The sequence below is a fragment of the Trabulsiella guamensis ATCC 49490 genome (assembly GCF_000734965.1).
GTDB classification, from domain to species: Bacteria; Pseudomonadota; Gammaproteobacteria; order Enterobacterales; family Enterobacteriaceae; genus Trabulsiella; species Trabulsiella guamensis.
Genome location: NZ_JMTB01000085.1, coordinates 57,672 through 115,342 on the forward strand (window position 1 = coordinate 57,672; position 57,671 = coordinate 115,342).

The 57,671-nt window shown below is 52.6% G+C and carries 52 protein-coding genes (1 of these 52 only partly in view); 20 read left to right on the forward strand and 32 right to left on the reverse strand.

From position 1 onward, the window contains the following. Positions 1 to 102: 102 nt before the first annotated feature. The 5 genes from wzz(fepE) to GTGU_RS13355 form a co-directional block, all read right to left on the reverse strand. The gene (gene wzz(fepE), locus GTGU_RS13335; protein WP_038157828.1) at positions 103 to 1,221 is read right to left on the reverse strand and encodes an LPS O-antigen length regulator Wzz(fepE); all 1,119 of its coding nucleotides are present in this window, start codon (positions 1,219 to 1,221) and stop codon (positions 103 to 105) included. A gap of 444 nt (positions 1,222 to 1,665) precedes the next feature. Beyond that, positions 1,666 to 2,427 (reverse strand): 2-dehydro-3-deoxy-D-gluconate 5-dehydrogenase KduD, encoded by a 762-nt coding sequence (gene kduD / locus GTGU_RS13340; protein WP_038157830.1) that lies wholly within the window; start codon positions 2,425 to 2,427, stop codon positions 1,666 to 1,668. A 64-nt stretch (positions 2,428 to 2,491) separates the two neighbouring features. Next, positions 2,492 to 3,328 (reverse strand): 5-dehydro-4-deoxy-D-glucuronate isomerase, encoded by an 837-nt coding sequence (gene kduI / locus GTGU_RS13345; protein ID WP_038157832.1) that lies wholly within the window; start codon positions 3,326 to 3,328, stop codon positions 2,492 to 2,494. 455 nt (positions 3,329 to 3,783) lie between these two features. Beyond that, on the reverse strand, positions 3,784 to 4,965 hold the full coding sequence (locus tag GTGU_RS13350; protein WP_038157834.1) for an acetyl-CoA C-acetyltransferase: 1,182 nt from the start codon (positions 4,963 to 4,965) through the stop codon (positions 3,784 to 3,786). Between the two features lie 98 nt (positions 4,966 to 5,063). Continuing rightward, positions 5,064 to 5,948 (reverse strand): LysR family transcriptional regulator, encoded by an 885-nt coding sequence (locus GTGU_RS13355; RefSeq protein ID WP_038157836.1) that lies wholly within the window; start codon positions 5,946 to 5,948, stop codon positions 5,064 to 5,066. A 107-nt stretch (positions 5,949 to 6,055) separates the two neighbouring features. Between GTGU_RS13355 and GTGU_RS13360 the strand changes: the two genes are divergently transcribed. The 3 genes from GTGU_RS13360 to GTGU_RS13370 all read left to right on the forward strand — a co-directional run bounded on the left by GTGU_RS13360 (position 6,056) and on the right by GTGU_RS13370 (position 8,875). Beyond that, complete coding sequence (locus tag GTGU_RS13360) at positions 6,056 to 6,517, forward strand: multidrug/biocide efflux PACE transporter (RefSeq protein WP_038157838.1); 462 nt, start codon at positions 6,056 to 6,058, stop codon at positions 6,515 to 6,517. Positions 6,518 to 6,651: 134 nt separating this feature from the next. Continuing rightward, complete coding sequence (locus tag GTGU_RS13365; RefSeq protein ID WP_038157840.1) at positions 6,652 to 7,881, forward strand: amino acid permease; 1,230 nt, start codon at positions 6,652 to 6,654, stop codon at positions 7,879 to 7,881. A gap of 127 nt (positions 7,882 to 8,008) precedes the next feature. After that, entirely contained in the window at positions 8,009 to 8,875 is an 867-nt protein-coding gene (locus tag GTGU_RS13370) for an aldo/keto reductase family oxidoreductase (RefSeq protein WP_038157841.1), read from the forward strand. A gap of 14 nt (positions 8,876 to 8,889) precedes the next feature. Here GTGU_RS13370 and GTGU_RS13375 read toward each other — a convergent pair whose 3' ends face one another. Beyond that, on the reverse strand, positions 8,890 to 9,492 hold the full coding sequence (locus GTGU_RS13375; RefSeq protein WP_038157844.1) for a helix-turn-helix transcriptional regulator: 603 nt from the start codon (positions 9,490 to 9,492) through the stop codon (positions 8,890 to 8,892). 42 nt (positions 9,493 to 9,534) lie between these two features. Further along, positions 9,535 to 10,236, reverse strand: coding sequence for a flagellar brake protein (locus GTGU_RS13380; protein ID WP_038157846.1), 702 nt, complete (start codon positions 10,234 to 10,236; stop codon positions 9,535 to 9,537). A gap of 497 nt (positions 10,237 to 10,733) precedes the next feature. On the opposite strand from GTGU_RS13380, the gene GTGU_RS13385 reads away from it, so the two are divergent. Genes GTGU_RS13385 through GTGU_RS13405 form a run of 5 tightly spaced genes read left to right on the forward strand, consistent with a single transcriptional unit; the run spans position 10,734 to position 16,465 of the window. Continuing rightward, a complete protein-coding gene (locus GTGU_RS13385) occupies positions 10,734 to 11,267 on the forward strand; it encodes a fimbrial protein (RefSeq protein ID WP_038157848.1) in 534 nt (177 codons plus the stop codon). A gap of 58 nt (positions 11,268 to 11,325) precedes the next feature. Continuing rightward, positions 11,326 to 12,012, forward strand: coding sequence for a fimbrial biogenesis chaperone (locus tag GTGU_RS13390; RefSeq protein WP_038157850.1), 687 nt, complete (start codon positions 11,326 to 11,328; stop codon positions 12,010 to 12,012). A gap of 21 nt (positions 12,013 to 12,033) precedes the next feature. Then, complete coding sequence (locus tag GTGU_RS13395) at positions 12,034 to 14,637, forward strand: fimbria/pilus outer membrane usher protein (RefSeq protein WP_038157852.1); 2,604 nt, start codon at positions 12,034 to 12,036, stop codon at positions 14,635 to 14,637. 13 nt (positions 14,638 to 14,650) lie between these two features. Beyond that, positions 14,651 to 15,691, forward strand: a complete 1,041-nt coding sequence (locus tag GTGU_RS13400; RefSeq protein ID WP_038158004.1) for a fimbrial protein — start codon at positions 14,651 to 14,653, stop codon at positions 15,689 to 15,691. 24 nt (positions 15,692 to 15,715) lie between these two features. Next, positions 15,716 to 16,465 (forward strand): EAL domain-containing protein, encoded by a 750-nt coding sequence (locus GTGU_RS13405; RefSeq protein ID WP_051857349.1) that lies wholly within the window; start codon positions 15,716 to 15,718, stop codon positions 16,463 to 16,465. Here the strand turns inward: GTGU_RS13405 and GTGU_RS13410 are convergent. From GTGU_RS13410 to cadC, 9 genes are all read right to left on the reverse strand, one after another. Next, positions 16,435 to 18,372 carry a heparinase II/III domain-containing protein gene (locus tag GTGU_RS13410; protein ID WP_038157854.1) on the reverse strand — a complete coding sequence of 646 codons (1,938 nt, stop codon included), beginning with the start codon at positions 18,370 to 18,372 and terminating at the stop codon, positions 16,435 to 16,437. The two genes, GTGU_RS13405 and GTGU_RS13410, sit on opposite strands and share 31 nt — an antisense overlap. An 11-nt stretch (positions 18,373 to 18,383) precedes the next feature. Further along, complete coding sequence (locus tag GTGU_RS13415; RefSeq protein WP_038157856.1) at positions 18,384 to 19,592, reverse strand: alginate lyase family protein; 1,209 nt, start codon at positions 19,590 to 19,592, stop codon at positions 18,384 to 18,386. 14 nt (positions 19,593 to 19,606) lie between these two features. Beyond that, a complete protein-coding gene (locus GTGU_RS13420; RefSeq protein WP_038157858.1) occupies positions 19,607 to 20,305 on the reverse strand; it encodes an oligogalacturonate-specific porin KdgM family protein in 699 nt (232 codons plus the stop codon). A 29-nt stretch (positions 20,306 to 20,334) separates the two neighbouring features. After that, positions 20,335 to 21,591, reverse strand: a complete 1,257-nt coding sequence (locus tag GTGU_RS13425) for an MFS transporter (protein WP_038157861.1) — start codon at positions 21,589 to 21,591, stop codon at positions 20,335 to 20,337. Positions 21,592 to 21,795: 204 nt separating this feature from the next. Continuing rightward, the gene (locus GTGU_RS13430; protein ID WP_038157862.1) at positions 21,796 to 22,116 is read right to left on the reverse strand and encodes a cupin domain-containing protein; all 321 of its coding nucleotides are present in this window, start codon (positions 22,114 to 22,116) and stop codon (positions 21,796 to 21,798) included. A gap of 143 nt (positions 22,117 to 22,259) precedes the next feature. Continuing rightward, positions 22,260 to 23,729, reverse strand: coding sequence for a dipeptide permease DtpD (dtpD, locus tag GTGU_RS13435; RefSeq protein WP_038157864.1), 1,470 nt, complete (start codon positions 23,727 to 23,729; stop codon positions 22,260 to 22,262). 60 nt (positions 23,730 to 23,789) lie between these two features. Further along, a complete protein-coding gene (gene cadA, locus GTGU_RS13440; protein WP_038157866.1) occupies positions 23,790 to 25,934 on the reverse strand; it encodes a lysine decarboxylase CadA in 2,145 nt (714 codons plus the stop codon). A 79-nt stretch (positions 25,935 to 26,013) separates the two neighbouring features. Next, the gene (gene cadB / locus GTGU_RS13445) at positions 26,014 to 27,351 is read right to left on the reverse strand and encodes a cadaverine/lysine antiporter (RefSeq protein WP_038157868.1); all 1,338 of its coding nucleotides are present in this window, start codon (positions 27,349 to 27,351) and stop codon (positions 26,014 to 26,016) included. A gap of 365 nt (positions 27,352 to 27,716) precedes the next feature. Beyond that, entirely contained in the window at positions 27,717 to 29,249 is a 1,533-nt protein-coding gene (gene cadC, locus GTGU_RS13450; protein ID WP_038158010.1) for a lysine decarboxylation/transport transcriptional activator CadC, read from the reverse strand. Positions 29,250 to 29,488: 239 nt separating this feature from the next. Here cadC and GTGU_RS13455 point away from each other — a divergent pair, with 239 nt between their 5' ends. The 8 genes from GTGU_RS13455 to GTGU_RS25775 all read left to right on the forward strand — a co-directional run bounded on the left by GTGU_RS13455 (position 29,489) and on the right by GTGU_RS25775 (position 36,592). Further along, on the forward strand, positions 29,489 to 29,701 hold the full coding sequence (locus GTGU_RS13455) for a YdgH/BhsA/McbA-like domain containing protein (protein ID WP_038157869.1): 213 nt from the start codon (positions 29,489 to 29,491) through the stop codon (positions 29,699 to 29,701). Positions 29,702 to 29,759: 58 nt separating this feature from the next. Further along, the gene (locus tag GTGU_RS13460; RefSeq protein ID WP_038157871.1) at positions 29,760 to 30,866 is read left to right on the forward strand and encodes an alkene reductase; all 1,107 of its coding nucleotides are present in this window, start codon (positions 29,760 to 29,762) and stop codon (positions 30,864 to 30,866) included. 343 nt (positions 30,867 to 31,209) lie between these two features. After that, complete coding sequence (locus GTGU_RS13465) at positions 31,210 to 33,639, forward strand: DMSO/selenate family reductase complex A subunit (RefSeq protein ID WP_038157873.1); 2,430 nt, start codon at positions 31,210 to 31,212, stop codon at positions 33,637 to 33,639. 13 nt (positions 33,640 to 33,652) lie between these two features. Further along, positions 33,653 to 34,279 (forward strand): DMSO/selenate family reductase complex B subunit, encoded by a 627-nt coding sequence (locus tag GTGU_RS13470; protein WP_038157875.1) that lies wholly within the window; start codon positions 33,653 to 33,655, stop codon positions 34,277 to 34,279. Beyond that, on the forward strand, positions 34,272 to 35,048 hold the full coding sequence (locus GTGU_RS13475; protein WP_038157877.1) for a dimethyl sulfoxide reductase anchor subunit family protein: 777 nt from the start codon (positions 34,272 to 34,274) through the stop codon (positions 35,046 to 35,048). The genes GTGU_RS13470 and GTGU_RS13475 overlap by 8 nt, the downstream gene beginning before the upstream one ends. 68 nt (positions 35,049 to 35,116) lie before the next feature. Further along, complete coding sequence (locus GTGU_RS13480) at positions 35,117 to 35,710, forward strand: molecular chaperone TorD family protein (protein ID WP_038157878.1); 594 nt, start codon at positions 35,117 to 35,119, stop codon at positions 35,708 to 35,710. Continuing rightward, complete coding sequence (locus GTGU_RS24720; protein ID WP_072011984.1) at positions 35,710 to 36,255, forward strand: 4Fe-4S dicluster domain-containing protein; 546 nt, start codon at positions 35,710 to 35,712, stop codon at positions 36,253 to 36,255. Before GTGU_RS13480 ends, GTGU_RS24720 begins: the two co-directional genes overlap by 1 nt. 181 nt (positions 36,256 to 36,436) lie before the next feature. Next, on the forward strand, positions 36,437 to 36,592 hold the full coding sequence (locus GTGU_RS25775; RefSeq protein WP_155483930.1) for a hypothetical protein: 156 nt from the start codon (positions 36,437 to 36,439) through the stop codon (positions 36,590 to 36,592). A gap of 219 nt (positions 36,593 to 36,811) precedes the next feature. Here the strand turns inward: GTGU_RS25775 and GTGU_RS13490 are convergent, their stop codons facing one another. The 4 genes from GTGU_RS13490 to GTGU_RS13505 all read right to left on the reverse strand — a co-directional run bounded on the left by GTGU_RS13490 (position 36,812) and on the right by GTGU_RS13505 (position 40,772). Next, positions 36,812 to 37,096 carry a DUF5339 domain-containing protein gene (locus tag GTGU_RS13490; RefSeq protein ID WP_038157880.1) on the reverse strand — a complete coding sequence of 95 codons (285 nt, stop codon included), beginning with the start codon at positions 37,094 to 37,096 and terminating at the stop codon, positions 36,812 to 36,814. A gap of 279 nt (positions 37,097 to 37,375) precedes the next feature. Next, entirely contained in the window at positions 37,376 to 38,599 is a 1,224-nt protein-coding gene (locus GTGU_RS13495; RefSeq protein WP_038157881.1) for an MFS transporter, read from the reverse strand. A 12-nt stretch (positions 38,600 to 38,611) separates the two neighbouring features. After that, positions 38,612 to 39,736: a mandelate racemase/muconate lactonizing enzyme family protein gene (locus GTGU_RS13500; RefSeq protein ID WP_038157883.1), complete on the reverse strand. Its 1,125-nt coding sequence runs from the start codon at positions 39,734 to 39,736 to the stop codon at positions 38,612 to 38,614. A 16-nt stretch (positions 39,737 to 39,752) separates the two neighbouring features. Then, positions 39,753 to 40,772 carry a LacI family DNA-binding transcriptional regulator gene (locus GTGU_RS13505; protein WP_084222791.1) on the reverse strand — a complete coding sequence of 340 codons (1,020 nt, stop codon included), beginning with the start codon at positions 40,770 to 40,772 and terminating at the stop codon, positions 39,753 to 39,755. Between the two features lie 443 nt (positions 40,773 to 41,215). On the opposite strand from GTGU_RS13505, the gene GTGU_RS13510 reads away from it, so the two are divergent. The 3 genes from GTGU_RS13510 to GTGU_RS13520 are packed head-to-tail and all read left to right on the forward strand — an operon-like array spanning position 41,216 to position 42,927. Continuing rightward, complete coding sequence (locus GTGU_RS13510) at positions 41,216 to 41,893, forward strand: CsgG/HfaB family protein (RefSeq protein WP_038158012.1); 678 nt, start codon at positions 41,216 to 41,218, stop codon at positions 41,891 to 41,893. A 12-nt stretch (positions 41,894 to 41,905) separates the two neighbouring features. Continuing rightward, positions 41,906 to 42,250 (forward strand): DUF4810 domain-containing protein, encoded by a 345-nt coding sequence (locus tag GTGU_RS13515; RefSeq protein WP_038157886.1) that lies wholly within the window; start codon positions 41,906 to 41,908, stop codon positions 42,248 to 42,250. Positions 42,251 to 42,261: 11 nt separating this feature from the next. Beyond that, positions 42,262 to 42,927, forward strand: coding sequence for a DUF799 domain-containing protein (locus GTGU_RS13520; protein WP_038157888.1), 666 nt, complete (start codon positions 42,262 to 42,264; stop codon positions 42,925 to 42,927). 38 nt (positions 42,928 to 42,965) lie between these two features. Here the strand turns inward: GTGU_RS13520 and GTGU_RS13525 are convergent, their stop codons facing one another. Then, positions 42,966 to 43,463 carry a 2-thiouracil desulfurase family protein gene (locus GTGU_RS13525; RefSeq protein WP_038157890.1) on the reverse strand — a complete coding sequence of 166 codons (498 nt, stop codon included), beginning with the start codon at positions 43,461 to 43,463 and terminating at the stop codon, positions 42,966 to 42,968. 13 nt (positions 43,464 to 43,476) lie between these two features. Then, positions 43,477 to 44,064: a hypothetical protein gene (locus GTGU_RS24005; RefSeq protein ID WP_051857350.1), complete on the reverse strand. Its 588-nt coding sequence runs from the start codon at positions 44,062 to 44,064 to the stop codon at positions 43,477 to 43,479. Positions 44,065 to 44,298: 234 nt separating this feature from the next. Here GTGU_RS24005 and GTGU_RS13535 point away from each other — a divergent pair, with 234 nt between their 5' ends. Beyond that, positions 44,299 to 44,550, forward strand: a complete 252-nt coding sequence (locus GTGU_RS13535; RefSeq protein ID WP_038157891.1) for a DUF4282 domain-containing protein — start codon at positions 44,299 to 44,301, stop codon at positions 44,548 to 44,550. A 68-nt stretch (positions 44,551 to 44,618) separates the two neighbouring features. On the opposite strand, the gene fbpC is transcribed toward GTGU_RS13535, so the two are convergent. The 10 genes from fbpC to GTGU_RS13585 form a co-directional block, all read right to left on the reverse strand. Beyond that, the gene (fbpC, locus tag GTGU_RS13540; protein ID WP_038157893.1) at positions 44,619 to 45,665 is read right to left on the reverse strand and encodes a ferric ABC transporter ATP-binding protein; all 1,047 of its coding nucleotides are present in this window, start codon (positions 45,663 to 45,665) and stop codon (positions 44,619 to 44,621) included. Positions 45,666 to 45,676: 11 nt separating this feature from the next. Next, positions 45,677 to 47,755: an ABC transporter permease gene (locus tag GTGU_RS13545; RefSeq protein ID WP_038157894.1), complete on the reverse strand. Its 2,079-nt coding sequence runs from the start codon at positions 47,753 to 47,755 to the stop codon at positions 45,677 to 45,679. Between the two features lie 70 nt (positions 47,756 to 47,825). Next, on the reverse strand, positions 47,826 to 48,857 hold the full coding sequence (locus GTGU_RS13550) for an ABC transporter substrate-binding protein (RefSeq protein WP_038157896.1): 1,032 nt from the start codon (positions 48,855 to 48,857) through the stop codon (positions 47,826 to 47,828). Further along, positions 48,854 to 50,182: an MFS transporter family glucose-6-phosphate receptor UhpC gene (uhpC, locus tag GTGU_RS13555; RefSeq protein ID WP_281172988.1), complete on the reverse strand. Its 1,329-nt coding sequence runs from the start codon at positions 50,180 to 50,182 to the stop codon at positions 48,854 to 48,856. Before uhpC ends, GTGU_RS13550 begins: the two co-directional genes overlap by 4 nt. 60 nt (positions 50,183 to 50,242) lie before the next feature. Next, the gene (locus GTGU_RS13560) at positions 50,243 to 51,784 is read right to left on the reverse strand and encodes an MASE1 domain-containing sensor histidine kinase (RefSeq protein ID WP_038157906.1); all 1,542 of its coding nucleotides are present in this window, start codon (positions 51,782 to 51,784) and stop codon (positions 50,243 to 50,245) included. Continuing rightward, the gene (locus GTGU_RS13565; protein WP_038158017.1) at positions 51,784 to 52,413 is read right to left on the reverse strand and encodes a response regulator transcription factor; all 630 of its coding nucleotides are present in this window, start codon (positions 52,411 to 52,413) and stop codon (positions 51,784 to 51,786) included. Before GTGU_RS13565 ends, GTGU_RS13560 begins: the two co-directional genes overlap by 1 nt. 168 nt (positions 52,414 to 52,581) lie before the next feature. After that, positions 52,582 to 54,069, reverse strand: a complete 1,488-nt coding sequence (locus GTGU_RS13570; protein WP_038157907.1) for a tryptophan halogenase family protein — start codon at positions 54,067 to 54,069, stop codon at positions 52,582 to 52,584. A gap of 368 nt (positions 54,070 to 54,437) precedes the next feature. Next, entirely contained in the window at positions 54,438 to 55,556 is a 1,119-nt protein-coding gene (gene ompC / locus GTGU_RS13575) for a porin OmpC (protein WP_038157908.1), read from the reverse strand. Between the two features lie 170 nt (positions 55,557 to 55,726). Continuing rightward, positions 55,727 to 57,175, reverse strand: a complete 1,449-nt coding sequence (gene ascF / locus GTGU_RS13580; RefSeq protein ID WP_038157909.1) for a PTS cellobiose/arbutin/salicin transporter subunit IIBC — start codon at positions 57,173 to 57,175, stop codon at positions 55,727 to 55,729. A 378-nt stretch (positions 57,176 to 57,553) separates the two neighbouring features. Then, on the reverse strand, positions 57,554 to 57,671 hold the 3' end of the coding sequence (locus GTGU_RS13585) for an SGNH/GDSL hydrolase family protein (protein WP_038157911.1). It continues 653 nt past the right edge of the window; only the last 118 of its 771 coding nucleotides appear in the window; its start codon lies beyond the right edge, outside the window; the stop codon is at positions 57,554 to 57,556.

The following is a 57,671-nucleotide window of genomic DNA, read 5'->3' on the forward strand; positions in this document are numbered from 1 at the left end:
ACGGAACCCTTCTCCATACCTTCATGTACCCTCATGTACCCTCATGTACCCTCATGTACCCTCATGTACCCTCATGCACTCAGCATGTACGCATAACAAAAATCAAACCACCTTCAGCGATGGTTCGCGCGTTTTTATCGCCTGACGCAGCAGAATACCGCCACAGGCTACCATCCCGCCGAGCAGTGCTGCGAGTAATACAACGAGCGATTTGCCCGGGCCGTCTTTTTTCACTGGCATTGACGCGGAGAGCTGGTACTTGAAGACCGGGAAGGTCACATCCTCAACGTTCAGTTTTTCCAGCTGCCCCAGCACATATTCCCGGTTACGCAGATTGCCGTTCAGCTCAGACACGTCAGCAATCGATTTTTCGATTTCCAGCTTGCGGGCAATACCATCCGCACCGAGCGACACGGAAAAATCAGGGTCATCTTTTACCGCCTGGCCATTGCTGTACACCGGCTTCGAAATGCCCGCGGCTTTTGCCACTTCCAGCGAGTAGTTCAGACGCTGAATTTTCGCTTCATGAAGATTGTTGAGTTTTGCCCGCTCAAGCTCGAGCGCTTGTTTCTCGGTTTTGGTTTTCAGCGCCAGCGCGTTGCGTACGTCATCCATCATCTGCGCGACGACCTGTTTTGCGACAAACTGGATATAACCATCGAGGATACTTTGCGCTTCCTGCGGGTCAGGAGCGGTAAAGCTCAGTGTCCAGGAACTGTAAGGCTGCGGATCATTCTTTTTATTGCTGCTGTCATCAACCGCTTTCATCTTCTCTGAAACCGCCACAATCGCCCGGTGCAGTTCCATTGGATCAACCTGTGTGTTCTCAAATTGCTCCATAATCATCGGTGTGGACTTGATGTACTCTTCCAGCAGTAACTGGGAACGGAATTTTTTGATAAACAGGCTGAACGCCTCGCCCCGGTCAAGGCTGGCGTTTACATCAAGCACCCGCAAATTAACCAGTTGCTGGCGCAGGGTATTCCATTGCGTGGATTCCGCTGGGGTAATCACCGCATTACTTGTCCACTTTTGCGGCAGCAGGAAAGAGACCAGAAGCCCGACGAAGGCGAACCCCAGGACGCACGCCACGATATGCCGCTTCGCGCTCCATAACGTCTCTATGAGACCGAGGAGATCAATCTCCCCTGTACGCGGTACTGATTGCGGATAATGTGCAAATTCTGAAACGCTGCTTGATTTGATTTCCAGTGAAGACATGACAGGCAAAAGCTCTGATTAATTCCCTTAAGATGGAAATAATATCTCATTGTAGGAATAATCTGAAACGCTTTTTAATTCAAATTTCAATGCTACAAAAATTGGTAGTTATTAAAAAGATGTGATCCTGCGTCTTAGAAAAAAGGAATGATTTTTGTTATGGAGAATCACACTTAAATATTAATTTAAATAAAATCAATCAATTATAAATTACAGGTTAATCATTTTCCATTCCGTTATCCGGTAGCGATGTGTGATTCCATGCATTCCAAAATACGATTGTCAGATAATCCCATACCCCATGTGAATATATTTTCCGTATTTGATTTAACCAAAACCAATGACATTTAGCACTACTGAGCCGTATTAATTATGCGCATTTTGGGTAAGAAAAAAGCAAAAAAACCCCCGCCATTGGCGAGGGTTGATGCGTCAGGCGAGAGGTTATCGCGCCAGCCAGCCACCATCTACTGCGATGGTATAGCCGTTGATATAGTCAGAGGCAGACGAGGCTAAGAAGACAACCGGCCCTTTCAGATCGCTCGGCAGACCCCAACGTCCGGCCGGAATACGATCAAGGATTTCCGCACTGCGCTGCTCATCGGCACGCAATTGTTGCGTGTTGTTTGTCGCCATATAACCCGGCGCAATCGCGTTAACATTGATGCCGTGCTTCGCCCACTCGTTCGCCAGCAGACGGGTCACGCCCATCACCGCGCTCTTCGAGGCTGTGTAAGACGGCACGCGGATACCGCCCTGGAAGGAGAGCATGGAGGCAATGTTAATGATTTTGCCACCTTTGCCCTGGGCGATGAACTGCTTCGCTACCGCCTGAGACATGAAGAACACCGTTTTGATGTTCAGGTTCATGACGTCGTCCCAGTCTTTTTCGCTGAAATCAATGGCGTCCGTACGACGGATCAGACCAGCGTTATTTACCAGAATGTCGACATGGCCGAATTCAGCCACCGCACGCTCCAGCAGTTCAGGTACGCGATCAATAGTGCGTAGATCGGCGGTCAGGCTCAGGAAGCGACGCCCCAGCGCGGTAACACGCTCGATGGTTTCGGTCGGCTCAACCACGTTAATCCCGACGATGTCGCAGCCCGCTTCCGCCAGACCCAGCGCCATCCCCTGGCCAAGACCGGTATCACAACCGGTCACGATGGCCACTTTTCCCTGCAGGGAGAAGTCATTCAAAATCATGTTATTCCTCACTCTTACTGCGCCTGCATTGCTCAGGCATGATTAAAGCGTATCCTGCCTGCGACTAGCGCAGATCTTTTACCGCGACGTGGTCCATATCATCAAAGACCTGATTTTCGCCTACCATCCCCCAGATGAAGGTGTAAGCGCGGGTGCCCACACCGGAATGGATTGACCAGCTCGGGGAAATCACCGCCTGCTCGTTGTGCATCACGATGTGACGCGTCTCCTGCGGCTGCCCCATCATGTGGAATACGCAGGCGTCATCGTCCATGTTGAAGTACAGATACACTTCCATGCGGCGTTCGTGGGTATGGCAGGGCATGGTGTTCCACAGGTTGCCCGGCTCAAGTACCGTCAGGCCCATGCTGAGCTGGCAGGTTTCCAGCACGTCCGGCACGAAATATTTGTTGATGGTGCGACGGTTGCTGGTGAGATTGTCGCCAAGCGTGACGGGCGCGACATCTGCCGGCGTCACTTTTTTGGTGGGATAGGTCATGTGCGCCGGCGCGCAGTTGTAGTAAAACTTCGCGGGTTTTGCGCGATCAACGCTGGCGAATACCACTTCTTTGGCGCCTTTGCCGACGTACAGCGCATCGCGATGGCTGATCTCGTAGCACTTGCCGTCAACGGTAATGGTGCCCGGGCCGCCGATATTGATCACGCCCAGCTCGCGGCGCTCAAGGAAATAACTGACGCCTAATTGCTTACCGACTTCGCCGCCGACAGAGACGGTTTTGCTGACCGGCATAATCCCACCGACGATGATACGGTCGATGTGGCTGTAAACCATAGTGTATTCATCTGCGACAAATACTTTCTCAACTAAAAACTCATCGCGCAGCCCCTGAGTATCAAGCGTTTTTGCATGCGCACTATGGATGCTTTGTCTGACGTCCACGTTCACCTCCAGAAAAGTGTTTTGTGATCGGGTAAGCGGAGTAAAACAGGGTTCCGCTTTGGATATGTCGCCATCCTACCTCTCCTGAAATGGGTTTTCAATTATAAATAAAACATCGTTTCAATTTTAACGAGAGAGATTGTCAGAAATGCTGTACTGATCACGCCACCGCATTGCGCCACGAAATTAAAATCATAAAATACAATCTGTTAGAATATCTTTGAAAAAAAGCAGCAGGAGAGAGAAAGGGGGTTAGAAAACAAAGACGGGACGCAGAACGCGATGAATTACTGGCAGTTTGTCAGTAATTTGCGCAGGGCATCACACAAAATGAAACGGCGTTTTGATAACTTTTCGGCTGATTGCCTCCGTTGGGTACATTGCGGAGAAATCGTTGAGTATGTGTTTCTGTAACTGGCCTTGCCCTCCCTGTGGAGGGCTTTTTTTTCAGGAAGTTATTCGCGTTCAACCGCCAGCGCCACACCCTGACCGCCGCCGATACATAATGTGGCGAGACCTTTATGTGCATCCCGTTTCACCATTTCATGCACCAGCGACACCAGAATACGACAGCCGGAAGCGCCAATCGGGTGGCCCAGCGCAATGGCGCCGCCGTTCACATTCACCCGCCGTTCGTCCCATTCCAGTATTCTGCCGACGGAGATCGCCTGTGCCGCGAAGGCTTCGTTAGCTTCGATCAGATCGACATCATTGAGGTGCCAGCCTGCGCGTTCGAGGCAGCGGCGGGTGGCATGGACGGGGGCAATACCCATCAGGGCGGGATCAACACCGACGCTGGCAAACGCGCGAATACGCGCCAGCACCGGCAGGTTCAGTTCCTGTGCTTTGCTTTCGCTCATCATCAGCACCGCAGCGGCGCCGTCATTAATCGAAGAGGCATTGCCCGCCGTTACCGAACCACATTGTTCGAAGGCCGGTAACAGCCGCGCCAGCCCTTCAGCGCTGGCATCGGTTTGCGGCTGTTCGTCGGTATCCACCACCCGTGGCGCGCCACGTTCTGGTGTGATGACCACAGGCACGATCTCATCACGAAAACGGCCGGAGTCGATCGCCTGTCTGGCTTTTTGTTGCGAACTGAGGGCCCAGGCATCCTGGAGCTCGCGGCTGATACCATATTCGCGGGCGAGGTTTTCCGCCGTGACACCCATGTGATAATCATTGAACGCATCCCACAGGCCGTCATGCACCAGGCTGTCGATAAGCTGGCTGTTGCCCAGTCGTGCGCCGGTCCGGCTGTCGGTGAGAACATGTGGCGCGCGGCTCATATTCTCCTGCCCGCCAGCGATAACCACATCTGCCTCACCACACTGAATCGCCTGTGTCGCCAGATGTAACGCTTTCAGCCCGGAACCGCAGACGTCGTTGATGGTGATAGCAGAAACCGTATTGGGCAGGCCGCCTTTAATTGCAGACTGGCGCGCAGGGTTCTGCCCGGTACCGGCCGTCAGGACCTGTCCCAGGATCACTTCATCGATGGTCGAGGGGGCGATTCCGGTACGCTCAACCAGCGCTTTTACTACCACGCTGCCCAGTTCTACCGCAGAATGGCGCGATAGCGCGCCCTGAAAACAGCCGATGGGCGTTCGCAGCGCACCGACGATAACGACATCTTTCATCTCTACCTCAGCGCAAAAAACCTCCATCATAGTAGATGATTGTTATCAACTATTTTCGCAATTGTTTAAAAAAAGTGAGATTTATCACATGTCATCGCTCAGTCTGCCACAGGGGCTGGTGGTAACTGCTGAAAATAGTCCCGCAACCAACTGCCTGCCGCGCCCGGCGGCGACTTCTTGTTCCATAGCAGATCGACCGAAACCGCCCGCGGCCAGCCGGTGACATTCAACATGGTCAGGTTTTTGGTGGTATTAAACTCTTCCACCAGCGCACAAGGTAACGCGCACCAGCCAAAACCCTGCTCCGCCATACTCAGCAGCATCAGGTAGTTAGGCGCAGACCATACCGGACCGCGCGCAGGCTGTGGATTATCTTCGAGGTAGGTATTCAGGCGCAGTTCACGCCAGGTATGCAGCTCGTCCCACTCGACGCGGGGTTTTCCCGCCAGCGGGTGCGACGGCGCGACATAAATAGCCATCCGGGACTGCACCGGCACCCGCGATACAGCGATATCAGTGGGATAGTGCCCGCGCGCTTCAATAAGCCCGATATGCGCCCGTCCCTTTTCCAGCAGATCGATAACATCCGCATCTTCGCCCACCAGACATTCAAACTCAATGTGCGGAAAACGCTGGTCAAACTGCGACAACAGATCCGCCAGGACGGCAGGGTGCAGCGTATCCGAGAGCACAAAGGTGAGCCGCACTTCAGTTTCCCCGGACAGCGACACCGCCAGTTCATCCAGCCGGTTGCTGGCGGTGAGGATCGCCTGCACGTAACTCAGCACCTGTCGCCCCTGCCCGGTCAGCACGGGCTGGCGGGAAGAACGGTCAAACAACAAAACGCCGAGATCCGCCTCAAGATGGGCGATGGCCGTGCTGATGGTCGACTGACTTTTTCGTAGCCGACGGGCTGCCGCAGAGAACGATCCGCACGATACGGTTTCGACAAACGCAGTGAGAGCTTCCGGTGAGTAGCGCATAATCTATCTATTTTCTCGATGGAATCTATCTTTTAATTATCATATTTATCAATGAAAATCATCTCCGCCAGCGTACCATTCATTTTGAAATAATGAGGTTTAACACTATGCAACATGATGCTCTGCACAGCAGAACGTTACTGGAGCGAATCTTCCATGCCGTTTGCTTTGAAGGCATTGCGACGGCAATTCTGGCCCCCACCGCCGCCTGGCTGATGCAGCGTTCAGTGGTGGAAATGGGTGGACTGAGTATTCTCCTCGCCACCCTTGCGATGGTCTGGAACATTATTTATAACGCCGCTTTTGACAAACTGTGGCCTGTGATCCGCGTCGTGCGTACCACACGGGTTCGTGCGTTGCACGCGCTGGGCTTCGAATGCGGATTTATTATTATCGGCGTGAGCGTGGTGGCGCTGGTGCTCGGCGTGTCTCTGGTACAGGCGTTTATGCTGGAGATGGGTTTCTTCCTGTTCTTCCTGCCCTATACCATGCTGTACAACTGGATCTACGACGCGCTGCGTCTGCGAGTGATTAAACATCGCCAGAGGCGTATCCCCGTTCAGAATTAAGCGGTTAGAGGATCGGCAACGCCCGTTGCCGATCCTCTGCATGCGCTTTATACAAAACTATCCGCCCATTCACACCGTCAATTATGGTAAATTGCACTCCGTTTTTTTGGTTTGATGGTTGATACGTTCGAATAATGTCTAAATTTTGGTCTAAAGAAGAGACGCTCTGGAGTTTTGCCTTATATGGCACTGCTGTGGGCGCAGGCACGCTTTTCCTGCCCATTCAACTTGGTTCCGCCGGAAGCCTTGTCCTGCTGATTACCGCACTCGTCGCCTGGCCGCTGACGTACTGGCCGCACCGTGCGCTGTGTCAGTTTATTCTCGCCTCAAACACGCCCGTCAATGCCGGGATCACCGGTGCGGTGAGCCACTACTACGGTAAAAAGATCGGCAGTCTGATCACTGCGCTCTATTTCATCGCCTTTTTCGTGGTGGTGCTGATCTACGCTGTCGCTATCACTAACTCGCTCACCGAACAACTGGCCAAACATCAGCCGGTCACGACCACTGTGCGGGTGATGGTGAGCGCAGGCGTCGTGCTGGTGCTGAATCTGATCTTCCTGATGGGACGTCACATTACACTGAAAGTGATGGGCTTTCTGGTGTTTCCCCTGATTTCATATTTTCTCTTCCTGTCGATCTGGCTGACCGGCAGCTGGCAACCGACACTGCTGGCGGGCCAGATGGCGTTTAACACACACACGCTGCACCAGGTCTGGATTTCGATTCCCGTGATGGTTTTTGCTTTTAGCCATACGCCCATTATTTCCACTTTCGCTATCGACCGGCGGGAAAAATATGGCGATCAGGCCATGGGTAAATGCAAAAAGATCATGAAGGTGGCGTACCTGATCATCTGTCTGAGCGTGCTTTTCTTTGTGGTGAGCTGTCTGCTGTCGATTCCGGTGAACTACATCGAGTCGGCGAAACAGGAAGGCGTCACGATCCTTTCCGCACTGTCGATGATGCCAGACGCCCCCGGCTGGCTGGCGCTGTCGGGGATTATCGTGGCGGTGGTCGCCATGTCGAAATCGTTTCTCGGCACCTACTTTGGCGTGATTGAAGGTGCCAGCGAAATCGTCAAAACGTCGCTTAATCAGCTTGGCGTGCATAAAAGCCGCGCCTTTAACCGCGCGGTTTCTGTCCTGCTGGTTTCAGGGATCACTTTCGTGGTGTGCTGCATCAATCCGAACGCTATTTCGATGATTTACGCTATCAGCGGGCCGCTTATCGCCATGATTCTGTTTATTATGCCGACGCTTTCTACCTATCTGATCCCATCGCTGAAGCCTTACCGCTCCATAGGCAGCCTGATTACGCTTATCGTCGGCATTCTCTGCGTGTCGGTGATGTTCTTCGGCTAATGTCCGTCGTGGCGGTCTCCTGCCGCCACACACATCTTCGGTTACACTCCCTGATACCCACTCCTGCCGTCGGCGCGTTACACTGTCTGCCAGCCGTCTGTCGGTTCACATCCTGAGAGGAGTTACCATGTCGAGCGTGAAAAAATCCGGTACGTATATTTTGGGCGATCGTGAAGTGTATCGCCTGGGCTATGGCGCAATGCAGCTGGCAGGGCCTGGCGTATTTGGTCCGCCGAAAGATCCGGAAGTGGCGGTGAAAGTGTTACAGGCGGCAGTGGACGCCGGTGTTAACCATATCGATACCTCTGACTTTTATGGTCCACATGTCACCAACCAGTTGATTCGCAAGGCACTGCATCCTTATCCGGCGTCGCTGTGCATCGTCACCAAGGTCAGCGCGCGTCGTAATGAGAAAGGCGACTGGATCCCCGCCATGTCACCGGCCGAATTGACCCAGGCCGTGGAAGATAACCTGCGCAATCTGGGTTTAGAAGCACTGGAAGTGGTGAATCTGCGCAGTATGCTTGATGTGCATGGCCCGGCGGAAGGGCCGCTGGAAGAGCCGCTTGATACGCTGATCACGCTGAAGAAACGCGGGCTGATTCGCCATATCGGGCTCAGCAACGTGACGGCAAAACAGGTGGCGGATGCGCAGAAAATGACGCCTGTCGCCTGCGTGCAGAACTTCTACAACGTCGCGAATCGTCAGGACGACGCGTTGATTGATGCGCTGGCTGCGCAGAATATCCCGTACGTGCCGTTCTTCCCGCTCGGCGGCTTTACGCCGTTGCAGTCCGGGGAGCTGAATGAGGTGGCAGAAAAGCTTGGCGCAACCCCGATGCAGGTAGCGCTGGCGTGGCTGTTGCAGCGTTCGCCGAACATCCTGCTGATTCCGGGGACGTCATCGCTGGGGCATTTGCAGGAAAACCTGGCGGCGGCGGATCTTCAGTTGCCGGCGTGGGCATTAACCGCGCTGGAAAACATCAAACCGTAAACTCAAATGGGCGCTCAACTGGCGAGCGCCAGAAACCCGTTCAGGTTTTTATAGAGCTGCGCGCTGTTGCGAAAGCCGAGCTTGCGGATAGCGCTCATCTTGTGGCCCTGAGCGGTTTTATAGTTAATCTCCAGCTGTTGCGAGGCCCGGTGAATGTCCGCGTCCTGCAGCAGTAACCGCAGAATGCTTTTTTCCATTTGCGTGAGGCGCCCACGCTCTGTCGCGGGGGCGCTACCGTGCGGTCGGTGCTGATTCACCACCAGTTGCAGCAGTGTGTCATGCAGTTGAACCATGCGAACGTTATCCGCAACGATCAGAAAATGATCCAATGACAACAGTTCCGGCACCAGTGTTTCATGCTGGCGCTTAAGCAGCAGTGCGACCTGCTTTTCAGCAAAACCATCAACATGCTTATTCAGCCAGAGGATCTTTTCGGTAGGCGTATAATCGCTACCCAGAAGATTAATAAACAACGGTGCTGTTGGGTAAACCCATAACGCAAATGGCAACTCGGTCATGGAACGGACAAATACCGGTTCGAGGCCAGAATCGGCAATCGCAGACTGGAGACCGGCACCGGTAAAATCCATGGCACTCCAGACAATAATCTGTTTCATCAATACCATTTCTAACAACAGCGGAAACCACCGCGTCGGAGACTACAATCGTCGCAGACGCTTCTCTTCAAGGAGTAATTTAACGATGATATTGTCCAGCTTGCGCAGCGTATTCTCGTTCATACGCTTAAACTGACATGAGAGATGAATATAAAATCGCTCATTCTCATCGTCGGCTATTTCTTTTATGCGTTTCACGTTAATGACGTGGAGATCGGAAATCAGCGTTCCGACATCACCGAAATCAAAGGCGGCATTACGTAATGTGCTACCGCACAATGAGGCGACGCGCTCGTCGTTTTCTACAATAAGCGCGCAACCGCCGTGGGAAATATCCTTAACGATATAGTGGTATTTAAGGCCATCATTAAACCTGCCACTACAGTAAAACTGATGTTTATTGGCCAGAAACAGACGTAAATGTTTTCGCCGCTGAGTGACATTGACTTCCCCGGGAAACGCAACATATAAGCAATTGACGCCCTTGCTGGTTATCGCTTTCGCTTTACCGGTTTTAAAATCGTATTTGGCGTTATAATCCTGAATCGTAAAACTTAGCGTGCGTCCCTCTTTGATTAGCTCTTCACTCCACGGGATAAAAAAACCGGCAGAGTCTAACCGCAGAATGCGCGTGGCAATGATGCGCGCCTTCGCGCGGACATCAACACGGCTGCCTTTTTTGACAGATTCACGCAATATCGCAATGATTTCAAACAGACCCTGTTTAACCCAGGCATCATCCATTTTGTCATTATCCTTTCGATACAAGTATCAGGCACTACTCGTCTGTTCGTGTCATGGAACAAAAAATGAGACAATTAAAGATGTCAAAAAATAAAGAAAATAACTTCCGCAGGGGAAATAAAATAATCGGCGAGCGGCAAACAGGCGTCACTTATTAGTTAATGGCGGCATAGTAGCAGAAAAAGTCTGCCACCATGATTGCTTGTGCCTATCGATCAAGTAACTACGATTGATTTCAATATATTAATAATAATGCGACTGATTATTCTTTCCCGCCATGTCGCAAAATAATCTGCAAATAAATGCCGTGAATATGCATAAAGTAAAAAATCAGCTTTCATGCCAGGCACAAATCAATAACAGAATCCATTGTATCGGACTATTAATTCTCAATAATCAAGTCACCAAAACAATCAATCTAAGAAAATTCTTAATGTAAATTCCTCCCGCCCAATCAGTCCTTCCGGACATTTTCTAAACCAGTACATGGAGTCAAAATGAATAAGATTTTGCTGCCCGCTGCTGCGCTGATCCTGTCAGCAACAGCCATCAACGCCTATGCAGCCAATGGTAAGGTTGAATTCACCGGTGAAATCGTGAAATCCACCTGTAACGTGGTTTCTGGCGATCAGGATAAACAAGTTTTCATCGGTAAATACCCGACCACCGCCTTTACTAACGTGGGCGACGTGACAGCATCCAAAGCCTTCACTATCAGTCTGGAAAAATGCGAACAGGGCGATTACTCCCTGCGTTTTGACGGCCAGACCGTAGCAGGCAACCCGAATCTACTGTCTGTCGATCAGGCGAAAGGCGTGGGTATCGAGATCCTCGACAACAACGAGAAAATCATTCCAATCAACCAGAGTGCTGGCAGCGACACCGCCTGGGTCACTATCACTCCGTCTGCACAGGACGCCAGCGACGGCACCGCGACCTTTAACCTCAAAGCGCGCTACAAATCTTTCGACAAAGTCGTCGAAGCGGGCACCGCAAACGCCAACGCCAACTTTACCATCGAATACAGATAAGCCACGGACCTGTGAATTCGGACCAGGGATGGTCTGCGCCTTAAACGGGATTGAGTCAATGAAAAAGCAACTGGCATCATTATTATTTCTTGTGTCTTTACAGGCCCCGGCAGGTATTCAGGTCGATGAAACCCGGGTGATTTATAACGGTAATGAAAAATCGGCAGCCTTGTCTATCCACAATGACACGGACGAAACCTGGATGGTGCAAACCTGGCTTGATACCGGCGATGCCAGCAAAACGCCGAATAATTTACCGATGCAAGTGGTTCCCCCCATTCTGAAACTGGCGGGTAATAAAGACGCTATTTTGCGCTTTATCTATTCCGGCAGTGGATTACCCACCGACCGCGAAAGCGTTTACTGGATTAATGTTCAGGAAATTCCGCCGTCGGCAAAACAAGAAAACGTGCTGCAAATTGCCGTCAGAACCCGCGTTAAGCTGTTTTATCGCCCGGCGTCCATTAATACCACGCTGCTGAAAGAGGCACAGTCGCTGCGCTGGCAGAAGCAGGGAAATACACTACGCGTGACCAACAATGGTCCGCTGCATGTGACATTCGGCGTGGTGACGCTGAAAGGTAATGGCAACAAAACCTGGAAAGTGGATGCGGATATGGTCAAGCCAAACGACACGCTGAGTATTCCGCTGCCTGCGGGCGCCATCGCGGCAACCAGCCTGTCGTTCACCTTTATCAACGACTACGGCGGTCATACCGACGTTAAAGACGCACGCATTCAATAATTCAGCTTAGGGATGAACTCAATGGCACGCGCTCAAAAAATGGCGACGTCACCACGACGTCTGGCTTTCCGCATTCGTTGTACGCTGTATGTTTCAGCGATGCCATTGCTGGTGACGCCCTTTTCTTACGCGGAAGAACAGTTCAATACCTCGTTTATTCACGGTGAAGATAACGTCGCGCTGGTGAAAGATCTGGCCAATGGCGATGATATTTTGCCGGGGCGCTATCCGTTCGATATCTATATCAACAGAAAACGCGTCGATCACCGTGAGATTGAATTCAAAAAGCGTCAGCCAGATATGCCGGGGACGTTTTGCCTGAGCACGGAAGATTATCGCGAATATGGCATTTTGCTGCCGGCTACCGCAGGCAGCAATGCCTGCTATGACCTCGTTAAAGAGATCCCAGGTAGTTCGCTCAGCTGGAATGCCGGTCTGCAGGAGCTGGATATTTCCGTTCCGCAAACCCATATGGAGCCGCGCCCGCAAGGGGCAATCTCGCCGCGCATGTATGACGACGGCATTAACGCCGCGTATGTGAATTACACTTTCAGCGGCGATCACAGCCGGTATACCGACGGCGGTAGCACCCGCCAGGGCGACTACGCGTTTCTCTCTCTGAACAATGGCGCAAACCTTGGCGCATGGCGTTTTCGCAATAACTCGACGCTCTCTAAACAACCGGGGCAAAACGAAGAGTGGCGCTCCGTCTCCAGTTGGGCGGAAACGGACATTGTGCCGTGGCGCAGCCGTCTGCAGATTGGCCAGAGCAATACCGGCAATGACGTCTTCGACAGTTTTCAGTTCCGTGGCGTACAGATCGCCAGTATTCCCGAAATGCTGCCGGACAGCCTGCGTGGCTATGCCCCGGTGGTGCGCGGCGTGGCGAACACCAACGCGCGGGTCGAAGTGCGCCAGAACGGTTACACGGTGTACAGCACCATGGTGCCGCCCGGCCCGTTTGCCCTCACAGATATCTATCCGAGCACGCTGAGCGGCGACCTGGCGGTGACCGTGATCGAAGCGGACGGCGCGCGCCACAGCTTTTCTGTACCCTATTCGTCGGTACCGAACATGCTGCGCGAAGGGATTTGGGAGTATCAGCTCACGGCCGGGAAATACCACGACGGTACCAGCCGTTATCAGCCGCAATTTGTACAGGGTACCTTCTCTCATGGTATGCGTTACGATCTGACGCCGTATGGCGGCCTGCTCTTCGCCGAACATTATCGCTCCGGCGTGCTCGGTGTCGGCACCAACCTCGGCGTACTGGGCGCGGCCTCGGTGGATGCTGCCTGGTCAGATACCGATCTGGCCTCTGGCGACAGCAAGCGTGGCGCGAGTTTCCGGTTCCTTTACGCCAAAGCGCTGAACGAGCTGGGAACCGAATTCCAGCTTGCCGGATACCGTTATTCCACCTCCGGCTATTATGACTTTTCGGACGCCATTGCCGAACGCGCGAGCTGGGCCAACGGTTTCTACCGCACCCAGTATTACGATCAGGATAACAACCCGAACGGCCTGCCCGACTGGGCAAACCAACAGCGCAAGTATTACGACACACAGCGTTATAACAACAAGCGCCAGCGCATTCAGCTCTCAGTGAACCAGCATATCGCCGGCGCGTCTCTGTACACCATTCTGAGCCGTCAGAACTACTGGGGTACTTCGGCCTATGACCGTACCGTACAGACCGGCTTCAGCAGCACCTGGAACCGCGTCAGCTACAGTGTGTTTTACCAGAACAGCCGCAGCAACTACGGCTACAGCGACAACAGCGTGAACGTGAATCTGTCGATTCCGTTCAGCGTCTTTGACCATAACCGCGACATGACGCTGAGCGCCAACGCCACCCACAGCAAACAGAGCGGTGACGGTTACAGTACTGGCCTGAGCGGCACACTGCTGGATGACAACCGCATGAATTACTTCCTCCAGACCGGGCATACGCAGCACAGCGGCGACACCAGCCTCGTAAACCTCGGTTATCAGGGCAGCGCGGGCAATATCGACGTCGGGCACAGCTACAACTCACGTTATCAGCAAACTTCGTTGAACATGGCGGGCGGTGTGGTGATGCACGCCGGTGGCGTCACTCTGTCGCAACCGCTGCAGAACACCTTTGTGCTGGTGGAAGCCAAAAACGCACAGGGCGTGCGACTGGAGAATCAGCCGGGCGCCGCCATCGACCACTTCGGTTACGCCGTGCAAACCTCCGCGATGCCGTACCGCCACAACCGCGTCGCGTTGCGCACCTCGGACATCGGCAACGGCCTCGACATTCCGCTGGCGACGAAGGATATCGTCCCTACCCAGCGTGCGATCGGCAAAGTGGTGTTTGAAACTCATACCGGCCAGAGCCTGCTTATTCACAGCACGCTGGATAACGGCGAATCGCCAATGATTGGCGCGACCATTTTCAACGCTCAGGGCAGCAACATCGGCATCGTCGGTACGCAGGGGAAAGCGTACGTCTCCGGCGTCGACAGCGGCGAGAAACTGCGGATGAAATGGGGCGATAACGTCGGGCAGTCCTGCCTGATGACCGTGCCACCGCTACCGCCAGTGGATACAAATAAACCGGGTGGTTATCAGGAAGTCACCCTCACCTGCGGCACAAAATAAAGGAACCTCGATGATGCGATTCACGCAAAAAATCTCCCGGGCAGGGCTTATCCTGTTAACCCTGCTCGCCGCCTCTCTGCCGCTGAAAAGCTTTGCGCTCTCCTGCAAAGAAGCGGGGACTAACAGCATCAGGCAGGTCATTACGCTGGACAAGCCGATTGTCGTGTCCACTTCCAGTCTGGCGGCGGGGTCATTGCTGTGGCGCTCGCAGACGTTCTCGTCCACGTTTAGGTGCGAGGACACCGACGGCTATCCAAAAGGCGAAGATGCTTACCTGTACTGGGATCCCACCACGCAGATGCAGTCGATCCATAAATCGCTGGAAGTGGGTGTGACCTACCATAGCGTTGATTATAAACCGTCACCGTCCTCGAAAACGCTGGTCGGCCCGGGCACCACCTGCCGCCCTGACGGCCGTGGCGGCTGTCGCTCACCGGCACAGTCTCAGACGGTGACGGTGGAGTATTCGGTCTACATTAAAGCCACCGGTCAGCAGCCACCGCAGAACGGACAGATCACCGATAACTCGCAGTATGCGCTGTTTCAGGTCGATGGCATCGGTGGGCTTAATAACCGTCCCAACAGCAACTTCCGCGCTTACATCGCCGGACTGGGCAATATCCGTTTTATCTCCTGCAACCCGCAGGTGACTGTGGTTGCCAACAACGGCACAGTGGTGAATTTCGGTAAGATCCCGGCGCGCAACGCAGTGACGGGGAAAATCGAAAAACAGGTGCCGTTCTCGGTGCAGGCAAACCTGACCGGCGCGGGTCAGGATTGTCAGGGACAGACGCTGATGGCAAGTTTCAGCACCACCTACCCGACGCAGGACACCACCACCATTCTGCCGACCACCAACAGCGGTTTCGGGATTTTGATTTCACCGGCGGATAACCCCACCCGTTGGATCCCGCTGAAAACGCCGGTACCGCTGGGTTACGTCAATGGCAGCGTGATGAGCACCAACTTTCTGGCCAGTCTGAAATGGCTGAGCGCAACACCGAAAGAAGGGGTGTTTAACGCCTCTGCCAACATCGATGTGACGTTCAAATAACCGGGAGCGCGTCAGGAAATCAGCATGATGATCAGTAAACCCACCGGAATGCGTTATGTTTTTCAGCCGATGTTTAATCGTGAGGGGAAACTGATCGCTGTGGAGTGTCTTTCGCGACTCGATCCTCTGAAACATCGCGGTTTCTCGCAGGTCGAGCAGTTTTTTAGCACCGCGTCCCCCCGCCTGCGCCAGGACATTTTGCTGGAGCAAATCGCGCTGGTTCGTCGTTATCAAACGTGGTTCCGGGATAACGACGTAATGGTGACGCTGAACATCGATGAACAAACATTGATGGTGCTCGATAACGACTTTGTCGCCGAGTGTGTGAGCGGTCTGCATTGCCTGCATTTTGAGATCAATGAGTTCTCCGGCACGCTGATCAAGCACAGCCAGGCGACCCGGGCGATCTGTGAAAAGTATTCGTTCTGGCTGGATGATTTCGGCGCCGGTTACGCCGGGTTTAGCGCGCTGGCGGTGCAGCCCTTCCGGTTTATCAAAACCGACAAATGCCTGCTGTGGAGCCTGTTTGAGAAAAAAAACGGCCAGGAGTTGATGTCTTCCCTGCTGCGTTTTTTCAGCGCCAATCAGCATCAGGTGATTGTGGAGGGTGTCGAAACGCCCGCCCATCGCCAGTGGCTCGAGGAGATGCCCTGGTTTGCCCTGCAGGGACTGTTGTGGCGGGAGAGCAGCATTGAAACCCTGATGTCACGCATACCCACCCCGCCACTGCGACAGCACGCCGGTTACGCCTTCACCGCCAGTTCGCAGGAATAGCCCGAGCGCGCCTCTTCGACGCGTAACGTGTCATTTTCCCACCCGACGCAAATCTCACCGCTGCCGGTAAAGTCGAACACACAGACGTGGACGATGCGCCGCTGTGTGGTACGCAGGATCAGATACGCCAGGTCCGAGGTTGACGGGTTATCAGGACCGCGCGCCTCAATCAACGTCGTCTCGCCGCCGGAAAAACAGTGCAGGTGCAACGGCGTGTCGGCAGTGTAATAAAGATCAGCGGCCGGCGTCAGCGGCGTCTGGCGGATCGCATGGACATGTGGGAAACAGAGCGTTGGCAGACTGTCGCCCACAGGCGCGGCGTTGAGATGCCACACCGAATCCACCTGCTGCTGATGCGGGTTATCCACTTCATGCACATCGATCAGCCAGCGATCCGTCACCACCACATGTCGGCGAAAGTTGACGTCCTGATAGGCAGCGTCATCCCATTCGACACGGGTTTTGTTGTCCGGCATGGTGATGGGTTGCCGCCAGTTCACCTCAGCCACCAGACAGACTTGCTCGCGGTTCTCTGACCAGCTCACCACCTGAGGACTGGATGGCGGCTGATTACGGCCGTTTACACAGAGCGTGTTGTGGGAAAAGGTGTTTTTGTAGTAGCCATAATGCAACGGCGCGCCATATCCGGTAGTGCCGAGATCGGGCAGCAGTGGTTTTCCATCGCGACAGACGATCAGATCCAGACTCGCGTAATGATCGTGTTCACCGCCGTAGGGCAGATGGTTAATACACACTGCATCTCCCGGCATGGTGCGGATGAGGGTTAAGCCGAGATCCGGTGCATGCAGATGCCCCTCTGGCGGCTGTAAGTGCTCTGCGGGTAGCGCCACGCCATAAAACAACGCATCAATGTTATCGCGCGGGCGGGTGCTGTACAGCCACGACAGCAACTCGCCATATTCCTGCTGGCGATAAACCTGCCAGGCAAATTCATAGATATCCGGGTGGCCGGGTCGCTCCTGCCCTTTTACACAGTCATTGATGGCGGGAAACGTCATGTCGGGCAATAAAAGCTGCAACGGCACGCTCAGCATCTGGCGATACCAGGGCTTATCCAGCAGACTGTAGCGACTTCCCTGCGCCATTTTTTCGAAGGCAAAAAACGCTTCCAGCGCGTAGTAGTGGTAATGGACCGAGCCTTCAAACCACAGACCGCCTGCCGACAGCCCGTGTTGGAGCTGATACTGCAGGCCATACTTGCCATTGACGGCGAAATTCAGGTAACGATCGTTGCCCAGCACTGCGCCAATGATGCCAATCGTGGCGCCGATCTTCACCTCGTGGTTGTGGATCTGGTTGCAGCGATGGGCCATCAAAAATTCCGCGCCGCAGCACAGCAGCCGTTCGGCAATATAACGTTCCTGTGCCCGAGTCAGTTGCCCGCGAATAATGTCAAACCCGCGAGCGAAATCCGCATGGCAGTTCGCCTCGCACAGCGTCTGCGCGTTGGCCTTACCAGGCCCGTTATAGGGAATGCCGCCATGTTCTTCGTAGTCCGGATAATACTGCGCATAGCGCATCAGGATCCCGACCACTTTCTCCAGCCAGCGAGGTTCGTCGGTCAGCAGCCAGAGCACCGCCAGCTCGTAGCAGGCTCTGGCGTTAAGTCCGTTCAGCCAGCGCCACCAGGCGCCGTCATATGGTTCGCCGCTAAATGTCGCGCCGTCGATGGGGCAGCGATGCCGCCCCGGTGAATGCCGATCCCAGACCAGCCGGACGCTGTGATCCGGGCAGAAAAAGTAGTGATTCCAGGTCGCGCACCCCGTTTCCGGGACCAGAATGTCGTTATCAATCACATCCCGGTTGCGGGCGATCAGCGCATTGATGATTTCCGGCGTTACGCGCTGGCGTGCTGACTGGATCTGCGCGTCAGTAAATTGTTTCATCCTTGTCCTGCCTATTTCACCAGTACCGATCCGGGGATCAGCAGATTGATATCCTGCGGATTTTCGTTCGCCAGCAAACGGGCGCTCTGCACAAATGCGGCGTCTTTATACGCTCTTGCCGCCGCCAGCATCGGGCCAGTGGCTTCAGACGACATATAACGCAACTCTTTATACGGCCAGGCCTGCGGTGATTTCCCGGTCTGTTCGCTTATCAACGCGAAGGCTTTTTTCATCGTGCGCCCGTCGAGCTCAAACCCCCAGACGTCGGCGTTGAGCTTCTCGCCGTAGCGCCCCATCCGCGCATACGCTGCCAGTGAAAAGTTGCTGTAATGGAAAGAGCGGGTACGTTCCAGCTCCGAAGTGATTTCGCCCTTGTGGTTCACCTGCGACGCCAGGTGGCGCAAGGTGAAGATGTCGATCTGCGTCGCCGCGCTGGCGTTATCGCCGGTAAACAGGGAAAACGCTGTCACCTGCGCGTCATACCACGCGCCGTGATTGTTGTACCAGTTCGCCTCTTCAAAACCGTTGCGGCTGGTTTTCAGCCACGCGGTGTAGTCGGCATACCATTTCTGATATCCCGCCAGGTCAGTGGAGGGGATCTGCCCTGCCGTGGCGAGCAGCGCGATGCTGTCCGCCACGTCGATCAGCACACGGGTATCAATGATGCCGATACCGCGCCCGTCAACGATCCCCGGGATCGCCTGCGCGTATTTCAGGTGCGGGTTCATGCGGGTGCTGGCGTTAAGGAACCACGCGCGCAGCATCTGCTGCGCTTTCTGCGCGTATTTCACCTCGCCGCTGTAATACCAGGCGAGCGTCAGCGCACGTACATCATCGGAAAACTGCACCATCCGTTTGCTGTCGGTGGCGTTGGTTTTTGAATCCGGGTTGATTTGACCGTCTTTGCGGATGTACGGCAGGCCGTCTTTGCGGTCCGGGTCCGGCCACCAGTAGGGCCCGAAACTGAAATAGTCGTGTTTATCGCCCGATGCCGGGGTCAGGGTTTTATCCGCCACCGACCAGCGCGGATGGCTCAGCGCAGCATCGGCCTGCTTTTGCAGTGCCTGCCAGGCCGCTGTATAGCGGCCATCGTGATGGGCGATTTGTGTTTTGATGTCCTGCATCTGCTGGCAGTCCCAGGTCAGACAGTCCGCGCTGGCGGTGACCGCGAACGCGCCGCTCCAGACGACCAGCGCCAGACAGGCAATTTTAGCTTTCATGAAATGTCCGTCCCTTAAATATTAATGGAAATGCCGACGCGGTAACGGTTTTCAGTCAGCCCTCTGCGCCCCTGATAACTGCCCTGCTGACCCATGTAATCCCACTCGATATAGGGCTGCCAGACTTTGCTCAGTTTATATTTAATGACCAGATCGTTTTCCCAGGCCGACTGTTTGTCATTGTTATAATTAAAGTCATTCACGTAGCGATAAAAGACCGGGTTATCCTGGATATACCATTTATCGTTTTGCCAGCCGAAATAGAGATCCACTCGCCCGACGCTGGCCTTATCCTGATTCCCTGACAGGTCGGTGGAATCATATTGGTTCCAGTCATAACGAAAACGGATGCCGCTCCAGGTGGCAGGCGTCATATTCCAGACAAACTTCACATAGGGGCGGATCTGCGCTCCGTCGCCACCCCAGTGGTACACCATACCGGGCTGCATGGCGACGGTGTCGGTCAGTTTATATTTGTAGTTGCCTTCGATTTCGTTGTAATCGGTGGAGGACTGGTCGAAACCATCGACGCCCTGCTTATTATCGGTTTCCATACTGAGCCAGAAACCATTACTCCACGCTTGGCTCATTTTAAAGCGCGATTCATATTTATGGCTGCCTTCGCGATAACCGCCGCGAATATCGAGGGTGACCGCCTGGCTGACCAGCGGGCAAAAGGCGGCCGCCAGCAACAGTGTTGCTAATTTTTTCATACGTTTTCCCTTAATAAATGTCTGGCGAATTAAGCCGCCACGGTTTGCGTTTTTTGTTGTGGATTTTTAATTAACAGCCACAGGAACATCGCGCCGATTAAATCGAAAATCCCTAAGCCGACGAAAAAGACGTTGTAGCCCACCACCGCCACCATCGCGCCAAGGAACAGGCCGAACAGGAAATTGCCCATGCTGCCGGTAAAGGCCGCGAAACCAGTAGCAGTCGCCACTTCATGTTTTGAGAACAAGTCAGACGACATGCTGATGACCGTGATCGACAGGCACTGATGGGCAAACCCGGCGACACAGAACAGCGCGATGGCGATGTAGACGTTAGTGACGAAGCCGACGCCCGCCATCGAGAGCATTAACAGCGCGGCAAAAGTGAAGGTAATGCGTTTAGAATTGAGCACGCTGACGCCACGGTTGACCAGTATCCGCGACATAAACCCGGCGCACAGGCAACCGAGGTCCGCCGTCAGGAATGGCAGCCAGGCAAACATGGCGATCTCCTGCAGGTTCATGTGGCGCACTGTGACCAGGTAGAGCGGCATCCAGTAATGCAATGTTCCCCACGCCGGGTCAGCCATAAAACGTGGCAGCGAAATCGCCCACAGCGATTTGTTTTTGATGATGGAACGCAGCGAGGCTTTTTCTTTCACCACTTCGATCTGATCGGCCAGCACGGCGTCATATTCCGAGGCGATCATCGCCGGGTGTTTTTCTGGCGGGCGATAGCAGACCAGCCACAGCACACACCAGATAAGCCCGACGCCGCCAGTCACCACGAACGACATTTCCCAGTTGTAATTGACGATAGCCCAGACCACCAGCGGCGGTGCCAGCATCGCCCCCAGCGAGGTGCCGAGACTGTAAACACCGCAGGCCAGCCCGCGCTCTTTCGCCGGAAACCACTCTGCTGTCACTTTCATTCCTGCCGGGTTGAAGGCCGCTTCGGTGATCCCAAGCCCGCCGCGCAACCAGGCAATGGGCAGCCAGGTGCTGCACAGACCGGTCAGCATATTGAAGATGGACCACAACGCCGCCAGAATGGCGAAGCTCAGACGCAGGCCGTAGCGGTCAATCACAAACCCGCAGAGGATCCCGCCGATGGCGTAGGTGAAGGGAAAGACGGAGACAATCCATGAATATTGCTCACTGGACAACCCCAGCGTTTTCATCATTTCTGGCGCCGCAACGCCGAGCGTACTTCTTGCCAGGTAGTTGGTGACGGTCCCCAACATGACAAGTATGATAATGTACCATCGTAAATTTTTTATCTTCATAGCATCCCTTATCCGCAATATTATTAACAGATCACATAAAACAACGTTTGAATAAATTTGAAATAACGTTTTAATTTATGTTATGAGATCATTTGAAGATCATTCAGTGATCACTCTCACAATTAAAAATAATCACATCCGCCAGTTTTAATAATATTTCTGGCGGATGTGATTATGAAAAATATATTCACTGAAAATATTAAATTACAGGAAATCTTCGCGCACAGGCGTGAATGTATCCAGTAATACTCCCGCTTTCAGACAAACACAGCCGTGCGGGATGTCAGGCCGCTTGTAGAGCGTGTCTCCGGCCGTAACGCTCCGTGTTTCGTTACCGATAGTAAACGTAAATTCGCCCGATAATATATAGGTTAATTGCTCATGTGGATGGCTGTGCATTGCGCCGATTGCACCGGTTTCAAAATGCACTTCAACGGCCATTAATTGACCGGCGTGCGCCAGTATTCTCCGGCTTACGCCATTTCCTAAAACTTCCAGATTAGTTTCATTATATAAAGTAAACATTATGCCTCCGCGTAAAATGAAACGCTATTTCACATTAAAAAAAGAGGCAAAAAGAATAAGAAAAGCGCGAAGAAAAAAACAGAGGCGGCGCACGAAATGTCTCTTTTCGCTGCCCGTCAGGGTGACGAACAGCGAAAGGCCGGTTAATCGTGACGGGATTGCTGGATGCGGGGGGTTGAAGAGGTAAACAGCAGGCGGGTACAGATGACCAGCGCCATAATTAGCGCCACGCAAACCAGCGTCCATTCGCCCATTTGCGAGAAAAAGTGACCGTAAGCGGCGATCGCTGAATCGCTGATTTGCGATTCAGTGGTTTGTTGCGCCACCACCCCTGCCAGCCAGTTTGCCACCGCCCCCGTCGCCAGCATGTAGATCCCGGTTAACACGCCGGTCACGCCAGGCATGTTAAGACGGGTGATTTGCGCCATCGCCACCGGGTCAATAAACAGCTCGGCGAAGCCCATCAGCGCCAGACCAGCAATCATCATGCCCATCGACGCCTGACCATGCAGGTCCCCCTGTCGCGCGTTCAGCGCCAGCAGCATAAACCCTGCGCCCATCAATGCCAGCCCGGCGGCGAACTTCATCCATACGCGCAGTACGGAACGCACACTGCCTTCCGGGCGGATAAGCCATGCCAGCACCACGCCCGCCACCATCACCGCGATGGCGTTAACAGACTGGAACAGCGCGGTCGGCACTTCCGTGCTGAACCAGCGACGGTTAACAAAGCGGTCAATGAACAGGCTGATCGAGCTGCCGCCCTGTTGCGCCAGCACCCAGAACAACGTACCTGCCGTCATCAGCATGACAATCTGCCACAGCGCACGACGGTGTTCCGGCGATTTAATCATGATCCGCGCCACCATCTGCGCGGCAAAAACACAGACCAGCGCCAGCAGATAACCCGACCAGTTATTCTCCAGCAGCAACGTGAAAAAGAGCGGTGCCACGCACAGCATCGCCACCAGCCAGCCCCACGCAGGCAGCACAAAGGTAACGCGTTGCAGGGCTGCTTTGTCTACGCCGCGCGTACTGCGGAAGTGACGATGACCACTTAAAAAGATCATCAAACCAATGAACATGCCCACACCCGCCAGCCCGAAGCCAACGTGCCAGCCATACCACTGCGCAGTCAGCCCACAGGCAACTGGGGCGACGATCGACCCGACATTCCCCGCCGCGTACAGCAGCGAAAAACCACCATCGCGACGGTGATCGTCATGATCATACAGTTCACCCAGCAGGCAACTGATATTCGATTTAAACAGGCCATAGCCGCAGATAATAATCGCCAGCGCGAGGTAGAGACTCCATGTCGTATCAGATTCCACGCCCAGCACCACGTGGCCGAGCGTCATTAACAGCGCACCGGCAACAATCGCCATGCGGTTGCCGAGCAGGCGGTCAGCAATCCAGCCGCCAAGAATAGGGGTAACGTAGACCAGAGAAGCGTAAGCGCTGAACAGGCTGATGGCGCGACTGTCATCGAAACCAAGCTGGTGAGTGAGATAGAGGATAAGTAAGGCACGCATGCCGTAGAAGCTGAAATATTCCCAGATTTGAATCGCCACGATGTAATAGATCGCGCGCGGTTGTGAGGGTGTTTTCATGTAATCTCCTTGCGCCAGAAAAAAGGGAAGTGGCAAAGCCACTTCCCTCAGTTACATCAGTTACTTGGTATTTTCTTTCAGTACTTTAACAGTGTAACGACCGTCTGCCTGGCGATAGGCACCGTGGATATCGGTTTCGAAGCCCGGATAGTGAGCGCCGATTTCGCACAGCATCTGCAGGAATTCCAGCACCGGGCGGCTCTCTTCGGTGATCATCTCACCCGGCATAACCAGCGGCACTCCCGGAGGATACGGCAGGATCATGTTGGCGTTGACTCGGCCCACCATCTCTTCGAGGTACACTTCTTCCACTTCGCTATGCAGCTCTTTCTGGAATGCTTTGTACGGGGTCATGACCATTGTCGGCAGCACTTCAAACGCGCGGAACATCAGGTCCGGCAGGTTGTGATGCTCAACCAGTTTATGAATGTTCTGCGCCAGATCCTGAATACGCATGTTTTCGTAGAATTCCGGATCTTCACGGTACAGCGACGGCAGCATGTTTTTCACACGCAGGTTCAGGTCGAACGCGCGTTTGAAGTCGGTCAGCGCACGCAGCAGGCTTAGTGCTTTGGTTTTGTCGATACCGATGCTGAACAGGAACAACAGGTTGTACGGACCGGTTTTCTCAACAATGATGCCGTGCTCGTCAAGGTATTTCGCCACGATGCTGGCCGGAATACCGAAGTCGTCCATAGTACCGTCTTTCTTCATCCCCGGGGTCAGAATGGTGACTTTGATCGGGTCGAGGTACATATGTTCGTTATCGATGTTTTTGAAACCGTGCCATGCGCTGTCAGAACGCAGCGGCCAGCATTCCGGTGAATCGATGTGTTCCGGCTGCCATACGTCAAAGAACCAGCCGTCGGATTCCCCTTTCAGGCGTTTGATCTCTTTACGGAACTTGATCGCTCGCTGGATGGAACCGCTGATCATGCGTTTACCGGCATTGCCTTTCATCATCGCCGCGGCAGTTTCGGTGGACGCCACAATACCGTAGTGCGGAGACGTGGTGGTGTGCATCATGTAGGCTTCGTTGAAGGTTTCTTCGTTAACGTCACCTTTCACATGGATCATGGAAGCCTGAGAGAACGCCGCCAGCAGTTTGTGCGTGGACTGGGTTTCATAAATCACTTTACCTTCCACACGGCCACCGCTCATACCGCATTTGCCTTCGTAAATCGGCGAGAAGTTGGTATAAGGCACCCAGGCTGAGTCAAAGTGGATGGATTTCACATCCAGTGTTTTCTTGATGTAGTCGGTGTTGTACAGCAGACCATCATAAGTGGAGTTGGTGATAACCGCATGTACCGGCCAGGTCGCGTTCGGTGTTTCTTTTACGCGTTTGGCAATTGTCGCATGCTGGAACTCGCTCTGCGGAATACCCCCCAGGATACCGTAGGCGTTACGGGTCGGGCGGAAGTAGATCGGTGTAATGTCGCTCATCATCATCAGATGCGTCAGCGATTTATGGCAGTTACGGTCAATCAGCACAGTGCTGCCTGCCGGCGCGGAGTACATCCCGACGATTTTGTTCGCGGTGGAGGTCCCGTTGGTCACCATGTAGCTGCGTTCGGCGTTAAATACGCGCGCAATGTACTCTTCGGCTTCTTTATGCGGACCACTGTGGTCAAGCAGAGAACCCAGTTCAGAGACGGAAATGGAGATGTCTGATTTCATGGTGTTCGGGCCAAAGAAATCGTAGAAGATGCTACCTACCGGGCTTTTCTGAAAGGCGGTACCGCCCATGTGACCCGGGGTACAGAAGGTGTATTTGCCTTCACGAACATATTTGAACAGCGCTTTGGTCAGCGGCGGCAGAATGGCGTCAATGTATTCGTCGGTATTCTGTTTGATTTTTGCCGCGATATCATCAGCAGCGCCGAGGGCATATTCAAAGAAACGGACCTGCATGCGGAGGTCGTTGAGACTTACATCGAGCGTGGAGTAGGTATTAGCGAAGGCGTACAGCGGCATGTACTCATTCATTTCGCTGATTTCTTCACACAGTTCGAGGTTGTATTTATCCCAGTCGAAAATCACACCGCACAACTGCGCATTGTTTTCGATAAGTTTCAGTAAGTCTTCACGATCATTCGGGTAAACAATGCGGAAGTTCAGACGTTCCAGGGCGCGATGCAGCTCACGGATAGGTTCTTCTTTAAAGTAGACACCCATGTGATTCATGATTGCGATAACGTTCATACTCGTATCTCCAGGTGTAGAAGGCCCCTCCCGTCACGGCGTGACAGGCAAGGAGGGGCACAGAGAAAGGGGTTAAGAATTAATGCGCGTCAGCGGTCTGTGTTTCAGTAGCAACTTTGTTTTGCTGACGTTGGGACATTTTGCGGCCGTAGAACATCAGGATGACCAGGCTGATGATAAAGGTGCCGCTGAGTTCGAAGGAGCCTGCACCCATCAGCGCGATGAAGCAGAAGCCACAACCGAGGATGGAGCAAACCAGGCTTGCGAGGTTACGAATGTTGATGCCTTCGAAACGAATCAGGTCAACGCAAGAGTAGAAGTAAGGCAGCATGGTCAGCAGAACCGCGATACCGGTCAGCTCACCGAACAGATCAGAGGCTTTACCCCCGCTGGAGTTCATCACGGTAATCAGGACCATCAGTGCCGTCATTTTCACCGCAGCCAGCAGCAGGCCTTTTTTCGGAATACCGTTACTGTCGACTTCACCATAGACTTTCGGGAAGTTGCCATCGTTAGCGGCACGCATACCGGCCTGGCCTACCAGCATCATCCAGGAACCCAGAGATGTCAGGCATGCAAAGGCGGTGAAGGCAGAAACCATCGGCGCAGCCCAATTGCCCAGAATGGTAGAAGCACTGATAGCGAACGGCGCACCAGACGCAGCCATTTGCGATGCCGGATACATCCCGACCAGAACCTGCGTGGCGGCGATGTAGACCAGACCCGCCATGGCGGTACCCAGCATGGTTGCCAGCGGCACAGTACGTTTCGGGTTGTTCACCATACCGGTACTCACAGCGGCGGATTCAACACCGATGAACGCCCACAGGCAGAGCAGAATACTTTTCACCACCGCGTGGCTGTCCGTGGTCTGCGAGGTGTTCCAGTTCGCCTGATAAGTGGCAACGTCAAACCAGTGCCAGCCAACAACCGCAGTCATGACCACCGGGATCAGCACCAGTACCAGACCAATCGTGGTCAGGCGGCTTACCCAGGTACCACCGAGCATATTAACGAAGGTGAAAATCCACACAATGGCGATACAGGCAATACCTGCCGGCACCGGGTTATTTAAAACAGGGAAGAAGGTAGAGAGATAAGATACGGCAGTAATACCGATGGCAAGGTTACCAATCCAGTTTGCATGATAATAAAGAACACCGGTCTGGAAACCGAATGCCGGAGATATTTCCCCGGCATAGGCGATTGGGCCACCCTGTTGCGGATTTTTGGTTGCCAGTCGGGCATAAACATACGCCAGAGACATTGCACCAATAATTGAGATAACCCATCCCCAAATAGCAATACCACCAATGCTAGCGAGGTTCGCAGGTAATAACGCAATCCCGCTCCCCATCATATTACCAGCGACGACGCCGGTACAGGCAAAAAGCCCGATCTTCTTGGCAGAACTCATGTTTCTTTTTCTCCTGAGCTTTACTTTGGAGGTGCGGACCATGATGCAAATTATTTATTGATCCGACCGACTGCCAACAAGATTAAGGATTCTTATGAGAGAAGTCCTAAGGATTAAATGAATTAATGGCAAACATCAGACAAATGACATCTTGAGGTTTTTGCGTTAACACATAAACAAAACAAGTTGATGTCATAAAAAGATAAACATCGTTACTTTACAGTAGGTTGAGAGAGAAGACTGGTGTTATAAAGCTGTTATTGGTCGCGATGAAACCGGTGAATCTTAGTAACATGCGGAATATTGTTGATATACATAAAATTAACCTCATCATGCCCATAAAAAGCAGCATGATGAGAGTTTACTTATTCTGAAGAGAGGAAATTATCGAGATACGGAACAACGCGGGTCACGGAAGTCTGAAATACGCCGTTTTCAATCCAGTACAGGGTGTTTTCCCCGGGGCGTAAATTAAACGCGGTAAGATAGGCATCTGCAGCCTGACGGTTGGCGCCTTTCATTTCATATACTTTACCTAGCAACACATAATTCAACCAGGACATCTCCAGGTCGATACCCGTATTAATGGCTTCGAAGGCTTCATTGACGTTGCCTTTACCCAACTGGTCAATCGTACGTATTTGATAAACGATCGACTCATCTTTCATGCCTGGAATATTTTCCACCCGATTAATTTCTTCATACATCGCCGCCAGTTGTGTTCCGTCAAGCGGCTGCTGTGAATGACGTAATACATCCACCAGCACTTTCTCCGCATACGCGTAAGTAAATTCCGGTGACTGCTTTGTTATATCATTGAGAATATCGCTGGCTTTGCCTAATGAATCGACATCGCCGTTCATTAAGAACTGGTGCGCCTGATAGAAACGCGACAGCGAAGTGCTTTGCAGTGGCTGGTACTGCCGGAGCATCTCCTGCATTTTTTCCGGCCACGGCTGTTTTAATGCTTCGGAAAGACTGTTCATCAGGTCATTCTGGATCGTCAGTTGGTTGCCATTGGTAATGAAGTAGCGCTTGTCGAGCATGCTCGACCCGTCGGCGTTATCCACCAGTTGCACTGACATAAAGCACTGCTGCGCGCGGTAGTGACGCTGATTGACGAACTCAATTGACAGCGTTTTGCCGGAGCTGCTGGGCTCATTGACGTTGTAGTTTGTTTTGTCGTGCACCATAAAGGTGGAGTAGGTGTTGAGCGATGTCGTCACCAGGCTGCCAAGCCCGACCGCGTAGGAGCGCTGCGACATCCAGTTATTACAGGAACTGCCATTCTCCAGACGAATGTCTATATCTCGCGGGTTGAGCAGCAGACGGGTTTTCGTGACGGCAGGATGGGATTTTAACGTCGACATCGCCACCAGCGCGACGCAGGTACCGAGCGCCAGCAAAAACAGACACCATACCCAGAAGGTCGCGAGACGCTTACGCTTTTCGGGTTTCACCACTGGCGGGGCCGCAGCCGCGGCAGGGTTGGCGGCGACAGAAACAGGCGGGGTTTCCACCGGCGGTTGTATCTCTGTGACTGGCGTTTCTGACGTGAGTTCTTCGCCCTCTTCTGTACACCACATCACTGGTGCCGTCAGCTTGTAGCCCCGTTTAGGCACGGTAACGATGTATTCAGGACTGCTGTCGTCACCATCTTTCAGTGATTTACGCAGCTCGGAGACACTCTGTGTGACAACATGGCTGGTAACAACGTTACGCGTCCAGACATTATCAATGAGCTCATCACGGCTCAATACTTCGTCAGGATGGCGGGCAAAAAAAACCAGAAGGTCAATTAAACGCGGTTCTAAGGTTAGCTGGCGTCCCTGACGGCTGATTTGATTGACGGAGGGTATCACTAACCACTCTCCGACACGCACAACAGGTTGTTGCATAAAAAAAGCCCAAAAAGCAAAAAGGGAAACGCGGATTATATCATATTCGCGCTCCCCGATTTTGATGAGCCTCACTACCTCTGCGACGTAACCGTGTCTGGCGGATTATTACTTCATGCGCAATAGTCTATTGCCACTATAGGCATTTATCTCACTAATCGGCAGGAATATCCTGTGCCCCATCGTGTTGTTGACCACAGCACTCCGTTACTGAAAAAACAAAACACAGGAATATCTCAATGAAAACCGTAACAACTTTTATTACTGCTGCTGCTCTCTCTCTGTTGGCCTTTGGCGCCTCAGCACAAACCATCTCTGCAACCGGTAATACTCTGGACTCTGCTGAAGCAGCGCTGGCGGCAAAAGCCAAAGCCGAAGGGAAAAGCGAATACAAAATCACCAGCGCCCGCATGGGTAACTTCGTCATGATGACCGCTGAGCTGGATAAATAACATCTGCTGTCATGCCAGTACCGGAGCTCGTCTCCCGTTTAAGTGAGGAAAAAATTCTATGTTATTCGATCAGTATTCACTTAACGCATTGCCGCTGAAAAGCCGCATTGTCATGCCGCCGATGACCCGTTCTCGTGCCGGCGCCGGCGATGTCGCGACCGACGACATGGCGGAATACTATGCGCAGCGCGCCAGTGCCGGACTTATCATCAGTGAAGGCACGCAGATAAGCCAGCAGGGACAGGGTTATGCCTGGACGCCGGGTATCTACAACGAACAACAGATTGCAGGCTGGAAAAAAGTGACTGATGCCGTGCACGCGGCAGGCGGCAAAATCTTTGCACAGCTGTGGCATGTTGGCCGTGTTTCGCATACCGTTCTGCAGCCTGGCAACGCCGCACCGGTCTCCTCCTCTGCCATTCAGGCGGAAGGTGTGAAAGTGTTCGTTGACATAGAAGGCCGCGGCCCGGAAAACGGCGTGGGCGAGATGGTACAGCACTCCATGCCGCGTGCACTGACGCTGGAAGAGATCCCTGGCATTATTGCTGATTACGCCCAGGCTGCCCGTAACGCCATTGTCGCCGGTTTCGACGGTGTTGAGTTACATGGTGCCAATGGCTATCTGATTAATCAGTTTATTGACTCGCGTGAAAACCTGCGTGACGACCAGTACGGCGGTTCGCTGCAAAACCGACTGCGTTTTCTCAAAGAAGTGGCTGAGGCGGTTTCCGCTGCTATCGGTAAAGAGAAACTCGGTATTCGCCTGGCACCGTTGACCACGTTGATGGGCTCCAAAGATGACACGCCGGAAGCGACGTACCTCGCAGCGGCAAGCGTGCTCAATGACATTGGCATCGCGTATATCCATATCGCGGAAGCGGACTGGGAAGATGCGCCGGTAATGCCTGCAGCCTTCAAAGAAGCGCTGCGTATTATCTTCCATGGCACGCTGATCTACTCAGGTAAATACACCGTAGAACGTGCGGAGGAGGCGCTGACCAAAGGCTGGGCAGATCTGATCGGTTTTGGCCGTCCGTTTATCGCCAACCCGGATTTGCCGTATCGTCTGCAGCACAATTTACCGCTGAACCAGCCGGTTCGTGAGCAGTTCTTCGGCGGCGGTAAAGCGGGTTATCTTGATTACCCGACGGTGAATAGCAAATAAGTACATTATGCATTACCCCCCTGAAAAATCCCCGCGTTGACTGCGGGGATTTTTTTTATCTCAATCTGATTAAGAGAAAAAGAGGATTTCATACTTCAACGCTATTCTTATTTCATTTCTTTAACATGAAATAAAATATTTCACATAACCATAAATGAGTAACGATAATAAATTACATTTAAGAATTTATATCATTTATAAAATGAATTCCACACACCGCCATCATGTTCATCACAAAAGCGCGCCATACCTGAATTACAGGAATCTTCATTTGATCGCAATCAATTAACACTCTGCATTATCCCTTTATCGTTTATCACTGGATACCTTAGGGAAGCAGAGAATGAAAAATAAAATAAACGAGATTTTAAATAAAGAAATCTCACGACGGGAAGCGATGACGACAGCGGCCAAAATTGGTTCTGCCGTCGCGCTGAGTAATGCCATTACCTTGCCGTTTTCATCCGTAGCACAAGCCGCAACACCCGCCGATGCCACCACCGGTGAAACCGTACGCCACAGCGCATGCCTGGTGAACTGCGGCAGCCGCTGTCCTCTGAAAGTGATTGTTAAGGACGATCGCATTGTGCGTATCGAACCGGAAGATGCCAGAGACGATGCGGTATTCGGCGAGCACCAGATTCGCCCTTGCCTGCGCGGACGTTCCAGCCGCTGGCGCGTATACAGCCCGGATCGTATTAAGTATCCGATGAAACGCGTCGGTAAACGTGGCGAGGGAAAATTCAAACGCATTAGCTGGGAAGAGGCGACGAAATTTATAGCCGATGAACTGACACGAATTACCGAGAAATATGGTCGTGAGGCCATATATTATCATTACCAGTCCGGAGCTTATTATCACACACAGGGAACGCCAGCCTGGAAACGTTTACTAAACATTTCCGGCGGCTATTTAAATTACCATAATACCTATTCCACCGCCCAAATTGCGACAGCGACGCCTTATACGCACGGCAAATATGCCGGTAGCCATTTTACCGAAATCGCCCATTCTGATTTGGTGGTTTTCTTTGGTCTGAACCTGTCGGAAACCCGTATGTCAGGCGGCGGTCAGGTGGAGGAAATTCGCCGCGCGCTGGAAACCTCAAATGCCAAAGTGGTGATTATCGATCCGCGTTATACCGACTCGGTGATTGCTGAACATGCCGAATGGTTGCCGATTCGCCCGACCACTGACGCCGCGCTGGTCGCCGGGATCGCCTGGACGTTGATCAGCGAAAACCTGATCGACGAAGCAGAGATCAACAAATACTGCGTCGGTTACGACAGTACCACCCTGCCCCCTCAGGCAGCGCCGAATGCCAGTTATAAAGACTACATTCTTGGCACCGGCCCGGACGGCATTGCCAAAACGCCGGAATGGGCTGCTGCGATCACCGGACTTCCGGCAGTGCGCATCAAACAGCTGGCCCGCGAAATCGCCGGGGCGAAAGCCTGTTATATCTGCCAGGGCTGGGGGCCGCAGCGTCACGCTAACGGTGAACAAACCGTCCGCGCCATCCAGATGTTGCCTGCGCTGACTGGCCACTTTGGTCTGCCTGGTACCAACAACGGTAACTGGCCATATGGCACGCCGTACGGTGTTCCGCTGCTGCCGACAGAAACTAACCCGATAACCACCTCGATCCCCTGCTATCTGTGGACCGATGCCATTCTGAATCCGGAAAAGATGACCGCCACCACCATGGGGGTGAAAGGCGCTGATAAGCTGAAAACCGGTATCAAACTGATCGTGAATCAGGCAGGGAACGCGCTGATAAACCAGCACGGCAACATCAAGCGTACGCGCGAAATCCTGGCTGATGAAACGCTGTGCGAAACGATCATCGTGATCGAAAACCACATGACACCCAGCGCAAAGTTTGCCGATATTCTGCTGCCGGAAACCAGCTACCTTGAAGCCGATGATCTGGTCGACAGCTCCTACGCGGCGGGTTCGCACAACTATATGATCGCGCTGCAGAAGACGATCACGCCGATGTGGGAAGTGCGCAGCACCTACGATATCTGCGCGGATATCGCCGGGCATCTCGGTCTGCGGGAGAAATTCACTGGTGGCAGAACGCAGGCAGAATGGGCCGAGTTCCACTATCAGCAAATCAAAGAAAAACGTCCTTATCTGCCGGAGTGGGATGTTGCGAAAACCAAAGGGGTGATTGATCAGCAGGTCGCCACCAACAAGCAGAGCCTGGTGTTCGCCGATTTCCGCGCTGATCCGGTTGCCAGCCCGCTCACTACGCCATCGGGCAAGATCGAGATCTACTCGCAGGCGCTGGCGGATCTGGCGCAGAAATGGACATTGCCGGAAGGCGACCGCATCCCGGCGGTACCGGAATTTTGCGTGGTGAAGGAGTCGCATCTTAATAAGACATTAACGGAGAAGTACCCGCTGCAACTGAGCGGATTCCATACCAAAGGCCATACCCACTCCACCTACACCAATATTCTGGCACTTCACGAAGCGGTGCCGGACGAGGTGTGGATCAACCCGATCGATGCCCGCGCGCGTCAGCTGGAAAATGGCGATCTGGTGCGTGTCTTCAATGATCGCGGGGTTGTTGAGATCCCCTGCAAGGTGACAAACCGTATTATTCCGGGCGTGGCCGCCATGCCACAGGGTGCATGGACCCGCCTGGATAATGACGGCGTCGATGTTGGTCGCTGCATCAATTCACTGACCAGTCATCTGCCCTCGCCGCTGGCGAAAGGCAACCCGCAGCACACCAATCTGGTTGAGATTAAACGCGCTTAAGGAGTGATCTGATATGAAACAATATGGCTTTTACGTTGACTCCTCGCGCTGTTCAGGCTGCAAAACCTGCCAGGTCAGTTGTAAGGACAATAAAGATTTAGATGTGGGACCGAAACTGCGCCGCGTATATGAATACGGCGGTGGCGAGTGGGTAAAAGAAGGTGACAGCTGGCACAACGATACCTTCGCCTACTATCTCTCCATCGCCTGCAACCATTGCGATGAACCCACCTGTACCGCAGGTTGTCCGACAGGCGCGATGCACAAACGCGAAGAAGACGGTCTGGTGGTGGTGGACGACAGCATTTGCGTCGGCTGCCGCTACTGTGAAATGCGCTGTCCATACGGCGCGCCGCAGTTTGATGCGAAAGCGAAAGTGATGCGCAAATGCGACGGTTGTCTGGACCGGCTGGCGCAAAATCTGCGCCCGATCTGTGTCGATTCCTGCCCGCAACGCGCGCTGGATTTCGGGCCGATTGACGAGCTGCGTGCAAAATATGGCAGCGAAAACGAAATTGCACCGCTGCCGTCCGCTTCATTTACTCGCCCCAACCTGATCATTAAACCGCATCCCAAGGCGAAAGCCAGCGGTGATAAGGCAGGCGCTATTCAGAATCTGCAGGAGACTCGCCATGCATGAGTTACCTCTGGTATTTTTCACTGTCTTTACGCAGTGCGCCGTGGGCGCGTTTATTCTGTTGCTGATCGGTGGCGCGCTTAGACAGATCGAAGCGCGGCGCATGGCGATCGGACTGTTTGCGGCAATGTGCTTGTTTGGCCTCGGCGTGGTGATCGGCATTTTCCACGTCGGTCAACCTGCGCGAGCGCTGAACATGCTGTTCCGCGTGGGAGCGTCGCCAATGAGCAATGAAATCGCGCTCTCCGCCGTGTTCGGTGTGCTGGGTGGTCTCAGCGCGCTCGGGTTGCTGCTTAAGCGTGGTACGTCAACGCTGTTTGTTTCCCTCGCCTGGCTGGCGGCAGCGGTGGGCGTAGTCTTTGTGCTCGCGATCCCGCGTATTTATCAGTTGCCGACAGTTGCCACCTGGAGCTCACATTACACCACGACCATTATGGTGCTGACGCCGTTTATCGGCGGCGGCGCGCTGGCGGCGTTCTTTGGCGCGCGTCGCGTGGGACTGTGGGTGTCCATCATCGCGATTCTCGCCAGTTTCTGTTTGTTGCCTGGTTATTTGTCGACAATCACAAATGCAGACAGCGCGTTGGCATCAGCGCAAACAACGTGGTTCACTGTTCAGGGAGTCCTGTTAGCAGTGGGGTTGATCTGCGCAATGGCCTACGCACGACGCAATTCGGGACAGCCGGTACTGGCGACCGCCGTGCTGGTGATCGTCGCGGCGGAGCTGGCAGGTCGTGTCGCTTTTTATAACTTATGGACGTTACCGATGTAACCAACAGGCAGCCAGCGGATGACTGGCTGCTGTCTCCGTCTGGCCGGGTCACAACAGGAGTGAATGACATGTCAGCCCATGCAGTAATGACGCGAATCCTCGGTGCACTGTTTTACTATTCACCTGAGCGTAGCGAAACCCGGGAGCTGTTGCAGTGTCTCCCGACATTACCTTCCCTTTATTCGTGGCAAGATCCTGAGAGGATCACCGCGCTTTGCGAGGAGTGGCCACAACCTGACGAAGAGGCGTTGATCTGGCAATTTTCAACGCTTTTTGAAGGTCAGGGGGAAATGGTCGCCCCGCCATGGGGTTCCGTTTATCTGGAAAGAGATAACCTCCTGATGGGGGAATCCACGGCTATGTACCGCGCGTTTTTACAACGTCACGGCATTGCTTTTGATGGCAAAGACAATGAGCCTGAAGACCAGTTCGGTCTGATGCTGCTCGCCTGGAGCGCGCTGCTGGAGCGCGGAAACCCGAACGCTGCCGCCACCCTGCTGGAAGTGCATCTGCTGCCGTGGGCGCATCGCTATCTCGAGTTGCTCAAGCGCAATGAGATAAGCCCGTTCTATGCCCGTCTGGCCAGAGTCGCGACACTGTTTCTCAATGATGTTCAGCAGCGGAAAGCGCTGCGACCGGAGACCAGACGGCTATTTTTCTGATGAGTAAATCCGAACGCTATTATCAGGAGTACCTTTCTCATCGTCACGTCAGTCGGCGCGGGTTATTCCGCGCCGTCGTCAGCGCCGCCCGCCAGGTTGCGCCGGGAACGCCGTCGGCCTGTCCCGTTATCTCGTTGCCACCCGGTGCGCTGCCTGTTGCCGAATTCAATGCGCAATGCACTCAATGTCATCTCTGTATCGACGCCTGCCCGATGGGTATTCTGGAGAAGCACGAAAGCGGACTGCCGCAGCTCAATATTCAATATGCCAGCTGTGACGGCTGCAGACTTTGTATTGATGCCTGTGATGTCGGCGCATTGTTGCCGCAGACGCGATTTGATACTGGCCTGCGCCCGGTCTTCAATGCGAATTGCATCAACCCGGTTCGCCGCTGTAATCAGTGTGTGGACAGTTGTGCCTCACAGGCATGTACCATTGGCGAAACCTGGATGCCGGAACTGGACAACGAACGCTGTACTGGCTGTGGTGAATGTCTGGTTCAATGTAATTACGACGCCGTAACCCTTGTCCTCTCTGCCTTTTGAAAAACAACAGAATATTCCCCTGGACTTTCCTCAAATTGTCACTTGCCATGCAGAAAACTTCAGTTACAATACCCAACATGTAGTACCATTTGTGACGTAATGACGCTACATCTAGCATTTCCTTGTTAAACATGTGCTTATATCGCGCCTGCGCATATTTTCACATTGAGGAGGTACTGCCATGCGTACAGATGTCATTTCACACGGCAAGAACGATCAAATGATGCGGCTCGCATTAGAGCTAGTCAGTACTGAGCTGAAACGGAAAGTGACCATCCCAGCGCTGACCGGCTCAGAACTGAAACAGTTGATGATGTGGCTTAAAGCGCTCAAGTAATACCGGTGCTTTAGAAGCCTTTGTTGTGGGAGTCACCAGACTCCAACGCCCTTGTCACCCCGCAATATTCGTGGTTCCATACCCGTCCGATTTATTCTCAGAATTTATTACATTAATAAATTGCCCGCTAATTTATGGAACGCAGAAATTAAAAAAGAGAGCCATGACAGCTCTCTTTACTTTTAGCGCTGGGGTATTTTCCCCATTCCCTGTCTTGTCTTATTTTGCCGCTTTCAGCTGAGCAGTCACCTGCTCCATTGCATCCAGTGCGGGTTTACAGGCTTGCTCCTGAGATTCAGCCGGAAGTGCGGTAATTTGTGTTTTACTTTGCTCAAACTGCGTTTTCAACGTATCAACTTGAGCTTTCGCTTCCGGATGCGCTTTCGCCATTTCAATAAAGTTTTCAACGGAGTCAAAGTACTTCTGGCAAGTCGGACTCACATCAGCAGCATAAGAGGCTGACGCAGCAGAAACTAACAACACTGCTAACAATGCTTTCTTCATAATTCCCTCAGAGATAAATGTAGTGAGTCAGAACACGTCATCCTGACAATTAAAATTCTATTTATAGCGACCTGTTATTTCCTTGTCGCATGTCACATTCCACATGAATATAAGAAAGCCAAAACAAAACTGTTATTTTAGGAATTTAGATCAATATTATTATTTAATTAGATAATCAAAGCGGCACTTTTGGTGAAATAAGATAAATAATCCTATCGTATTTCCTTTTCTGATTTTTCTTTTCATCTTTTTTCTTATTGCCGCTCTGCGTTCCGGTGATTATGCGGTGACAGGACGCCCCGCGATGATTCGGCTGTAGGTGTAAACGCTAAGTCCGCCGAGGATAGCGACAACGCCAAGCACCGTAAAACCAGGCACATACGAACCGCTCCAGGATTGCAGATACTGTACCACAAACCCGGCTGTCGTTCCCCCGAGACCAGCCCCCACGCCGTTAATCACCCCGGCGGCTGGGCCTACCGCTGATTTCTTCACGCTGGACGTAATAATTGACCAGATGTTGGTGGTGTAGCAGCTGGTAAACCAGGCGATGGCTAAGGTAATCAGCGCCAGTTTACCGAACGGGCTGTCAATGAACGGCAGTGCGATTAAAAACAACCCCGCCGAGCCAAGTCCACAGGCGGCGATAAGCCCGCGTTTTTGCGTTTTATCGCTGTACCACGATACCGGGATCGCCAGCAGAATTGCCAGGAAATACGGTAACGCGCTCGCCGCGCCTTGTGAAAATCCGCTGAACCCCAGTGACAGCACAGCCATCGGGATGAACAGCGTGATCCCCCAGAACAGCATGCCGTTCGCAAAGTAGCTGAACACCAGTAACAGGAACGGCGCACCGCCAAGATCGCTGAAGCTGATTTTGCCGCCAGCAGGTTCCGGGTCAGCCGCCGGCTCATCCGGTGCAGAGGCTTTGTCCGGGCTATTTTTCAGGAACGCGAGGAACATTGGTACCACAATAAAGACACCCATGCCGCCAGTAATGTAGAACACCCATTTCCAGCCGAGGTGATCGAAGATCGGTGTCAGGATGATGAAACCCAGACTCAACGCCAGGAACTGACCGTAAAACTGGATCAGGTTGGTACCACGGGTAATTTCGTCTTTATTAAACCAGGCTCTGGCGAAACGGAACTGTTGCGGCCAGTAAATGCCTTCGGCAATACCCAGAATGATGCGGAACGCAATCAGCAGCGCCGCCGAGGTGATCCACGCCGTCATGATCTGTACGACTGACCACAGGAACACCATGGTGACGATGGTGATTTTGGGATTCAGGCGGTTAGCGAGGAAGCCGCCAAAGAAGTTCGCCAGCGCGTAGCCAATCAGAAAACCGGTCAGCGCCAGGCTTTTTGTTGCTGCGCCATCAATGCCAAGCTCTTTCTCCATGCCGGGCAGCGCGATTGAGAGGTTTGAACGATCAAGATAGGCAACAAACAGCCCCACCATCAGCGTGACGCCAATTCTGAACCATTTCGATGTAAACATTTTCTCTACCTTTTATTTCAGCGCGTAATGGTCAAGCATGTCAGGATCAACCTCAATGCCCAGTCCGGGTTTATGCGGCACCGTCATCACCGGACCGATAGCCAGATCCGTTAATTTGTCGCGAAAGATATTGGGGGCGCGGTCAAGCTCCAGCCGCGCCGGCTCTTTCGCCATCCGCGGTACCGCCGTCGGGAGTGACGCCATTACATGCAGCGTGGCCGCCAGCGAAATACCTGATCCCCACTGATGCGGATAACACTCAACGCCCCAGGCGGTAGAAAGCGCGGCAATGTTGAGGATTTCGCTGATCCCCCCGCAGGCCGCGACATCCGGCTGGGCGATATCCACGCAGTCGGCTTCGAGGAAACGGCGGAATCCAAAGCGAGTGAACTCCGATTCCCCGGCCGCGAGCTTCATCGGGAATTGCTGCTTAAGCTGGTGATAGGCCGCCGTGTCGTCCGGCAGAATGGGCTCTTCAAACCAGCTAATATCGTACTGCGCAATCGCCTGGGCAAATTTCAGCGCTTCGTGGGTGGTGTAGGCGCGATTAGCATCCACGGCAAGCGTGGCGTCAGGGCCTATCAGTTCACGCACGCGTGCCACGCGCTTAATATCTTCCGCCAGCGTCAGGGCGCCGACTTTCATTTTGAAATGTTGATAGCCTTCATCCAGCCCGTTTTTAGCGTCGATGTCGATTTGCCGGAAATCATCCGTCGGCGAGTAATAAAAACTGGAAGCATAAGCGGTAATTGGTGTTTCGAGGTCAGCCCCCAGCAATTCGGCAATCGGTTTACCGGTAGCTTTGCCAAAAATATCCCACAGTGCGATATCAATACCTGACAGGGCGGTAATGGCGATCCCTTTTCTGCCAAATTCTCGCGTCCGGTTGTACATCTCCTCCCAAATCACCCGGCGCTGTAACGGATTTTTGCCTTTCAACAGTGGTGCAAACAGCTCGTTAATTAATGCGGCGTTCGCCTGTGCCGGGCCAAAACATTCGCCCCATCCGGTGATACCTTCATCAGTTTCCACTTCAACGATGCAAATTGCCCGTTTATTCCAGAACCATTGCGACATGCCAAATTTCTCTGGCAGCTCGTCGGTGATAACCCTGGTATTGATGGATTTAATTTTCATAATATCCTCTCATCCGTCAGGCGGTTTCCCTGACAATCAGTGAAAATGGCAAGAGAATGATCTGGGTTTCATTGCTCTCGTTTGCTTTTCTGAGCGTGGTTATTATTTTTTTCGCTGCAGTACAGCCAATGTCATAAGTGGGTTGTGCCACGACAGTCAGCGGGTTTTTGAGGATCTCCGACCATTCGGTTTCATCAAAACCGATTAAGGAAAAATCCTCTGGGATCCGCTTATTGAGCGCTTTCGCCGCCTGCACCACATACAGCGACAGCAGCCCATTCCCTGTAATGATGGTGTGGTTTTGTGAGGAACTGGCAATTAATGTTTCCAGCGTTTTTGTCACGTGTTCGCGATCAACCACCGCGAGTTTGATACATTCAAAGGAAATATGCGAAAAAGCGCTTAACGCGGCAAAGCGCTCAAACGTGTCGACTCTTTCAATACGTGGTGAAACATTCCCTGGTGCTGGCGTTAAGTAACTGACACGCTGGCAATTCGTTTTCAACAGATGTTCAAGCGCAAGTTTAACGCCCTGGGCGTTATCCGCCGCGACACTGCTGATGTTGCTGTTTTTAATCTTTCTGCCGATCAATACAACCGGGTGTTCTAAGGAAATCCCCTTCACAAACAGATCGTTTTCACCCGTGGTGTTGAGAATAAACCCATCGACACCGCGGTTAACCATCTCTTCAATATAATTACGTTCTCTGGCGCCGGAGTTTTTCGCGTCACAAATAAAAATTTTATACCCTTCCTGCGAGCAATATTCTTCAATACCCCGCAAGACATCCATCGAGTACGGGTTAAAAATATCCGCCATAATAACGGCGATAGTTTTACTTTCCTGGCTACGTAAGGACCTGGCAATATTATTTGGTTGATAGCCAATACTTTCAATCGTACTGGCAATCTTCTGGCGGGTACTTTCGCTCATCGACTGATATTTGCCGTTCAGAAAGCGGGAAATCGTCGCTGTCGATACACCAACCATGTTCGCAACATCTTTAATTAGCAGCTTCTTTTTCATGATTTTCATTTTAGGTAATCGATTACCTAAATATACAGCGCGACGGAAAAGCGTCTGTGATTTTGATCGCAGATCGGCAATGGTGAGGATGAAGCCGGGTAAAGAGCGACAGGCTTGATGAGGACGAAAGGCATAAACATTTCTCGCATTTAATTTAAGGTTATTTACAAAAAGCGTGTTTTATCTTATGGTTATGCTTCACTTTTCTACGATTTTTGGCTGAAGGATAAGACACAGGCGCTCCGCCCGGATCAGTACACGGAATTGTTCGCTGCGAGTACTCTCGCTTGCCCCCTCTCTCCGATCGTGCATTCTTTCCCTGGAAGCGCAGTGTTTTTGTTTTACGTTTTTCCATAATGAATTTGATGACACCATTTCCCGGTGGGAAATGTGGTGCGTCTTATAAAGGATGGCGTATTGCCTGTTCATTCCTTAAAGGAAATTAAACAATGATGCTCCGCAAAATAATCTTAAGCTCACTGTGCCTTAGCGCTTTATTTCTCACTGGCTGTGCGAAAGAATCTTCACGTTCTGTGGAAGTCGCGAAAGTCGCAACGTATCAGACCGCCTGGCAGGGTCCACGCAGCCCAATATCCGTTGGTAAATTCGATAACCGTTCAAACTATATGAATGGAATATTCTCTGATGGCATCGACCGCTTAGGTAATCAGTCAAAAACTATTTTGATCACCCATTTGCAGCAAACCGGTCGTTTTAATGTGCTGGATCGCATGAACATGGAAGAGATCAAAGCGGAAGCGGACATTAGTGGTAAGAGCCAGCAATTAAAAGGCGCGACCTTTGTGATCACCGGCGACGTGACGGAATTCGGTCGTAAAGAGACCGGAGACAGAGCGCTGTTTGGCATTCTTGGTCGTGGCAAATCACAAGTGGCTTATGCCAAAGTCGCCCTGAATGTGGTTAACGTCAAAACGTCCGAAGTGGTTTTTTCTTCACAGGGTGCGGGTGAATACGAACTGTCTAATCGTGAAATTCTTGGCTTCGGCGGAACCGCCAGTTATGACTCCACGCTGAACGGCAAAGTCCTGGATCTTGCCATTCGTGAAGCCGTAAACAATCTGGTTGCTGGCATCGAAAATGGTAGCTGGAATCCGTCAAATACAAATTAAAAGGAAATAATGATGGCTTACTTAAATAAAATTGTAGCAGGTGCAACAGTATTACTGCTTGCAGGTTGTGCAAATCATACACCGCAAAAGCTGTATACGTGGGATGGTTATGAGGACTCGGTCTATCACTATTACACCAATGAAAGCAGCGCACAGGAACAAATCGCCTCATTACAGAAGTTGATTGAAATGTCCCGTTCAAGCAACAAGCCTGTTCCCCCTGGCGTTCATGCCCAACTTGGAATGCTCTACAGTAACACCGGCAACGCAGACATGGCGATGGCCGAATTTAATGCAGAAAAAACGCAGTACCCGGAATCGGCTTCTTATATTAATTTCCTGACAGCAAAAAAATAAGAGACAAAAAAATGAAAGGATTATTCGCATTCTTCACCCTTGCGTTTGCCCTGATATTAACGGGTTGTACCACCAGTCATAAGCAACCGACGGACTATTCCGCATTCAAAGAAAGCAAGCCGCGCAGCATCCTGGTTCTCCCGCCGAGAAATCAGTCGCCGGAAGTCAACGCCAGCCATAGTTTCCTGAGTAGCGTCACCATGCCACTGGCTGAGTCCGGTTATTATGTGTTCCCGGTCGCCGTCGTTGAAGAGACGTTCAAACAAAATGGCGCGACCAATCCGGACGATATCAGCGCTATCCCATTGAAAAAACTGCACGATATTTTTGGCGCCGATGCGGTGATGTACATCACCATCACGGATTATGGTACTTCCTATCAGGTTTTGAATAGCGATACGCGTGTCACGGCAACGGCACGTTTAGTGGATTTGCGTTCAGGTAAGGAATTGTGGACAGGCGGCGCGACGGCCTCCACCAATGAAGGTCAGAGTAATAACAATGGCGGGTTGCTGGGCATGTTGTTGACGGCGGCAGTGACGCAGATTGCCAACTCCGCAACAGAGAAAGCACATGACATTGCCCAGGTCACCAGCGTGCGTATGTTTAGCGCCGGGGCAGATGGTGCTTTGTTATATGGCCCACGCTCGCCGAAATATGGGCAGACCGCACTCTAATCATTATTTCCGGGCCGTCTGGTTTCTGACGGCCTTATTCACACCTGCTCAACCTCAACAAGCCGTTGCGCCAGCGCGGCAATCTGATGTTCCGCAAAAACCTCAATACCATGCTGACGCAGCAATGCGACCGCGACGCCTTCACCCGCGATCGTTTTGCCCTGAAAGGTGCCATCGTAGATACGGCTGCTGCCACAGGTGGGGCTGCCATCAGTCATGATGGCGAAACGGCAATGGTTTTCCTGGGCCGTTTTCAGCGCCAGCCAGGCCGCCAGAAGATAATGAGGGGTGACATCACTGCCATCCGTCTCGCGAATTTTCGCCAGGCCAGTAAAAGCGTCTGCTCCCTGCCCGTCTGTCAGCTCAGCGGGCAGCCGCGGCGTTTCCAGCCCGGCGGCGAGTTCCGGACAGTGAACGATCAGCCTTCCCTCTTGCTGCCAGCGCGCGAGCAACGCTGAACGCACCGGTTTGTCGCTCTGGTTATAGCGCACCGGAAATCCCATCAGACAGGCACTTATCAGTATTTTCTCTTTCAACCCGTCGTTTTCCTTATACTTTGCCGGTCACTAAACGCACCGGCTCGCCAAGCTCTTTCGCAAAGGCGGCGAGGAAATTTTCACTGAAGCGGGCATTGATATTCCAGAACTGAAAACTCAAATTACTGAATCCCCAGACAGGATCAGATCTGAACGCCGGAAGGGGTGACGGTTGCTGGCACGCGGGGCAGATGACGTTCTCATCCCCTTCGGCATTCCACCAGGTCTCAATGAGATCGTAATACTGTTCGCCGATGTCCTGCCCACAAGCCGGGCATACAGCAGAGGTTATCCCGCCCTGCCCGCTGTGATGCACGACTTTTAGCTCATCAGCGACATCAATGGCCAGATAACCGTAGACCTGTTGATCACAGTGGTCAGCGACCCAGCTGAAAAGCGGCAAATCCTCTGGCAAAATAATCTCTGCCGCATTTTTAGTGAGCCGGTATCCCAGCTCCCGGGTCAGAATACAGCCCGGAAGCGGGTTTCCCACCCACGCTTTTTCCCGCAACCAGGAAAGCATCTTTTTGCCCAGCGCATGCGCTTCTTCTTCCGGGATCATCACGCGTTCAGGGACAATGATGGTGAAACTATCGCTCATAGTCACTCCGTTCTGCCTGCTTGAATTCAGGATCGCATCCTGTCGAAAGAAATATTCTTATTTTTACTCATTATGCCATTGCCATTCTGGCAAAAATGCCAAAATAACCCCATAAAAAGCGATGTTAGCCTGGCCGGTACCAAACAGTCACATATATTTACATTCTGAAAAACCTATTTTATAGTTCGAATGCTGCGCTGTACTGGCACATCTCTTTTTTCTAAGGATAAGAAAATGAAACAAATTCTGGGTTTTGATTACCTGTTGACGCCGAAACTGATGGTATTTTTATACTGGCTATTTATGGTTCTGATCGTGGTGAGCGGCGTTTTCGCTATGATTGGCGGTGAACTGCTTCGCGGGATCGTTGCCATTATCTTTGGCCTGATCGGTTGCCGGGTAATGTTCGAACTGATCATGATCGCATTTAAAAATAATGAATATCTGCGTCGTATCGCGGAAAATTCTGATAAAGCGGCTCAATAAGAATATCGATCATCGCAGAGAGTTAACTGCGGAATAAAAAAATATTGCCGGGCTGACCCGGCAATTTATTATGCAACGTCGGTCAGCACAAACATCCCATACGGGTGGATTTCCAGATAATACTGTTCGCCAACATCGGGTTGAAGACGCGTAGCGTTAACCTGCAATAAAATATCCTGATCGTGCCATTTCACCGTCACCTCATACTGCGGCCCCATGTAGGCCACGTGCTGTATTACGCAGCGCTGACTCTCCTCGCCACGATCACTTAAGGTGATGGCCTCAGGGCGTACTCCAACAGTCCCCGTTCCTTCAACGGTAAAATGTGCCGGGCGCGGCAGCCGGTAACCGAAGACATCAACATATGCCTGGCTGAACGTGGCCGGGAAGAGGTTGGCGTCACCCATAAAACTCGCCATAAAGCGCGACGCAGGCTGGCGATAGAGATCCTGCGGGGAGCCTATCTGCATGATATGTCCCTTGTTCATCACCAGTACGGTGTCAGACACCGCAAAGGCTTCGCTCTGATCATGGGTAACGTACAGTGAGGTGATATCAAACTGCTTTTGCAGCTCGCGGATCTTGTCGCGCATGCTGCGCCTGAGATTGGCGTCCAGGTTACTTAACGGCTCATCAAATAGCAGCACTTTCGGTTTGAGGATCAGTGCCCGCGCCAGCGCTACGCGCTGCTGCTGACCGCCGGAGATCTGATCGACATAGCGGTCTTCGAATCCATCCAGATCCACCATCGCCAGCGCCTCTTTCACGCGGTTTTTAACATCGCTGCGTGACACGCCGAGCATCTTCAGGCCATAACCGACGTTTTCCCCCAGCGACATATGCGGGAACAGGGCGTAAGACTGAAAGACCATACAGATATCGCGCTGCTGAATAGATCGATGCGTAACATCTTCTCCATCAATGAAAATCTGCCCTTCGCTTGGTTTTTCCAGCCCGGCCACCAGACGTAAAATGGTCGTCTTTCCGCAACCCGACGGGCCGAGCAGCGTCACCATTTGCCCCTGCGGGATGGTGAGATTGATGTTGTCGATAACCGTGTTGTTGCCAAATCGTTTGGTGACGTTGCGCAATTCAACGAAATTTTTCTGACTCATAGTGCGCTCCATTACGCCTGGTTTTTGGCCTTTGAGCGGGAGATACGTGCTTCCCCGATCAGCCAGTCAAAGATGAAAATAATCGCCAGCATCACCACGATCAGAATCGAGCCATAGGCAATCGCCACCCCGTATTCGCCGTCTTCCACGCGGTTCAGAATGTAGGCTGTGGCGACGCGGGTATCCGGCGTCACCAGGAATACGATGGCGCTGACAGTGGTAATGGCGCGCACAAAGCTGTAGATCAGCGCCGACAGGATCGCCGGTCGCAGCAACGGCAGCAGAATGTGCGTGATGGTACGCAGTGAACCGGCACGCAGGCTGAGCGAGGCCTCATCCAGTGATTTATCAATCTGGCCTAGCCCGGCGATCCCGGCGCGGATCCCCACCGGCACGTTACGCATGACCATGGAGATAATCACAATCGCCGCCGTTCCGGTGAGATACACCGGCGCGCTGTTAAACGCGAGAATATAGGAGACGCCTGCCACAGTACCTGGTACGGCGAAGCACAACATGGTGGTAAATTCGATGGTCTTTTTGCCTCTGAATTGCTGGCGCACCACGACCCAGGCGATCAACAGGCCGAAGGCAGCGGTGATCGGCGCGGCAATCCCGGCATACAGCAGGGTATCAAGCAGTGAAGGCCATGCACCGTCGCTCATCCCCTGGCCAAACAGTTTGATGAAGTTATCCAGCGTCAGGGTGTAGTCCACGCCCCAGTTGACGGTAAAGCTACCGTAGAAAATGCTGCCGTAAAGCAAGGCGTTAAAGGCTATCCACACCACCAGAATGGCAATCACGCTCCATACCAGCGTCACCGGCAACGGCTGGACATCGCCACGATACGATTTGCCGGACACCGTGACGTAAGAGCGTTTGCCTATCCACATATACTGAATGCAGAACACCATCAGCGAGAACAGCAGCAGAAACGCGCCGAGGGTACTGGCCGCCTGATAATCGAGCTGCGAACCGGTAATGTAGAAGTAGATTTGCGTCGCCAGGACGTCAAAGTTACCGCCGAGCACCAGAGGGTTACTGAAATCGGCCAGCGATTGCACGATGACAATTAAAAACGCATTCGCCAGCGCAGGTTTCAGCAGCGGCACAAACACGCCGTTAAAGGTCTGCCAGCGGCTGGCGCGCAGCGTGTAGGACGCCTCTTCCAGCGACGGATGAATGGTTTTGATAGCGCCGTCGAGGATCATAAACGCCATGGGGGTGAAGGCCAGGACCTGCGCCAGCCAGATCCCCGTAAAGCCATACAACCAGTTGGTGTTAGTCAGCCCGAACCACTCCACCAGAAACTCGGTGACGTAACCGGAACGGCCCATCATCAGCGTAACGCCTAATCCCACCACAAACGGCGGCGTGACAATCGGCAGAATCGAGAAGATGCGTCCGATAATGGCGCTGCGCCGGGCGATGCGGGTGGTATAAATCGCCAGTACCAGACCAAAGAAGGTACATCCGACCCCCACTGCTATCGACAGTGCGATGGAGTTAAGGATGACCTGAATAATATGCGCCTGCGACAGCACCGTCATAAATGCCAGCGGCGCGAACTCACCGGCGTCGTTGGTGAACATCGGGATGAAAATGGCGATGCTCGGCCAGACGATAAAGATACCAATCAACGCCACAATCGTGACCAGCGAACCAATGACAAAGCGGTCACCGCCCAGCCACTCGAGACGGGTCAACGCCAGCGTCATAATCGCGCCCAGCGAGACAAACAGCACTATCGTGGCATAGCCTAAACCACGGCTTTCAACGGTTGCGCTGATGACGATAAACGCCATGCACAAAAACGCCCAGCCTGCGTCGAAATAGTGTCGGCTACGCTGTTCCCGTCTGGCTTCCTGCCAGGGGCGAATCAGCAACACCGCTGGCAGCAGGTACCACAGCCAACTGATGCTGAACTGCGACCAGCCGTACGCCTCGACAATCTCGTCCCTCGTCGATTCCAGCAGGCCATAATCAAGGCTCCAGCTCGGCAGCAGGGCGAATGCCAGCCAGCTCAGTAAAACCCACAGGAAGATCGCATCCCGTTTTTTCGCGGGATGAAGTGCAAGTGTGTGTGACATAGCGGTTCCGGTGTCGTAGGCCGGGTAAGGCGTTTACGCCTCCACCCGGCAAATGAACGCAAATGTGGGCTTATTTACCCATTTTCACATCACTGACCCACTTATTGATCAGTGCCTTACGGACATCGGTAGAGCCGTATTTATCCATGTCATAATTGATGAGCTTCAGGCCATCGAGCTTCAGCGAGTTCGGTGAGGTTTCTGCGGTGGTGTTAGTCAGGATCTGATAGGACTTACCTTTCTTCCAGGCCAGTTCCTGCGCCTCTTTCGACAGAACCCAGTCCACGAACAATTTGGCATTGTCGAGGTTACGCGCCCCTTTCAGAATACTGACGCCGCCAATTTCATAACCGGTGCCTTCGCACGGGGAAATCAGCTCCAGTGGTGCGCCCTGCTCTTTTTCCAGCGAGTAATCATGCAGGAAACCGATGCCGATGGCCGTTTCGCCACGCGCGGCGTTGCGCGCTGGTGCAATACCGGATTTGGTGTACTGGGAGACGTTGGCGTTCAGCTGTTTCAGGTAATCAAAAGCCTGATCTTCTCCCCATAACTGGGCGAAGGTCGCCAGTGCCGTGTATGCCGTACCAGAGCTTTGCGGATCAGCAATCTGGATTTCACCTTTATATTCCGGTTTCGTCAGATCCTTCCAGCAGGTCGGGACGGGCAGATTTTTCTCTTTCAGGCGCTGAGTGTTGACGCCGAAGCCGAGAATGCCGACATACACCGCGGACGAGTAGTTGCCTTTAAGCTTCGCCGGATCGCGGAATTTCTCCATTATCTGCTCGAGATTAGGGGATTTGTACGGTTGCAACAGGCCCATCTCACCGGCCTGAGACTGCGGATCGAGTGTGCCGCCATACCAGACATCCGCCTGCGGGTTTTTCTTTTCGGCATCGACTTTCGCCAGCGTGCTGCCGGAGCCGTTACGGATAAACGACGTTTTCACGTCATATTTATCGCCGAAGGCTTTCGTTTCAGCTTCACACATTTCGTTGGTGGCACTGCAATACACCACCAGACGACCTTTTGCCTGCGCCGCGCCGCTCAGGGTAGCCAGCGCAATGCCGGACGCAATCAGGGTAGTAACCAGTGTTTTTTTCATTGTTTTATCCTTTGACCAGGAGAGGTAGTAATGCCCGCCATCAATAGCGGCATCAGCAATAAACCCATGAGTACTGCAGCGACCGAGAGCAAACTAAACATCCCCGACCAGCCGCTACGTTCAATGACCAGCGACAGAGGCCAACCCGCCAGCGCTGCCCCCAGGTAGGCGAACAGGCCGAGAAAACCGGTGATTGAACCCGCTGCCGCTTTGTGCCCGCATTCGACAGCAGCAAGGCCAATCAACATTTGCGGACCAAAGACAAAGAAGCCCACCGTAAAGAAACAGACTGTCAATAACGGGTAATGATGAACCGGCGCCAGCCACAGCGCGGCGACAGAGACCATCAATCCCAGCGTGAACAGCAAAATCATCGGCGCCCGCTGACCGCTGAACAGCAGATCCGATCCCCATCCGGCAAACAGCGCGCCGAACAAACCGCCAACTTCAAACAGCATCACTGTCGAGTTGGCGCTTATCAGATTGACGCCATGGCTTTCCGTCAGCCAGATATTGCCCCAGTCGTTGAGTGCAATACGGATCACATACACCAGTACATAAGAGACACCCAGCAACCAGATCATCGGGTTCTTCAGTATCGTGGCGCGTAACATCTGCCACGATCCCATAAGCGGACTTTGCTGCTCCTGCCTCAGCTCCAGCGGATCATTACGCCAGGTGCCGACGGTCGGTAACCCCTCTTCCGCCGGTGTGCCGGTAAGTTGCAGCGTTAACCAGACGCCCAATGCCATGCTGATAATTCCCGGCGCCAGCATCGCCGCCTGCCAGCCCCACCAGTGGGCGGCAAAGGCGCTAATCAGTGGTATGAACGCACCACCGATGTTGATCGACATATTCCAGCATCCCCACCAGAAGCCGCGCTCATTGCGTGAGTACCAGTGGGTGAGCAACCGGGCGCACGGTGGCCATCCCCAGCCCTGAAAAAAACCGTTCAGCGTCCAGACTGTCAGCAGCAGAGTCAGTGACTCGCCAAAGGCGAACACCACGTTCAACAGGCCAGTGGCGAACAGACCCGCGCCCATAAACCAGCGCTGGCCGTGACTGTCATGCCACAACCCGGCGGAAAATTTCGACAGGCCATAGGACAGATAAAACAGTGATCCCATCAAACCGATATCGCCTTTATCCAGTCCCAAATCCGTTTGCAGTGCCGGGAGCACGTAATTCACGCTTTTACGCGTCAGGTAAAACGCGGCATAACCGATGACCATGCACATCAGCAGGCGCGGGCGTAGCGCCCGGTAGCGTTGATTAACTTCTGTGGCTGAGAGTGCGTACATAGCCGTCTCCGTTTTGCTGACTATAAGAAACTGAAACCGAAAGGAGATGAGAGAAAGTCCAGAGCAACTAAGACTTTTTCCTGGTTAGTAGCGGGTTTGCTGTAAATTTGTGGGCAGGTTAACAGTTACCCGCGTGCCGCTCTGCGATTCGAGCGTTAATTCACCGCCGAGGGCGCTGATCCGCTCGCGCATTCCCTGGATACCGAATCCGGTAATTTTGCCCGGGCTAATCCCCACTCCGTTGTCTTTCACTTCCAGATGCAAAAAATCTCCCTGCTGGCGCAGTACAATGGCAACTTCGCTGGCGTCGGCGTGTTTGCAGATGTTATTGAGCAATTCCTGTAAGAGTCGGTAGAGGGTAAAACGGACCGTTTCGCTTTCAGGTGTGATAGTCAGCAGGTAATCAAACTGGCAATGAATGCCGCGTTCGTCAAAGGCGAACTCTTTCAGCAAATGATGCAGCGCTTCTTTAAATGACAGCTCATCAAGGGCGGGTGGACGCAACTGGCGTAACAACTGACGGGTGGAGTGGTGAATGCGGCGGGCAAGATCGTTGATCTGGCCGGCGGCGGCCTGAACTTGCGCAGGATCGTGCGCTCGTTTGACTAACTGCGACTGGATTTGGATCGCGGTGATATTCTGACCGATTTCGTCATGCAGCTCACGCGCCAGGTTTTTACGCGAGTCCTCTTCGGTGTGGATCAGCTTTTCAGTCAACGCCCGCCGCGCTGCCAGTTCCGCCTCCAGCCGCCGTCGGTAGTGATGCAGGTTTTGCGCCAGATGCTGCTGACGACTGATAGCGATCCCCAGACCGATGCCGAGCAGTGCCTGGACGGCGAGGAAGATTTCCAGCTCAACCAGATTACTGAATCCCCCGCCCACCTGACGGGCGATGGTGATCATCATGCTGCCCAGCAGACCAGACAGCACACCGCCCTGCCAGCCAAATTTCCACGCCATCACCACGTTAGGCAGGAACACCACAATTAGTAGCAGGCGTTCAATTTCCGGAGATAAGACCATCTGGGTGCCGATGCCAATAACAAAGAACAGACTGCACCAGATGATTAACGATGTCCGCAACGGCGGATTGCTGGTATCCAGCCCCAGCAGATGATAGCGATGCTGCTGACGCAGGAATTCGAAAACCAGATAGACGAACGGGGTCAATAGCACGCCACCGGTAAATGACGCCAGACCGAGCAACATCGCCGGGCTGTTCACCAACGGCGAAAGCAACGCCGTATTTAGTAACGACGTGGCGGTGATAATCGCCAGTAATAGCGTCAGGCGCTGCCAGTAAAGCGGAAAACGGTGCCAGAAGTGTTGCGCCACGCTGGCCGGGATCAGGCTGATCAATGGCGCGGCCAGCAGGATATAACCACTCAACAGCTGTTCACTGTGCAACCAGAACAGCATAAGGACTGGCGGCAGAACCAGCGCAGGCCAGTAGCGGCGAGAAAGAAGGATCAACAACGCAAGATAGACACCGTGTGGGAGGAACAGCGCCGCCTGCTGGCCGTTACGGGTCAGATAAAAGCCGAGCGTCCATAACATCAGCCAGCCAGGCCCCCAGGCCAGCGCAATAAAGAGTGAGATCACCCAGTGGCGAAGGCTTCGCGACATTAATGCCCCGCCAGCAACTGGTGATTGAGGGCAAAATGCACCAGATCGATAGTGCTGTGGCATTGCAGCTTACCCAGAACATTGGCGCGATGCACATGCACTGTTTTGTGGCTGAGATCGAGCTTAAAGGCGATCTCTTTTACGCTGTCCCCTTTGACCAGTAATTCAAACACTTCACGTTCGCGTGGGGTGAGGACTTCCAGAACCTGTGCGGGCTGTTCCCCACCGCGCAATGCCCGCAGGGCGTCAGCACACAGATAATGGCCGCCCATGCCGACAGAGCGTACCGCCTGTACTAACTCTTCCGGTCCGCAACGTTTGGTCAGATAACCGCTGGCACCGGCATCCAGCGCGCTCTGGACAAAGGTTGGCGTGTCGTAAATGCTGAGAATAATGGCGCGAAACTGGGGTTTTTGTGCGCGCAGACGTTTCAACAGGCTCAGGCCATTTTCGTCCGGCATTGCGATGTCCAGCACCGCAACGTTAACATCACTGCGCAGCAAAGCAGGCCAGGCCTCCGCCGCGCTGCTGTACTGGCCTGCGACGTCGATATCATCTTCGAGGCTAAGCAATTGCGCAAAGCCGGAACGTACCACTACATGGTCATCGACCAGCACCACACGAATCATGTTCATCTTCTCTGACGGATTAATGCTTCTATGATGCCTGCCATCGCTGCGCTGGCAACCGGTCAGTCGTATTTATGGAATGAATGTAACAAAACGGTAATAGCGGAAAAATGATGAGGTTTTTGCAGAAAAAAGTCGCTGCAACCTTCGTCACAGCGACTTTCCCTTTTACTGGTTCAGTGAATTAAGGAAATCCACTACCGCTTGTTTCTTCTCTGGTGCGATAGCCATCAGATCGTTAACCACTGCACCTGGCGGGATCAGACCCAGACCTGCAGCGACGAACATCCAGTTCACCACGTGGAACATGCCGCGGCGACCGTAGAGCATGTAGCTTTCAATGTCGAGCAAACGTGGCGCACGAACCTGCATACACTCTTTAAAGGCGCGATAGTTTTCGGTGAGCGGCGTTTTAGCGACGTCCTGCCAGAATGCGGTATCGCGACGCGGGCAGTCATAGTGCATGCGCAGGAAATCCAGGATCTCCATCCATGACGCAAAGTTAGACTCGTTAAACTCGCGAATCGCGTTATCAGACACCACACCCTGACTGGTGACCAGCACGCGAGTGAAATTACGCACCACTTCAATCATCTGGCCGATCGACGTCGCTTCCAGTGGCTCAACGAAACCGGATGCCAGACCGACGGTCAGGACGTTACCCACCCAGACCTGACGGTAGCAGCCCGGCTCGAACTTGATCACGTTCTGCTGCGGCGTTACCTCATAGCCCAGATAGTCTTTAATCTCCTGCAACGCATCGTCGTCAGAAATGTGTTTGCTACTATAAACGTAGCCCGCCCCTACCCTGTCGATCAGCGGGATCTGCCACATCCAGCCAGATTTCATCGCGATGGCGCGGCTCACCAGATACGGATTCTTCAGCGGATGCGGCATATAGAACGGTAACGCGCGATCCAAAAGCAGATGTTCTTTAAACGAGAACCACTCGCTGGGCACCGCTTTACCGATGACTTTGCGTGCCAGGCCGGTCGCATCCACCAGGAAATCCAGCTCGATCTTCTCTTGTTCCTGAGTGATTAATGCTGTGACATGGCCTTTCTCATTCGTCTCGACATGATCAACAATCACATCCTGATGAATGATGTTGCGCGACAACGCCACCTTTTTGAGGTATTTGGCGATTTTGTAACTGTCAAAATGGAAGGAGTTAATAATATCTACAGCCTGGTTATTCAGCGCGTTTCTTGCTTCTTCCTGACTGGCATTATTAACAATCAGATCGAATCCTTTCAGATACGAGGTCAGCGGAATACCTTTATTAATCATTGCAGAGAATAACGGATAATGTCCCATTTCTTCCCATTTTGACGCCGACCCACTGGCTGAGGCGAAAGGATGGTAATATTTATCGTCTCTTTCACCGGTACGCCAGCCTTCGTAGCAGAAACCCCATTTGAAGGTCGCGTTGGTTTCTCGTACAAACTCATTGAAATCAATATCTACGGAATGCAATGCCGCCTGGAAATTCAGCAGGCCACCTTCCCCGACGCCAACAATCCCTATTTCTGTGGACTCCACGACCCGGATTTCCACGTTAGCGCTGAATAACTTACGCAATGATAGCGCGGTATACCAACCTGCCGTCCCGCCGCCAAGAACAACCACACGCTTGATACCCTTTAAACTCAGCATAACTCCTCCATGACTAAAACAGTCGAATCAACTTATATCTCATTCTATTTCTGAGTATATGATATTTCGCTCAGAGTGACGTCGACTATAACTTATCACCTGGAGAAATGTTAAAATGTGAGCAGCGGTATTAAGACAATTCAGCGCGAATAAGCCTAAGTAATTACCCTGCCGCAGGGCACTGTATCATTTTGATTTATTTGGGTTTTGTTTTTATTTTGAAAGTGTAAAATTAACTTACTTAGAAGAAAAAAGGAAAAGACCAAAATAATTAAGGAAAAATAAGTAAATGCTAAGTAAAAGCAACCCATCTCAATATCTCCGCGCATCAGCATCATGGCGAAAATATTGAGTGGGTTTACTGATTATCAGAACACGTACTTCATGCTGACTGCCGCTACGTTGCCTGTCATGATATTGGCGTTTTTGGTGAAAGTACTGTCATCCAGCATATTGATTTTATAGTCCAGATACGCCTGCATATTTTTGTTGAAGTTATAGGTAAAACCTAAGTCAATAAACTTAACCAGATCCTGACTATCATAAGTATTGCCCTGGCGATCGGTACCTAAGTCTTTACCACGTGTCTGGTTATAGGCGATGAATGGTACCAGGCCAAATTCAAACGCGTAGCCAGCATACAGTTCAACCGCCTCGGAGGTGTTAGCAAACCCGTAGGCGGTAGCACCCGGAGAGCCGAATTTTGCTGCGTTGTACGCCTGGGTATACATCGCCGCCAGGTAAAGTTTACTGTTGTCGTATTTAATCGCTGCGGTATAGCCTTCCGCATTACTGCCATCGCCCATGATGCCCGGGGCTGCATTTTGTTCATCAGTACGATTAGAATTAAAGAAAGCGCCGGCGATGCTGATACCCGCGTCAAATTCATAGTTTAAAGAGGCGCCAAAACCATCACCGTTCTGGGTTAATACATTACGGGTTCCCGCTTCCGCCGCGCCGCTGTCGTTTTTGCCCTGATACTGTAAAGCGAATTTCAGGCCATCAACCAGACCGAAGAAATCGGTGTTACGGTAAGTGGCAATGCCATTACCGCGCTTGAACATAAACTGATCTGAGCCGTAGGTTGAGGCATCGAATTCCGGCTGCATATCAGTATATGCGGCAGCGTCGTACAAAATGCCCGTATTACGGCCATAATCAATGGAGTTATATTGCGCAAAGCGCAGTCCGGCAAATGCGTAACGGGTAAAGGCGGTGTTGGTATTCTCAGCCTGGTTACCCTGCACCTGATATTCCCAGCGACCAAAACCAACCAGCTCATCAGAAACTTGCGTCTGACCTTTAAAGCCAAAGCGCATAAAAGTTTTGTCGCCGTTAGAGCCTTTATCGTCAGAAAAATAGTGCAGCCCATTGATAAAACCGTATAAATCTAATTTATTACCATCTTTATTATAAATTTCCGCCGCATGAGAGGTTGCAGAGAATAAAATCACAGGAATTAAAAGTGTAAGAGCACGGGTTTTCATTTAAATATCCTTTAGCAAAATTCATATTAATGATTATTAAAGACGCTCACTGCCATACCTATTTCAGCGATATAAGACATGCGGAATGACAGGCACAAGGTAATGACCTTACGCGCAGGCATTTCTTCTTATATCAACCGAAATATTTATTACTACAACGACCTGTTACATTACGAGGCGCTCTGTTGAGTTTGTACCGTCTGGACTGGCTCTGCTGTTTGACGTTGTTCTTCTTCAACGGGAATATCTTCAAATCCCAGCATCAGCGTCAATATAAAAGAGAGCACGACGGAAAGCGCCATCACACCCCCGACCCACACAATGGACATCGGATTAGCCGGGTCGAAGAACTGCACGCTGGTGAAAAGCCCCGGTGCCGCCATCGAATGGCTGGCAAGCCCGGCGATGCCAGCGACCGCGCCACAAATAAAGCCACTGATAAGACTGGCGATAAGCGGACGCTTCAGACGTAACGCCACACCATACAACGCAGGCTCGGATATCCCCGCCATGATGGCCGATGCGGCGGCAGCCAGCGCTGTCTGGCGCAGCTCCGGATTTTTCGTGCGCCATGCCACCGCCAGCGATGAGCCGCCAAGCGACAGGTTTGCGCCGATTTCAGAAGGCATGACCATCCCTTCTTTACCGGTTTCAGCAATGGTCTGAATAATGGTTGGCGTAAAGACCCGGTGCATCCCGGTCATTACCAGTAACGGCCAGATTGCGCCCATAATGGCGACGGCCAGCCAGCCCAGATAGTTGTGGATGGTATACACCAGCGCGGAAACAGAGCTACCTATCCAGATGCCAATTGGCCCAATTAACAGGATCGCCAGTGGCGCGGCAATCAGCACAATCAGCATCGGCTTAAGGAAGTTTTTCGTCACAGCAGGGGTAATATTGTCTACCCATCGCTCGATATAGGACAAACACCATGTCATCACCAGGGCCGGAATTACGGTGTAGGTATATTTCACTGCCGTCAGTGGAATAAATGTGAATGCCATGTGCTCGCCCTGCGCGGCTTTCGCCATCAGGTCGATAAACGCGGGATGCACCAGTACACCCGCAATGGCGATCGCCAGCGACATATTGGTTTTAAATTTCAGTGCAGCGGAAGCCGCTACCATGAGTGGCAGGAAGAAAAACGCACCATCGCCAATCACGGTCAGGATAATTAATGTCGGCGCGTTTTTCGGTAATACGCCGCTCATTTCCAGCACCATGGCTAACAGCTTAACCATTGAGCCGCCGATAATAGCCGGAATCAGCGGTGACATAGTGCCAATAAGCGCATCGAGAATACCGGCACCAATGCGTCTGAAGGTTATTTTTCTTTTCCCGGTCTCCTGTGTAACGCCTGCTATTTCCGGTAACAGCTTCACGACTTCGGCATAAGCCTGTGAAACCGTATTGCCAATAATCACCTGACACTGATTCTCATTTTTCACCACGCCCATGACGCCGCTGATGTTTTTCAGTGCGGCAGTATCCACCCCGCTTTCATCGCGAACTACAAAACGTAAACGCGTCATACAATGTGTCACCGCCGCAATGTTGTCGCGGCCTCCGAGGGCACCGAGGATCTTTTGTGCTGCTTCGGCGTAATTTTTTGCCATTCGTTATTGCTCTCTGGATATGTCGTGCGATTTTTTATGCTATTGATTAATATGCCTTTTTACAGGCAATAGCAGGCCACAACGCACGTTCATGTCGTCGCTAAAAACTGATCCCGCTCCAGTTGTGACAAAAATAATGTCGCTATCATGCATAAGAAATCATGATAGGTAACCGGTTCCACATGAAACTCTCAGTAATTAACAAGAAGGTCAATAAAATTATTTTTTAGTGAAAAAATTTGTGATCGACATAACTTTAAACCGGTCAGTTTTACTTAAAGCGAGGCATATCCAGAGGGGACGGCATGCCAACGGAAGTCAGCATGCCGGACGATAAAGGAGGTGGGGTTGAGTTGTTACGCTCTTCTGGCGTGTGGGTTATTTTTGAAATTCATTCACCGTTTCCCATGCAACCTGCTGTAAGGCTTTTGCCGTTGCCGGGGTCATATCGGTGTCGATGGGTAGTGCACCTCCTACCGGGGACTGGTTATACAAC

Bases quoted from the DNA above. Each gene is read 5' to 3' on its own strand.
- kduD (WP_038157830.1), bottom strand. From the start codon at position 2,427: ATGATTTTGAATGACTTCTCCCTGCAGGGAAAAGTGGCCATCGTGACC.
- GTGU_RS13350 (WP_038157834.1), bottom strand. From the start codon at position 4,965: ATGAAAGATGTCGTTATCGTCGGTGCGCTGCGAACGCCCATCGGCTGT.
- GTGU_RS13355 (WP_038157836.1), bottom strand. From the start codon at position 5,948: ATGCGCTACTCACCGGAAGCTCTCACTGCGTTTGTCGAAACCGTATCG.
- GTGU_RS13360 (WP_038157838.1), top strand. From the start codon at position 6,056: ATGCAACATGATGCTCTGCACAGCAGAACGTTACTGGAGCGAATCTTC.
- GTGU_RS13365 (WP_038157840.1), top strand. From the start codon at position 6,652: ATGTCTAAATTTTGGTCTAAAGAAGAGACGCTCTGGAGTTTTGCCTTA.
- GTGU_RS13370 (WP_038157841.1), top strand. From the start codon at position 8,009: ATGTCGAGCGTGAAAAAATCCGGTACGTATATTTTGGGCGATCGTGAA.
- GTGU_RS13375 (WP_038157844.1), bottom strand. From the start codon at position 9,492: ATGAAACAGATTATTGTCTGGAGTGCCATGGATTTTACCGGTGCCGGT.
- GTGU_RS13380 (WP_038157846.1), bottom strand. From the start codon at position 10,236: ATGGATGATGCCTGGGTTAAACAGGGTCTGTTTGAAATCATTGCGATA.
- GTGU_RS13385 (WP_038157848.1), top strand. From the start codon at position 10,734: ATGAATAAGATTTTGCTGCCCGCTGCTGCGCTGATCCTGTCAGCAACA.
- GTGU_RS13390 (WP_038157850.1), top strand. From the start codon at position 11,326: ATGAAAAAGCAACTGGCATCATTATTATTTCTTGTGTCTTTACAGGCC.
- GTGU_RS13395 (WP_038157852.1), top strand. From the start codon at position 12,034: ATGGCACGCGCTCAAAAAATGGCGACGTCACCACGACGTCTGGCTTTC.
- GTGU_RS13400 (WP_038158004.1), top strand. From the start codon at position 14,651: ATGCGATTCACGCAAAAAATCTCCCGGGCAGGGCTTATCCTGTTAACC.
- GTGU_RS13405 (WP_051857349.1), top strand. From the start codon at position 15,716: ATGATGATCAGTAAACCCACCGGAATGCGTTATGTTTTTCAGCCGATG.
- GTGU_RS13410 (WP_038157854.1), bottom strand. From the start codon at position 18,372: ATGAAACAATTTACTGACGCGCAGATCCAGTCAGCACGCCAGCGCGTA.
- GTGU_RS13415 (WP_038157856.1), bottom strand. From the start codon at position 19,592: ATGAAAGCTAAAATTGCCTGTCTGGCGCTGGTCGTCTGGAGCGGCGCG.
- GTGU_RS13420 (WP_038157858.1), bottom strand. From the start codon at position 20,305: ATGAAAAAATTAGCAACACTGTTGCTGGCGGCCGCCTTTTGCCCGCTG.
- GTGU_RS13425 (WP_038157861.1), bottom strand. From the start codon at position 21,591: ATGAAGATAAAAAATTTACGATGGTACATTATCATACTTGTCATGTTG.
- GTGU_RS13430 (WP_038157862.1), bottom strand. From the start codon at position 22,116: ATGTTTACTTTATATAATGAAACTAATCTGGAAGTTTTAGGAAATGGC.
- dtpD (WP_038157864.1), bottom strand. From the start codon at position 23,729: ATGAAAACACCCTCACAACCGCGCGCGATCTATTACATCGTGGCGATT.
- cadA (WP_038157866.1), bottom strand. From the start codon at position 25,934: ATGAACGTTATCGCAATCATGAATCACATGGGTGTCTACTTTAAAGAA.
- cadB (WP_038157868.1), bottom strand. From the start codon at position 27,351: ATGAGTTCTGCCAAGAAGATCGGGCTTTTTGCCTGTACCGGCGTCGTC.
- cadC (WP_038158010.1), bottom strand. From the start codon at position 29,249: ATGCAACAACCTGTTGTGCGTGTCGGAGAGTGGTTAGTGATACCCTCC.
- GTGU_RS13455 (WP_038157869.1), top strand. From the start codon at position 29,489: ATGAAAACCGTAACAACTTTTATTACTGCTGCTGCTCTCTCTCTGTTG.
- GTGU_RS13460 (WP_038157871.1), top strand. From the start codon at position 29,760: ATGTTATTCGATCAGTATTCACTTAACGCATTGCCGCTGAAAAGCCGC.
- GTGU_RS13465 (WP_038157873.1), top strand. From the start codon at position 31,210: ATGAAAAATAAAATAAACGAGATTTTAAATAAAGAAATCTCACGACGG.
- GTGU_RS13470 (WP_038157875.1), top strand. From the start codon at position 33,653: ATGAAACAATATGGCTTTTACGTTGACTCCTCGCGCTGTTCAGGCTGC.
- GTGU_RS13475 (WP_038157877.1), top strand. From the start codon at position 34,272: ATGCATGAGTTACCTCTGGTATTTTTCACTGTCTTTACGCAGTGCGCC.
- GTGU_RS13480 (WP_038157878.1), top strand. From the start codon at position 35,117: ATGTCAGCCCATGCAGTAATGACGCGAATCCTCGGTGCACTGTTTTAC.
- GTGU_RS24720 (WP_072011984.1), top strand. From the start codon at position 35,710: ATGAGTAAATCCGAACGCTATTATCAGGAGTACCTTTCTCATCGTCAC.
- GTGU_RS25775 (WP_155483930.1), top strand. From the start codon at position 36,437: ATGCGTACAGATGTCATTTCACACGGCAAGAACGATCAAATGATGCGG.
- GTGU_RS13490 (WP_038157880.1), bottom strand. From the start codon at position 37,096: ATGAAGAAAGCATTGTTAGCAGTGTTGTTAGTTTCTGCTGCGTCAGCC.
- GTGU_RS13495 (WP_038157881.1), bottom strand. From the start codon at position 38,599: ATGTTTACATCGAAATGGTTCAGAATTGGCGTCACGCTGATGGTGGGG.
- GTGU_RS13500 (WP_038157883.1), bottom strand. From the start codon at position 39,736: ATGAAAATTAAATCCATCAATACCAGGGTTATCACCGACGAGCTGCCA.
- GTGU_RS13505 (WP_084222791.1), bottom strand. From the start codon at position 40,772: ATGAAAATCATGAAAAAGAAGCTGCTAATTAAAGATGTTGCGAACATG.
- GTGU_RS13510 (WP_038158012.1), top strand. From the start codon at position 41,216: ATGCTCCGCAAAATAATCTTAAGCTCACTGTGCCTTAGCGCTTTATTT.
- GTGU_RS13515 (WP_038157886.1), top strand. From the start codon at position 41,906: ATGGCTTACTTAAATAAAATTGTAGCAGGTGCAACAGTATTACTGCTT.
- GTGU_RS13520 (WP_038157888.1), top strand. From the start codon at position 42,262: ATGAAAGGATTATTCGCATTCTTCACCCTTGCGTTTGCCCTGATATTA.
- GTGU_RS24005 (WP_051857350.1), bottom strand. From the start codon at position 44,064: ATGAGCGATAGTTTCACCATCATTGTCCCTGAACGCGTGATGATCCCG.
- GTGU_RS13535 (WP_038157891.1), top strand. From the start codon at position 44,299: ATGAAACAAATTCTGGGTTTTGATTACCTGTTGACGCCGAAACTGATG.
- fbpC (WP_038157893.1), bottom strand. From the start codon at position 45,665: ATGAGTCAGAAAAATTTCGTTGAATTGCGCAACGTCACCAAACGATTT.
- GTGU_RS13545 (WP_038157894.1), bottom strand. From the start codon at position 47,755: ATGTCACACACACTTGCACTTCATCCCGCGAAAAAACGGGATGCGATC.
- GTGU_RS13550 (WP_038157896.1), bottom strand. From the start codon at position 48,857: ATGAAAAAAACACTGGTTACTACCCTGATTGCGTCCGGCATTGCGCTG.
- GTGU_RS13560 (WP_038157906.1), bottom strand. From the start codon at position 51,784: ATGTCGCGAAGCCTTCGCCACTGGGTGATCTCACTCTTTATTGCGCTG.
- GTGU_RS13565 (WP_038158017.1), bottom strand. From the start codon at position 52,413: ATGATTCGTGTGGTGCTGGTCGATGACCATGTAGTGGTACGTTCCGGC.
- GTGU_RS13570 (WP_038157907.1), bottom strand. From the start codon at position 54,069: ATGCTGAGTTTAAAGGGTATCAAGCGTGTGGTTGTTCTTGGCGGCGGG.
- ompC (WP_038157908.1), bottom strand. From the start codon at position 55,556: ATGAAAACCCGTGCTCTTACACTTTTAATTCCTGTGATTTTATTCTCT.
- ascF (WP_038157909.1), bottom strand. From the start codon at position 57,175: ATGGCAAAAAATTACGCCGAAGCAGCACAAAAGATCCTCGGTGCCCTC.